This is a genomic window from Bacillota bacterium (assembly GCA_023511455.1).
Taxonomy (GTDB): domain Bacteria; phylum Armatimonadota; class HRBIN16; order HRBIN16; family HRBIN16; genus HRBIN16.
On record JAIMBJ010000025.1, the window covers coordinates 1 to 53,788 of the forward strand.

The 53,788-nt window shown below is 61.3% G+C and carries 48 protein-coding genes and 1 pseudogene; 22 read left to right on the plus strand and 27 right to left on the minus strand.

Translation table 11 applies throughout. The features are described 5' to 3' along the window. Window positions 1-566 (plus strand): hypothetical protein (locus K6U75_12455; protein ID MCL6475850.1); only part of this gene is annotated, 566 nt, incomplete at its 5' end. Between the two features lie 98 nt (window positions 567-664). Here K6U75_12455 and K6U75_12460 read toward each other — a convergent pair. Together K6U75_12460 and K6U75_12465 are read right to left on the minus strand one after the other, a co-directional pair. Continuing rightward, window positions 665-895, minus strand: a complete 231-nt coding sequence (locus K6U75_12460; protein MCL6475851.1) for a hypothetical protein — start codon at window positions 893-895, stop codon at window positions 665-667. Further along, the gene (locus K6U75_12465) at window positions 879-1,478 is read right to left on the minus strand and encodes a hypothetical protein (protein ID MCL6475852.1); all 600 of its coding nucleotides are present in this window, start codon (window positions 1,476-1,478) and stop codon (window positions 879-881) included. Before K6U75_12465 ends, K6U75_12460 begins: the two co-directional genes overlap by 17 nt. Window positions 1,479-1,938: 460 nt before the next feature. Here K6U75_12465 and K6U75_12470 point away from each other — a divergent pair, with 460 nt between their 5' ends. The 7 genes from K6U75_12470 to ispE all read left to right on the plus strand — a co-directional run bounded on the left by K6U75_12470 (window position 1,939) and on the right by ispE (window position 7,327). After that, window positions 1,939-2,658: a dihydrofolate reductase family protein gene (locus K6U75_12470; GenBank protein ID MCL6475853.1), complete on the plus strand. Its 720-nt coding sequence runs from the start codon at window positions 1,939-1,941 to the stop codon at window positions 2,656-2,658. Between the two features lie 6 nt (window positions 2,659-2,664). Continuing rightward, window positions 2,665-3,036 (plus strand): metallopeptidase family protein, encoded by a 372-nt coding sequence (locus K6U75_12475; GenBank protein ID MCL6475854.1) that lies wholly within the window; start codon window positions 2,665-2,667, stop codon window positions 3,034-3,036. A gap of 26 nt (window positions 3,037-3,062) precedes the next feature. After that, a complete protein-coding gene (locus tag K6U75_12480; protein ID MCL6475855.1) occupies window positions 3,063-3,905 on the plus strand; it encodes a M55 family metallopeptidase in 843 nt (280 codons plus the stop codon). Continuing rightward, on the plus strand, window positions 3,872-5,107 hold the full coding sequence (locus tag K6U75_12485) for a right-handed parallel beta-helix repeat-containing protein (GenBank protein ID MCL6475856.1): 1,236 nt from the start codon (window positions 3,872-3,874) through the stop codon (window positions 5,105-5,107). The genes K6U75_12480 and K6U75_12485 overlap by 34 nt, the downstream gene beginning before the upstream one ends. A 77-nt stretch (window positions 5,108-5,184) precedes the next feature. After that, window positions 5,185-6,048, plus strand: coding sequence for a hypothetical protein (locus K6U75_12490; protein MCL6475857.1), 864 nt, complete (start codon window positions 5,185-5,187; stop codon window positions 6,046-6,048). A 56-nt stretch (window positions 6,049-6,104) separates the two neighbouring features. After that, entirely contained in the window at window positions 6,105-6,467 is a 363-nt protein-coding gene (locus tag K6U75_12495; GenBank protein MCL6475858.1) for a DUF1634 domain-containing protein, read from the plus strand. Then, the gene (gene ispE / locus K6U75_12500; protein ID MCL6475859.1) at window positions 6,446-7,327 is read left to right on the plus strand and encodes a 4-(cytidine 5'-diphospho)-2-C-methyl-D-erythritol kinase; all 882 of its coding nucleotides are present in this window, start codon (window positions 6,446-6,448) and stop codon (window positions 7,325-7,327) included. The genes K6U75_12495 and ispE overlap by 22 nt, the downstream gene beginning before the upstream one ends. 49 nt (window positions 7,328-7,376) lie before the next feature. On the opposite strand, the gene K6U75_12505 is transcribed toward ispE, so the two are convergent. Continuing rightward, window positions 7,377-8,561 (minus strand): ParB/RepB/Spo0J family partition protein, encoded by a 1,185-nt coding sequence (locus K6U75_12505; protein MCL6475860.1) that lies wholly within the window; start codon window positions 8,559-8,561, stop codon window positions 7,377-7,379. A gap of 152 nt (window positions 8,562-8,713) precedes the next feature. Here K6U75_12505 and K6U75_12510 point away from each other — a divergent pair, with 152 nt between their 5' ends. The 3 genes from K6U75_12510 to K6U75_12520 are packed head-to-tail and all read left to right on the plus strand — an operon-like array spanning window position 8,714 to window position 9,534. Next, complete coding sequence (locus K6U75_12510; GenBank protein MCL6475861.1) at window positions 8,714-9,112, plus strand: hypothetical protein; 399 nt, start codon at window positions 8,714-8,716, stop codon at window positions 9,110-9,112. Window positions 9,113-9,124: 12 nt separating this feature from the next. Continuing rightward, window positions 9,125-9,340 carry a hypothetical protein gene (locus K6U75_12515; GenBank protein MCL6475862.1) on the plus strand — a complete coding sequence of 72 codons (216 nt, stop codon included), beginning with the start codon at window positions 9,125-9,127 and terminating at the stop codon, window positions 9,338-9,340. Beyond that, window positions 9,307-9,534 carry a hypothetical protein gene (locus tag K6U75_12520; protein ID MCL6475863.1) on the plus strand — a complete coding sequence of 76 codons (228 nt, stop codon included), beginning with the start codon at window positions 9,307-9,309 and terminating at the stop codon, window positions 9,532-9,534. Before K6U75_12515 ends, K6U75_12520 begins: the two co-directional genes overlap by 34 nt. Before the next feature lie 75 nt (window positions 9,535-9,609). Here the strand turns inward: K6U75_12520 and pyrF are convergent, their stop codons facing one another. From pyrF to K6U75_12535, 3 genes are read right to left on the minus strand one after another with little or no spacing between them, the layout of a single operon-like run. Further along, window positions 9,610-10,338 (minus strand): orotidine-5'-phosphate decarboxylase, encoded by a 729-nt coding sequence (gene pyrF, locus K6U75_12525; protein ID MCL6475864.1) that lies wholly within the window; start codon window positions 10,336-10,338, stop codon window positions 9,610-9,612. Further along, window positions 10,314-11,252, minus strand: coding sequence for a dihydroorotate dehydrogenase (locus K6U75_12530; protein ID MCL6475865.1), 939 nt, complete (start codon window positions 11,250-11,252; stop codon window positions 10,314-10,316). The genes pyrF and K6U75_12530 overlap by 25 nt, the downstream gene beginning before the upstream one ends. After that, window positions 11,249-12,064 (minus strand): dihydroorotate dehydrogenase electron transfer subunit, encoded by an 816-nt coding sequence (locus tag K6U75_12535; protein MCL6475866.1) that lies wholly within the window; start codon window positions 12,062-12,064, stop codon window positions 11,249-11,251. Before K6U75_12535 ends, K6U75_12530 begins: the two co-directional genes overlap by 4 nt. Before the next feature lie 165 nt (window positions 12,065-12,229). Between K6U75_12535 and K6U75_12540 the strand changes: the two genes are divergently transcribed. Genes K6U75_12540 through K6U75_12555 form a run of 4 tightly spaced genes read left to right on the plus strand, consistent with a single transcriptional unit; the run spans window position 12,230 to window position 15,755 of the window. Then, on the plus strand, window positions 12,230-13,357 hold the full coding sequence (locus K6U75_12540) for a hypothetical protein (GenBank protein ID MCL6475867.1): 1,128 nt from the start codon (window positions 12,230-12,232) through the stop codon (window positions 13,355-13,357). A 12-nt stretch (window positions 13,358-13,369) separates the two neighbouring features. Continuing rightward, a complete protein-coding gene (locus tag K6U75_12545) occupies window positions 13,370-14,236 on the plus strand; it encodes a copper transporter (GenBank protein MCL6475868.1) in 867 nt (288 codons plus the stop codon). Next, the gene (locus tag K6U75_12550; protein MCL6475869.1) at window positions 14,233-14,931 is read left to right on the plus strand and encodes a glycosyltransferase family 2 protein; all 699 of its coding nucleotides are present in this window, start codon (window positions 14,233-14,235) and stop codon (window positions 14,929-14,931) included. The genes K6U75_12545 and K6U75_12550 overlap by 4 nt, the downstream gene beginning before the upstream one ends. After that, a complete protein-coding gene (locus tag K6U75_12555) occupies window positions 14,916-15,755 on the plus strand; it encodes a hypothetical protein (GenBank protein MCL6475870.1) in 840 nt (279 codons plus the stop codon). The genes K6U75_12550 and K6U75_12555 overlap by 16 nt, the downstream gene beginning before the upstream one ends. Before the next feature lie 9 nt (window positions 15,756-15,764). Here the strand turns inward: K6U75_12555 and K6U75_12560 are convergent, their stop codons facing one another. The 5 genes from K6U75_12560 to K6U75_12580 all read right to left on the minus strand — a co-directional run bounded on the left by K6U75_12560 (window position 15,765) and on the right by K6U75_12580 (window position 23,082). Continuing rightward, window positions 15,765-16,661, minus strand: coding sequence for a C40 family peptidase (locus K6U75_12560; protein ID MCL6475871.1), 897 nt, complete (start codon window positions 16,659-16,661; stop codon window positions 15,765-15,767). A gap of 163 nt (window positions 16,662-16,824) precedes the next feature. After that, complete coding sequence (locus K6U75_12565) at window positions 16,825-18,399, minus strand: neutral/alkaline non-lysosomal ceramidase N-terminal domain-containing protein (GenBank protein MCL6475872.1); 1,575 nt, start codon at window positions 18,397-18,399, stop codon at window positions 16,825-16,827. A gap of 102 nt (window positions 18,400-18,501) precedes the next feature. Continuing rightward, on the minus strand, window positions 18,502-19,725 hold the full coding sequence (locus K6U75_12570) for a glycoside hydrolase family 55 protein (GenBank protein MCL6475873.1): 1,224 nt from the start codon (window positions 19,723-19,725) through the stop codon (window positions 18,502-18,504). 178 nt (window positions 19,726-19,903) lie between these two features. Beyond that, on the minus strand, window positions 19,904-20,773 hold the full coding sequence (locus tag K6U75_12575; GenBank protein MCL6475874.1) for a DUF1559 domain-containing protein: 870 nt from the start codon (window positions 20,771-20,773) through the stop codon (window positions 19,904-19,906). Between the two features lie 305 nt (window positions 20,774-21,078). Continuing rightward, window positions 21,079-23,082: a hypothetical protein gene (locus K6U75_12580; GenBank protein ID MCL6475875.1), complete on the minus strand. Its 2,004-nt coding sequence runs from the start codon at window positions 23,080-23,082 to the stop codon at window positions 21,079-21,081. A 125-nt stretch (window positions 23,083-23,207) separates the two neighbouring features. Between K6U75_12580 and priA the strand changes: the two genes are divergently transcribed. Further along, window positions 23,208-25,688 (plus strand): primosomal protein N', encoded by a 2,481-nt coding sequence (priA, locus tag K6U75_12585; protein ID MCL6475876.1) that lies wholly within the window; start codon window positions 23,208-23,210, stop codon window positions 25,686-25,688. Here the strand turns inward: priA and K6U75_12590 are convergent. The 5 genes from K6U75_12590 to K6U75_12610 form a co-directional block, all read right to left on the minus strand. After that, window positions 25,673-25,897 (minus strand): hypothetical protein, encoded by a 225-nt coding sequence (locus tag K6U75_12590; protein MCL6475877.1) that lies wholly within the window; start codon window positions 25,895-25,897, stop codon window positions 25,673-25,675. The genes priA and K6U75_12590 overlap by 16 nt on opposite strands. 101 nt (window positions 25,898-25,998) lie before the next feature. Continuing rightward, window positions 25,999-26,604, minus strand: coding sequence for a Uma2 family endonuclease (locus K6U75_12595; protein MCL6475878.1), 606 nt, complete (start codon window positions 26,602-26,604; stop codon window positions 25,999-26,001). A 282-nt stretch (window positions 26,605-26,886) separates the two neighbouring features. Continuing rightward, window positions 26,887-29,664, minus strand: a complete 2,778-nt coding sequence (locus K6U75_12600) for a hypothetical protein (GenBank protein MCL6475879.1) — start codon at window positions 29,662-29,664, stop codon at window positions 26,887-26,889. A gap of 8 nt (window positions 29,665-29,672) precedes the next feature. Next, complete coding sequence (locus K6U75_12605; protein ID MCL6475880.1) at window positions 29,673-31,586, minus strand: hypothetical protein; 1,914 nt, start codon at window positions 31,584-31,586, stop codon at window positions 29,673-29,675. Window positions 31,587-31,643: 57 nt separating this feature from the next. Then, window positions 31,644-32,510 (minus strand): nucleoside hydrolase, encoded by an 867-nt coding sequence (locus K6U75_12610; protein ID MCL6475881.1) that lies wholly within the window; start codon window positions 32,508-32,510, stop codon window positions 31,644-31,646. Between the two features lie 137 nt (window positions 32,511-32,647). Here K6U75_12610 and K6U75_12615 point away from each other — a divergent pair, with 137 nt between their 5' ends. Continuing rightward, window positions 32,648-35,110: an acetylxylan esterase gene (locus K6U75_12615; protein MCL6475882.1), complete on the plus strand. Its 2,463-nt coding sequence runs from the start codon at window positions 32,648-32,650 to the stop codon at window positions 35,108-35,110. Window positions 35,111-35,118: 8 nt separating this feature from the next. Here the strand turns inward: K6U75_12615 and K6U75_12620 are convergent, their stop codons facing one another. The 8 genes from K6U75_12620 to K6U75_12655 all read right to left on the minus strand — a co-directional run bounded on the left by K6U75_12620 (window position 35,119) and on the right by K6U75_12655 (window position 44,464). Beyond that, entirely contained in the window at window positions 35,119-36,366 is a 1,248-nt protein-coding gene (locus K6U75_12620; GenBank protein ID MCL6475883.1) for an AI-2E family transporter, read from the minus strand. Further along, a complete protein-coding gene (locus K6U75_12625; protein MCL6475884.1) occupies window positions 36,341-36,634 on the minus strand; it encodes a YtxH domain-containing protein in 294 nt (97 codons plus the stop codon). Before K6U75_12625 ends, K6U75_12620 begins: the two co-directional genes overlap by 26 nt. Beyond that, entirely contained in the window at window positions 36,612-37,244 is a 633-nt protein-coding gene (locus K6U75_12630; GenBank protein ID MCL6475885.1) for a DUF948 domain-containing protein, read from the minus strand. Before K6U75_12630 ends, K6U75_12625 begins: the two co-directional genes overlap by 23 nt. Continuing rightward, window positions 37,232-38,320, minus strand: a complete 1,089-nt coding sequence (gene mnmA / locus K6U75_12635; GenBank protein MCL6475886.1) for a tRNA 2-thiouridine(34) synthase MnmA — start codon at window positions 38,318-38,320, stop codon at window positions 37,232-37,234. Before mnmA ends, K6U75_12630 begins: the two co-directional genes overlap by 13 nt. A 60-nt stretch (window positions 38,321-38,380) precedes the next feature. Then, a complete protein-coding gene (locus tag K6U75_12640) occupies window positions 38,381-39,508 on the minus strand; it encodes a hypothetical protein (protein ID MCL6475887.1) in 1,128 nt (375 codons plus the stop codon). 22 nt (window positions 39,509-39,530) lie between these two features. Continuing rightward, complete coding sequence (locus K6U75_12645) at window positions 39,531-40,799, minus strand: Gfo/Idh/MocA family oxidoreductase (protein MCL6475888.1); 1,269 nt, start codon at window positions 40,797-40,799, stop codon at window positions 39,531-39,533. Between the two features lie 175 nt (window positions 40,800-40,974). Further along, complete coding sequence (locus K6U75_12650; GenBank protein MCL6475889.1) at window positions 40,975-42,246, minus strand: Gfo/Idh/MocA family oxidoreductase; 1,272 nt, start codon at window positions 42,244-42,246, stop codon at window positions 40,975-40,977. A gap of 16 nt (window positions 42,247-42,262) precedes the next feature. Next, window positions 42,263-44,464, minus strand: a complete 2,202-nt coding sequence (locus tag K6U75_12655) for a glycoside hydrolase family 9 protein (GenBank protein ID MCL6475890.1) — start codon at window positions 44,462-44,464, stop codon at window positions 42,263-42,265. A 117-nt stretch (window positions 44,465-44,581) separates the two neighbouring features. On the opposite strand from K6U75_12655, the gene K6U75_12660 reads away from it, so the two are divergent. From K6U75_12660 to K6U75_12680, 5 genes and pseudogenes are all read left to right on the plus strand, one after another. Continuing rightward, a complete protein-coding gene (locus K6U75_12660) occupies window positions 44,582-45,694 on the plus strand; it encodes a purple acid phosphatase (GenBank protein ID MCL6475891.1) in 1,113 nt (370 codons plus the stop codon). Window positions 45,695-45,711: 17 nt separating this feature from the next. Further along, on the plus strand, window positions 45,712-46,674 hold the full coding sequence (locus tag K6U75_12665; GenBank protein ID MCL6475892.1) for a hypothetical protein: 963 nt from the start codon (window positions 45,712-45,714) through the stop codon (window positions 46,672-46,674). Continuing rightward, window positions 46,675-48,201, plus strand: a complete 1,527-nt coding sequence (locus K6U75_12670; protein ID MCL6475893.1) for a CehA/McbA family metallohydrolase — start codon at window positions 46,675-46,677, stop codon at window positions 48,199-48,201. Window positions 48,202-48,253: 52 nt separating this feature from the next. Further along, entirely contained in the window at window positions 48,254-48,475 is a 222-nt protein-coding gene (locus K6U75_12675; protein ID MCL6475894.1) for a hypothetical protein, read from the plus strand. Beyond that, a pseudogene (locus K6U75_12680) lies at window positions 48,465-48,895 on the plus strand (putative toxin-antitoxin system toxin component, PIN family). The gene K6U75_12675 and the pseudogene K6U75_12680 overlap by 11 nt, the downstream one beginning before the upstream one ends. A 31-nt stretch (window positions 48,896-48,926) precedes the next feature. Here the strand turns inward: K6U75_12680 and K6U75_12685 are convergent. The 3 genes from K6U75_12685 to K6U75_12695 all read right to left on the minus strand — a co-directional run. Further along, the gene (locus K6U75_12685; GenBank protein MCL6475895.1) at window positions 48,927-50,090 is read right to left on the minus strand and encodes a Gfo/Idh/MocA family oxidoreductase; all 1,164 of its coding nucleotides are present in this window, start codon (window positions 50,088-50,090) and stop codon (window positions 48,927-48,929) included. 136 nt (window positions 50,091-50,226) lie between these two features. Next, entirely contained in the window at window positions 50,227-52,434 is a 2,208-nt protein-coding gene (locus K6U75_12690; GenBank protein ID MCL6475896.1) for a hypothetical protein, read from the minus strand. Window positions 52,435-52,458: 24 nt separating this feature from the next. Next, window positions 52,459-53,788, minus strand: a 1,330-nt coding sequence (locus K6U75_12695; protein MCL6475897.1) for a hypothetical protein, incomplete at its 5' end; no start/stop codon positions are given.

Below are 53,788 nucleotides of genomic sequence, written 5' to 3' on the forward strand. Positions count from 1 at the left end.
ACGACTATGTGTCCAATCAGGTGCTGGCGGGCATCGGTGGTGGAGGCAATCTGGGTGAGCCGCGTCTGGTGAACTTTGGCGACATCCCCGGCGAGCAGTACTTCTGGGTGCCCATGCTGTACAGCATCTCCGGACGGGTGGAACTGCGCGACTGGGACGCGCCCGTCATTGACATTCCCATCACTGTGGAGCTGCGTCAGGGCGGATATACGATTCGCAGCGAAGTCATCTACCTGGACCCGGACGGCAACTACACCATCCCCGATGTGGAAAACGGCACTTACGACCTCGCCTTCAAAGCCAGCCACTGGCTGCGGACGGTGGTGCGTGGAGTGGACGTGGTTGGTTCCGATGTGATGGGTGTTGACGTCTCGCTCACCAACGGCGATATTGACGGCGACAACGAAGTGACGCTGTTCGACTTCGGTGCACTGGTCGCGGCGTTCGGCAGTGTGCCGCGCGATAGCAACTGGAACCCCGATGCCGACCTGGACGGGGATGAGGAGGTGACGCTGTTCGACTTCGGGATACTGGTGCTCAACTTCGGCGCGATTGGCGATGAGTAGCCCGTATCCCCTTACCTCCTCTCCTGTCTCACGACAGGAGAGGAGGTAACGTTTCTCACTTCCACGTCCAGTATCTGGCTGTCATTCCCTGCGCTGCTTCAGCGTGATGACCGCATCTGCCAGTATGCCCATGCAGGGTCGACCTGCCCGGGCTCCAAAGGCAAGAGGTCCAGGGCTCTTGCAGGGTCCAGAGTGCGCAGTCCTCTGCCGATAACCTCCAGCGCACGCCTGTCGCCGATTTCCGCCAGAGCCTGATGTGCGCCCCACCATACCTCCGACTTCTTACACAGTTCCAGCAACGTGGGAACCGCCTCACGCGCTTTGAGCATGCCTAACACCGCGCACAGCCATATCTTTGCGGTAGGGTGTCTCCACGTTGACCTGGATCTCCGATAGCCGGTTCCACCGCGTCAGGCGCTGCTCCTGCCACGGGGTGAAATCGCCCCGTGCCCAACGGATCATCTCGGCGATGTATGCATCCCGCCCTTTCAGTCGCGCCTGTATCCGTTCAATGGTCACCCGAGCGGCAATGGAGTCCCACAGCGCATACAGGTCACCGTGTTGCAAACGGTGCTTCAGGAAACGCTGCAGCGCGGCGATGGATTCCTCCCCGCCGATATCTCCTAGACGCATCAACGCATACGCCCTGCGACTGGGCAAGTTGTCTTGACCCCTCTGCCCAATCCATTCCAAGTATTCCCCTCTTTCACACGCCTGCAGATACTGTTCCAGCACGTCTAACAGGGGTTGTGGCGAGCGCTGGGAAAGACGATACAGTTGCACCCAACTCTCGGGCGTGCTAAGTAGCACAATCGCAGGCATTCTCAGTTGTTGCTTGAGCGGCGGCAAGTCTGCACGGCAGGTAGCGGTGATGAGGCACACCGTTAGCCACAGAATCGCTTTCGTTTTCACGGTTTGACCTCCTGTTTAAAGTCATTTGCCCCGCGGGTAGAAGTAATCCAGCCATCCACCGCGAGACCAGTCTTTCTCGACGAGACCACCGTTATCGGCCATAACCAGTGAACCTAGGATTTGCCGCCTTATCAGTTACTTCGATGTCCGCGAAGTGTACGATGTATTGCCCTCCGACTTTCTCGTTCATACGCGGAATAACACTGCCCCAGTGATTAGGACGATCATCAAACCAGTTGGGCGGATTGGCATTCCGGTCCGGCCTGTTATCCTCTTCGACCAGTAGTCCCCAGGGGGTTCAGTAATCTATACATTCAACCACCAATTTCGAACACCCTCGCCGTTTTTCGGAAACAGCCGCCAACTTTTTCTGATCTCCTCTCGTTCCTTTGTTTCACGGAAGTGTTTGCCCCCTCGTCGGGTATACTCGATACAGACTCTGACGAAAGGAGATAGTCTCGTGCGCTGTCTGCTTGACCTCGCCGGTGAAACGCATACCGAAGAGACGCTGTATCAACAGTTACGCTTTCCCCCTGCCCCACCCGACCGTCCCTACGTGTTTCTGAATATGGTCAGCACTCTGGACGGTAAAATCACGCTGGGGGAGGTAGGAGATACCGCCGCCGGACTGGGCAGCCCGATGGATCAGGCACTTATGAAACGGCTTCAACGGAACGCACAGGCGGTGCTTATCGGAGCCAGCACGCTGCGAGCCGGACACGTTACTTACCCGGAGACCTTGTGGCGGGCCGTGGTCACTGCCAGCGGCAATGTGCCTACCGAGTCGCGCTTCTTTCGGGAAGCGCCAGGCAAAGCAGTGGTTTTCACGACCGAACAGGTGCCGGAGGTCAAACGCAAAGAGTGGCAGGAGTTTGCCCACGTGGTGGTTTGTGGCACGGACAAGGTGAACCTGATGCAGGCATTGTCTTTCCTGCGGCAGCAGCTGGGGATAGAGCGTCTGCTGTGCGAAGGAGGCGGCGCCCTCAACTACGAAATGTTCGTCGCGGGGCTGATAGACGAGTGGTTCCTGACCCTTGCGCCAAAGGTCAAGGGCGGGCGGCACATCCCCACATCCGTAGAGGGTGATGGACTGCCGCGGGAGCAGGTGGTACGAATGGAACTCGTTTCCGTTTATGAAAACGAGGGGGAGCTGTATCTCCGTTACCGGCGTGTGAGGTAAACGGCGATGTCTCCCGCAGAGTTTCGCCAGCTGGTGCAAGAGGCGATCGACTCCCTGCCCGAAGACATCCTGCGCCACCTGAGGAACGTGGAGGTGCTGGTGGAATGGACACCGCTTCCCGAACATCGGCGCACGGCGGGACTGCGGGCACGAGAAGACCTTTTCGGGCTGTATGAGGGGGTACCGCTGACCGAGCGCGGCGTCCTCTCCGGCGAACCCATCTTCCCCGACCGCATCACCATCTTCCAGCGACCCATTGAACGCCACTATCGCACGCCGGGGCGGATTCGCGATGCCATCCGGCGAACCCTGATTCACGAAATCGCGCATCACTTTGGCATCAGCGACGAACGCCTGCGCGAGCTGGACGCGTACTGAATCTCTCATCATGCGGAGGAAAAGCCATGATTATCTGGATTTGCACCGACATGGAAGGGCTGGCGGGCATCGACCGCTGGGAGCAGTGTTACCATCCCGACGACAACGCCCCGGAGTATCTCTACGGACGCAAGCAGCTCACCGAAGAGGTAAACGCCGCCGTCGCAGGCTGTTTTGACGCCGGAGCGACGGAGGTGCGCGTCATCGACGGGCACGGATGCAATCGCAACAGGGGGTTTCTGCAAGAGAAGCTCGACCCGCGCGTCAAGCAGGTGTGGTACAGCAGCTTCAACCCCCTGCGCATGGAGGGACTGGACGAGACCGTTCACGCGGTAGCGATGATCGGTCAACACGCGATGGCAGGCACCCTGAACGGCTTCATCGACCACACGCAGGTGCCTAAAGAGATTTGCCGTTACCGGATTAACGGCGAGGAGCACGGCGAGATGAGCCAGTTCGCGCTGTACGCGGGCGCATACGGGGTGCCGCTGGTGTATGTGTCGGGCGACGAGGCGTTGTGTGAGGAGGCGCGCCGACTGTTCCCGCACGTGCGCTGCACCCCCACCAAACGCGGCACCGGCTGGGCAACCTGCGAACTCTACCCTCCGGATGAAGTGCGCGCCCGCATCCGCCACGACATCGCCGAAGCCATCCAAAACGCCAACCGCGCCGACGCCTGGCGGGTAACGCCACCCATCGAAGTGTCGGTGGAATGGGCATACAGTGGACTGGCGGATGAACGCGCCCGTTTTGCCGGGGTGCAGCGTGTGGATGCCCGTACGGTGGCATGGAAAATCCACGACCCGCGCGACATCTACATGTTCCCCTGTGAAGCATGGCAACCCGGTATGGCATACCGACAGGGGTGAACACCATGCGGCTAACTGTTGCCCTGTCTTTCTGCCTTCTGCTGCCCTTGTTGTCGACCGCCCAGCCGGAGGTGGTGTGGGTAACCAATAGCGAACAGCTCCGGCAGGCGGTGCGCAACGCCCGACCCAGCACGACCATCCTGCTTGCGCCCGGAGAGTACCTAGGCGGGATTTACCTGGAGAACGTGCGTGGCGAACCGGGCAAACCCATCACCATCGCTGGGCAAGACGCGCAAAAACCGCCCGTCATTCGCGGCGGCGGTACAGGGTTACACATCAGCAGGGCGGCTTACCTGGAGCTGCGCGGACTGGTCATCACAGGGGCGCGGTATAACGGCTTGAACATCGACGACGGTGGACAGGTTGATTCCCCGACGCACCACATCGTGCTGAAAGATATCGCCGTGCGCGACATCGGCCCCCAAGGCAACTGCGATGGCATCAAACTTTCCGGAGTGACCGACTTTCGCGTGGAAGGCTGTACGGTGGAGCAATGGGGAGACGGCGGACAGGGTATCGATATGGTGGGCTGTCACCGCGGGGTCATCGAGCGATGTACCTTGCGCTTCACCGATGACAGAGGGTATGGGGTGCAAGCCAAAGGCGGCAGCAGCAACATCACGATACGGCGGTGCCGCTTCGAACACGCGGGCGCACGCGCCGTGCAGATTGGCGGTAGCACGGGGCTGCAGTTCTTCCGACCGCCGCTAAAGCCGGGTGGGGAACACGCGGAGGCGTGCAACATCACGGTCGAGGGCTGTCTCTTTATCGGTTCCACAGCGGCGGTGAGCTTTGTGGGCGTCGACGGCGCGACCGTGCGCTACAACACCATCTACCTTCCCAAACGCTGGGCGATTCGCATCCTGCAGGAGACGCGCGAGCCGGGTTTTGTGCCCTGCTGTCACGGACGCTTTACCGACAACCTTGTGGTCTTCCGTTCCGGCGAGTGGTTCGAGGGAGGGGTGAACATCGGTGCGGCAACCGCACCGCGCACCTTCACCTTTGCCCGCAACTGGTGGTATTGCGAGGATGCGCCGGAGCGAAGCAAACCGATGCTGCCGGTGTCTGAAAAAGAGGGAGTATACGGCGTAAACCCCCGCCTGCGCGCGCCACAAAACGGCGACCTGTCAGTGGATGAGGCTAGCCCGGCGCGTGGGGTGGGCGCGCACGCTTTGCCGTCGGAGAGCGAATCCACTCCCTGATAAGCTTTGCGTGTAGACGAAGTGGATAACTTGGCATAATTTATTGTAAACGGAGATAAGACAGGAGGTAAAGTGTCGTGACGCAACAGACCAGTTCCTTCGCACGCTGGCAAGCAGACGCCTTGTCTGCCGCCCGCATACAGCGCCTTCTGGACGAGCTGCGATACGCTATCCAGCATACCAACCGCGACACGATGACCCGATGGGCGCTGCAGAGCGTGAAAATCTTCGGAATGGCTGTAAAAAGGCGTGCGGTAAACGTATACACCTTTGCAAAGAGGATGATTACCGTACTGGCTCGCGAAGCAAAAGAGGGCTATGTAGCGGCTGGGCAGGGTCAACTCGCCGAGCACGCCCAGAAGAAGTTACAAGACCTCTCAGCGGCTTTAAAGCGCACGGGCGAAGGCGTCGCCCAGAACGTGCAGGCGATTGCCCAGCGCATCATGGCTAATCCCCGAGATGCGGCGCCGGAGTTGGCAGCAGCCGTATTGGGATTGCTTGCGGGGTCGGGCGGGTTCGACGCCAATGGCGGCATCCCCGATAAAGACATCGCCGTTGGCGGCATTGGAAGCCATCGCTCGGCGTTCACCCACTCTGTACTGACGGGAACAGTGCTGGAGACAGCGGTCTTCTCTCTTGCCCTGCTGGTCAATGCTGTTTACCAGAACTTGCCGGAAGAGCATGACCCCTTCTGGGACAGGATGGTGGCAGAGATGAACCGCATGTCGGTTGCTTTTGTAGCGGGCGCGTGTGCCGGGTTGGCGTATCACCTGCTGGCAGATGCTACCTGGCAGGCAGGAAAGCCCTATGCAGACCTGCCCTTCACGATGCCGATGGAAGGACATCAGGTGCTCATGGGAGGCAGTGCGCTCGCTGAAGCTCTGAGAGCGGGTGAATTCGCAAACCAGCAGGGCAGGAAATCGCTGTCCAGTCACTCATGACACCTTGCACGCGGGTAGTGCGTCCGGCGCGTTTTCGTGGTAAGATTAAAGATGTGATGAACAATGAACAAACGCACCACGATAACGAGAGGCTATACCATTTAATCTCCCTGCTGCTTCGTGCAGGTAACACGGTAAGCGTGCTGCTACTCACGGCAGGCATCGTGCTGATGCTCTGGTATAGAAGCCGTGCCGACTCTCACTCCCACTCCTTCATCACCGCGTGGCATCGCCTGCTGCGGGCAGAACCATCGGGCTTTCTGGAAGTGGGACTGCAGACAGTCATCCTGACGCCGATTGTCGCTTCCGCGTCGATATGCCTTTATGCCATCATCCGGAAACAACGCTTCCTGCTGATACCGTCACTGCTGGTGCTGGGGGGATTGGTGTTGAGCCTATGGATAGGTATCGCGTGGTAGCCCTGCCATCGTATGCGAAGGTGAACCTCACGCTGGACGTGCGGCAGCGATTGCCTGACGGCTATCACCTGATTCAGTCGGTGATGCAGCAGGTCAGTCTCGCCGACGAGGTGGTCGTGAAACTGAGCAACGAGGAAGGGATTCACATCGATTGTACGGACTCCGCGATTCCCTGCGACCAGACGAATCTGGCATGGCGCGCCGCCGAAAAGTTCTACGCCCGCCTGGGCGAAAACCCGCGTGTACACATCACCCTGCGCAAGGGTATACCCGTACAAGCAGGGCTGGGTGGAGGCAGCAGCAACGCGGCGACCACACTGCGCGCCCTGAACATTCTGCATGGACGCCCCCTCTCCATGAAAGACCTGCTATCAATAGCCATCTCTATCGGGTCGGATGTGCCGTTCTTTTTGATTGGGGGTACCGCGCTGGTGGAAGGGCTTGGCGATGCGGTCAGTCCCCTGCCCGTGCCTGCCAGCTATCCGCTGGTGATAGCGGCTCCGTTAACGGGTGTTTCTACCGCATGGGCATATCAGCGCATCGACGAAGAACGCGCTATGAACCAGGAAGAGGAACTGCCTGCACCGCGCACACCGGCAATGGTGAACGCCCTCCGTGCGGGGCTGAACTGGTTACCGCTACTGCACAACGACTTCGAAGCGGTTGTGCTTCCTGAACACCCCCAAATACAACGCGCCAAACTGCTCATGGTATCCTCCGGTGCGCAGGCTGCCCTGTTATGCGGAAGCGGATCGGGGGTCATGGGCGTGTATGCCGATGAAGCCACAGCGCATCGCGCGCTCACGCGCCTGCGACGGGCAGGATTTCGCGCGTGGAGATGTGACTTCTGCTGGCGGTAACAAAAAGTGGGGGTGCGCTGGGCAACGCACCCCCAGTGGGCGGGAGGGGTCAGGCTGCTTTGGGCTGGGGTTTGCGGGCTAAGACCTCGAACTTCGGCTTGTAATCGGGACACTTGTACGACTTGGAATACTCTTTCGGGTTCTCCGCCTCGCTGACGAAAATCTGCGCCCCTGTCACGCCGCACCGCTCGTAGGTGCGGTCGTAGTTGCCGCAGTCGTAGCAGCGGCGTAGCACCGTCCAGCATACGCTACACCGCAGGCTACCGATAAGCTCCACGCGCCCGCACAAGGGGCAGTGGATGTACACCTCGCGGAAGCCGTACTCCTTGTTTTGCAAAGCGGTGCGCACGCGCTGATTGAACTGCTCCAGCTCGTGCTGCAGCTCGCCGGTGGTCGCCAGCAGCTGGTTCATCTGCTGGGTGTTGATGAACTCAATCACGCGGTCATCCAGCAGGTCGGACACCGCGGAGCAGGCTTTCTGCAGGTTCTTCAGGTGCTGTTCGGCGGTCTGCGGTTTGTAAGGTCGCTGGCGTTCACGCCGCGCCCCCAAGTGCTTGAGCATCTCTTCGGTAACGTGCAGCGGGACGCGCAGGAACGCCTCTTTCTTGTTCGGGTATTCCAGAATGGCGTTGACAATCTTCTCCAGGTCGCCGATGGAGAGCTTTTCGTTGCGCACCTTCTCCACGAGGCGCAGCTGGGTACTGACCTCTTTGTTCAGCGGCAACAGGGCACGCGCGTGTCCCTCGGTGAACGTTCCGCCGCTGCCGTTCTGCGATGGCGGCTTCATCAGCTCCTGCTGAATGACCTGCGGCAGTTCCAGCAGCTCCAGATGGCGCTTGAGCGTGCTCTCGCTGACACCCAGCGTGCGTGCTACTTGCTCCCAACTCATCATGGTCAGTAGCCGCTGGATGGCCTGCGCCCGCTCGATGGGGTTCAAGTCTTCACGCTGAAAGTTCTCCAGCAGCGCATCGGCGGCGGCTTCCTCGTCAGTCAACTCACGGATGATAGCAGGTATTTCGGTAAGTCCAGCCATCTGCGCCGCCCGATACCGTCGCTCACCCATGACAATCTCGTAGCGTCCATCAGCAGCCGGGCGGACAACGATGGGTTCCAGTACCCCACGCTCCTTGATGGACTGCGCCAGCTCCTGCAGGCTCTCCTCATAAAAGGTCTGACGAGGCTGGTTTTTGCCAGCGATAATCTTTTCCAGCGGTATCATCTGCATGTCTGGCATCTCAGCGATTCCCTCCCTGTATCTCTTCACAGATTCCTTTCCACACACCCTGCTCTCGAAAACCCGTACCTTTGCGGTTTTCTGAAGGCAAACCCTCTGCTCTACTCTTTGCACAACCGATAATGGTATCAGAAAACGAAGGGGCGATAACGATGCCGCAAAGCACAGCTCTCGATACCCAGATTATCTGTGGGGTACCCGTGCTGCAGTGGCGCGGTGTGCTCGACGATGCCAGGTTAGGATGCTGCGAGCGTATCTTGCAGTCGCTAACGCACAGCGGATACCGTGAACTGGTTCTTGACCTGCGGCAGGCAAGTATCGGTGCCCCACGCGAACTGTGGAGGCTCTTACGTACGCTGGAGAAAATGCTTCCAGCCCACGCGCACGCGGAGGTGGTGTTGCCCGCGGGTAGTCCGCCGGTGCGTCAACCGAAACGGATACGGATAGCCCAATCGGTGGCACTGGCGCTGAGCCATATAACCCGCATTCCCGCAGCAAGTCTGCAGGCATCGCTCACCGTGCATGTGCGCTGGCAAGAAGATCAGGGATGAGGAGTGAAACGCATGGAGCAGAAGCAACCCACCGACCTGAAAGTGGTGCGAATCATCGACCCCTCGCTTTGCGTGGAGTGTCGTTTTGCATATATCGCTACTGTTGAGCTGATGGACGGCAGTCTCAAAGAGATGCTCTACTGCCGTCGCCTGGACTGCGATAACTGGGACTACGCCGAGTGGGATGAGGAGGAATGGAAAGCATTATGGGGGGAAGAGGCGGCATAGTTTCCTCAATCACCAATGAGCGACAACAGCGCCATTTGGTAGCCACCCTTACACTGTTCCGCGACCTGCAGCGCGAATCGGCGGAGCGGGCACTGTTCACGCTGGCGGCACTGGAGTTCTACGAAGAGAAGCTGCTGCGCACCTTGCGTCAGGGAAGCCCCAATACCCTGAAGGATGCTGTCGTGGGGTATTGACGGTCTCTCGAAGCACCCCCTCGTAGCCGCACGCTTCAGGGGGGTGTCTCCCCCGGCGCAGGCTAAAGCCTGCGGCTACAGATGTTGTGATGTAGTCTCAACCGCTTCTATCTCCCGCACCACCCGAAGTACTTTTCGCACAGGGTCGGCGTCTGCCGTCACCGAACGCCCGACGACCAGATAATCCGCCCCCGCCCGAACCGCCTGGGACGGCGTTGTGATGCGCCGCTGGTCGCCTGTACTGTCTCCACTCAATCGGATACCCGGGGTGACAATCAAAAACCCCTCTCCCAGCCGTTTGCGTAGCGCCCTTGCCTCCTGCGCCGACGCCACCACGCCGTCCATACCCGATTCCTTCGCCAGTGACGCCAGATGCACCACCTGATTGCCCGCTCCCCGGCGCGTGCCCACCTGCTCGCGCAACTCCTGCGAGGAGAGGCTGGTCAGCACGGTAACCGCAATCAGCAAGGGTGGTTCGGATGCGGAACGCGCTGCCTCCACTGCTGCCTCCATCATGGCACGCCCACCGGAGGCATGCACGTTCACCATCCAGACACCCATCCGCGCGATGGCGCGCACCGCTCGCGCCACCGTGTTGGGGATGTCATGCAGTTTGGCGTCATAAAACAGCCGGCCGGCACCTGCCTCATGCAAACGCCCAAAGATACCGAAGCCTGCGGCGTGCACCAGCTCCAGCCCCACCTTGAAGCCGCCCACATACGGCGACAGCAACTTTACCCACTGCACCGCCTGTTCGGCGTCGGAAGTGTCCAGCGCAATCAGAATTCGCTCTCGGGCTTGCATCGCTTCACCGTGCCCACGATGTCCTGAACGTCTCTCTCGCCCTGTTCGAGCAGGTAGCGCTCAATTCCCTCCACCACCTCGATACTGACGCGCGGGTTTACATAGTTCGCCGTACCTATGGCTATTGCCGACGCCCCCGCCAGCAGGAACTCCACCGCATCGGTCGCGTTCATAATACCGCCCATGCCGATAATGGGCACCTTCACCGTCTGGGCGACTCTCCAGACCATATACAGCGCGAGGGGCTTAATCGCCGGTCCGGACAGGCCGCCCGTGACGTTTGCCAGTTTGAACCGGCGCGTCTTGGCGTCGATGGCTGTGCCGACGAAGGTATTGACCAAACTCAGAATATCCGCGCCACCATCGACCGCTGCCCGCGCGGTGACCGTAATGTCGGTCACGTTCGGGGAGAGCTTCACCATCAACGGCAGGCGGGTGCGCCTTCGCACTCGCGAAACCACCTCCCGTGTGGCTTCCGGGTCCACCCCAAAATGGATGCCGCCCTTCTCCTGATTGGGACACGAGATGTTCATCTCCAGGGCGTGCACTCCATCTACCCCATCCAGCCGTTCTGCCAGCTGTTCGAACTCCTCGTAAGAATCGCCAGCGATGTTCACAATGACCGCGCACCGGTACCGGCGCAAGAAGGGCAGTTTCTCGCGGATGAACGCCTCCACCCCCACGTTCTGCAGTCCGATGGAGTTCAGGCACCCCGCCGCTGTCTCCACCATGCGGGGCATGGGGTTGCCCACACGCGGATGGAGAGTCGTTCCCTTGACCATAATGCCCCCCAGCCGGTTCAGGTCTACCAGGTCGGCATACTCACTGCCATAACCGAACGTTCCGGATGCCACCAGCACAGGGTTTTGCAGGCGCAACGGTCCCAGATTCACAGACAGGTTCACCCCACTCATTCCCACACCACCTCCGCCGCGTCGAAGACGGGGCCGTCCACACACGCCCGTTTATAGTCTGTGCCTTCGGCAGTGCGCACCTTCACAGCGCAACCCAGACACACACCCAGTCCGCATGGCATCATCGTCTCCACAGACACCTGGCAGGGCAACTGGTGCTTACGCGCGAACTTCGCCACCGCCTCTAACATGCCGGTCGGCCCACAGGTGTATATCTGGCAACGGTCATGCAGCAACTCGCTGCGACCGTACAGCGCTCGCAGCACGTCCGTTACTTTGCCTCGCTCCCCCAGACTGCCGTCTTCCGTGACCGTCCACAGCCGGACGCCCAGGTCTGCAAATTGCTCCTGACATACCAGCAGGTCGTGCCGACGTGCTCCGTTGACCACCACTATCCTGTCACGCGGCACGCCGTGTTGTATCATCTCCTCCGCCAGCAGGTACAGCGGTGGCGCACCCACTCCGCCCGCCACCAGCAGATGGGTCGTGTCCTCGGCAGGCTGCGCGACCGCAAAGCGATTGCCCAGAGGCCCTACCACGAAGACACTCTCGCCCGGCTTCTTGCTTGCCAGCAATCGGGTGAAGGTGCCTCGTACCAGATAGACCACCGAGAAATTGCCCTGCTCGGGGAACCTGCGGAACACGCTGAACGGTCGGCTGAGCAGCGGCTCGTAACCACATTGCACACGTATCTGCACGAACTGCCCGGGCTGCGCATACTGGGCAACCGTCGGGCAATGGATCTCCATTTCAAATTGACCGGTTGCCACCGGTCGGTTGGCAACCACTGCGCAATGCTCTGCACAACGCATGAAACACCTCGTTCGCCGTTTCCCTTTGCCGATTATTCAGTTTACCTCAAGGCGAATCCTGCCCGCGCCGCGAAGACAGGTAGCCATCTTGACTTTTTGCCGTTTTTCGGTTACTAATGTAGTGTGTCGCACACTACCTTCCACATACAACGCTCCACCCCAGATATTCAGGGTGTTGCCCGCTTTGACCGGCGAACGAAGCTTCTGGTACAGCGGCTGCACGCTGGTGACATCGCTATTATCGACCATCCAGACCTCGACGGCGTAGCGGCGGAGGCGTTGGCAGACCGACAGATAGCAGCGGTTGTCAACCTTTCCCCTTTCATCACAGGGCGATACCCCAACGCGGGGCCCAGCATCCTTCTCCGTGCGGGGATACCTTTGTATGAATGCCATGACAGCAATCTGGCGGATGCGGTGCAGGAAGGAGCGAAGGTTACCATTTCAGGGAACACCCTGTGCCTGAACCACCTGCCAGAGGCTTCCTTTCCGTTACAACGTCTGGATGAGGCGCGCGTCCAGCAGCTGCTGGAACTTGCCCAGCAACGGCTGAAGAGCGAGCTGCGCGCTTTTGCGCAGAACACGCTGGAATATCTGCAGGAAGAGAGCGACGCCCTGCTGGATGTGCTGGCAGTGCCGGAAATCAGTACGCCGATAGCCGGGCGACACGCGGTGGTGGTGGTGCGCGGAGAGCGGTTCAAACAGGACCTGATTGCCATTCGCAACTATCTGCGCGAGATGCGCCCCGTGCTCATCGCGGTAGACGGAGGAGCCGACGCGCTGCTGGAGATGGGCTTCCATCCCGATATCATCGTGGGCGACATGGATAGCGTCGGCGATAAAGCGCTGCGATGTGGTGCCGAACTGGTGGTGCATCAGTATACCAGCACAGAGCGTGTTTCGCCGGGCCTGGAACGCGTACAGCGGCTGGGATTGCCACACAAGGTCTGGCGCACTCCGGGCACCAGCGAAGATATCGCCATGCTGCTGGCTTACGAGAAGGGAGCGCAGCTGATTGTGGCGGTGGGCACGCACTTCAGCCTGCTGGAGTTTCTGGAGAAGGGGCGCAGAGGCATGTCCAGCACTTTCCTGACGCGCCTGCGCGTGGGCGATAAACTGGTGGACGCCAAAGGGGTGAGCCAGCTCTATCCCAAGCGGTTCGCCTGGCGCGAGTTCGGCTGGCTGTTTGTGGCAGCGCTGACGCCGGTGGTGGTGGCTTTCCTGCTGTCGCCGATAGGACGTGACCTCGTTCGTCTTTTAATGGTATGGCTGCGTTTGCGCTTGCACTTTTAGGGGGAGAACGGGATGTTTGCAGACCTGCGTTACCATCTGGTCAGCCTGGCAGCGGTGTTCCTCGCGCTGTCGGTTGGGATGCTCATCGGGGGGCTGTTTCTGAACACTGCACCCGCGGAGACACAACAGCGGTTGATTCGGCGCATTCAGGAAGACCTCGCCCGTATTTCTGCCGAAAGCGACCGCAACCGCCGCGATTTCGAGCGCATGGACCAGGCGATGAGAGAGTTAACGCCGCGTCTGGTCAAACAGCGATTGAAGGCGCGACGGATAGCGGTAGTGCAAACAGGCGATGACGACCGCGCACTGGCAGATACCCTGAAAGCATTGCGCGATGCGGGTGCGGAAATCGCTTCGGTAACGGTGGTCACCAATCGATGGCTGGAGCTGACGGATGAGGAAAAAGAGCGCATCATTCGCACCTTGCGCAGCCTGAAGCCCAATCTGCCCGGCGATTTCACCGCCATCGTCAAAGCGCTCGCGAACGGTGTGGCGCTTTTCGGTTACGACCAGACGGTGGAGATATTGCGTCGTGAAGGGCTGATACGCGCTTCGGGCGAATACACCCTGCCCTGCCGCTACGTGGTGATTGTCGGGGGGAGCTCTGTGCCGGACAGCGTCCGTGCGGCAGAGATAGACCGCCCCCTGATTCGCCAATGGCAGAACATAGGCATCGAGGTGGTGGCTACGGAAAGGCACGATTGCGTGTCTTCGCACGTGGCGGTATATCGGGAAACGGATATCGCCAGCGTGGACTGTATCGACATCGCGCTGGGACAGCTGGTGCTGCCTTTCCTGTTTGAGGCGCAGACAGAGGCGTACGGGGTCAAGGACAGTGCGGATAGGGTGCTTCCCCCCGCCCTCGTGGAGGGCAAATGAGGCGCGTCTTTGCCTTAGTGCCAGCGCATAACGAATCGCAAACGGTGGCAGAAACGGTGCGCGCGCTGCTAGCCCTGCCTGCGGAGGTGCTGGTGGTTGCCGACTGCTGCCGCGACGACACCGCCGAGCGCGCCCGAGAAGCCGGTGCGACGGTGCTGGTGCGGCAGGGGCGCGGAGATAAGTCGCGTGCGCTGGCGATGGGCTTCCGATGGATAAAGGCACAGGCACCCTCCGACGAGGACATTGTGCTGCTGATAGATGCCGACGTGGGTTCCACCGCCAGCGAAGCAGTGCATCTGCACGAAGCGATTGCCCATGACGTAGCGGATATGGCTATCGGGGTGTTGCCGCCTGCAGGAAGACACGGCGGTTTCGGGCTGGTGGCAGGGTTCGCGCGATGGGTGTTGCAACGCCGAACGGGCAGACGGTTCCGCACACCCCTGAGCGGTCAGCGAGCCATTCGGTGGAAACTGCTGCGGCAGCTGGATGCGCTGGCACAGGGCTTTGGGGTAGAGGTGGGTTTGACCATCGACCTAACGCATCTGGGCGCGCGCGTACAGGAGGTCGATGTGCGCATGAGGCATCGTTACACGGGCAGAAGCTGGCGGGGGTTCCTGCACAGGGCGAGACAGGGCTGGCATGTTTTGCTTGCCAGCATAGGATTGAGGCGGGTGCAGTTATGGACGCAAGACTGATCGCCATTATCCTCTTTGTGGGGGCGCCTTTCGTGGTGCTGCTGGGTGGTATTGCCGTTTTCCCCAAACTCTGCCGCCGCTGGAACTGGCTGAAGGCAAACTATCGCGGCGAGGTCGTGCCCTGCAGCTACGGGGTCATCTGGTGGGCGTTCTGCAGTGTGCTTTACGCGGAGCTGGCGTGGACAGCGGATTCCGAAACACGCGCGCTGTCGGTAGCGTTTCTGCTGGCGGCGTTTGGCTTCGGGTTGCTGGGACTGATAGACGACCTGTGGGGTGGCACAGAGTTCAGGGGCTTGCGGGGGCATCTGCGCGCCCTGCGGCAGGGCAAGGTCACAACAGGTCTGCTGAAAGCGGCGGGTGGTCTTGCTCTCGCGATGGCAATCGCCTCCCTGTTGCAGACAGGCTGGGCAGTGTTGCCGGCAGGACTGCTGATTGCGCTGATGGCAAACGCAATGAATCTGCTGGACATGCGCCCGGGCAGGGCGGTTTCCGTGTTTCTGGTGCTTTCGGTTGCCGCGGTGGTTTACCTGTTACGCAGCGAGCAGGCATTGACGGCGGCGTTGCTGGGCTTCTTGATGGCGGCTGCGCTTTTGCTGCGCCGACGTGACGCCGCTGGCGAGGCGATGATGGGCGACGTCGGCTCCAACCTGCTGGGCGGGGTGCTGGGCGTCTCGCTGGTGGCGGGTCTGCCGCTGTGGACAGAGGCGACCGTCTTGCTCCTGCTGGCGGCGCTGCATGTTGCCGCGGAACGTGTCTCTCTCAGCCAGTGGATCGAAAACACCCCTTGGGCACACCAGATAGACCGCTGGATGGGGGTTCGATAGGTCTGTCCGCTATTGGTCAAGCACCCTGCGTATCCCCCACAGGATGGATTTGTAGAAGGGGTCATCGATGCGGGTGATGTGGACGCCAACGCCACCCGATGAGTGGATGAAATGCTCCGCGTCGATAACCATCCCCACATGCGTCACGGTACGCTGGTGGGGGTCGCTGCCCCCCGCGAAGAAGATGAGGTCGCCTGGCTGCGTTTCCGAAATGTCCACTGCCGTCGTTCGGGCGAAATCCGCCTGAAGGTCGGCATCTCGCGGTAGCACCAGTCCACACATGCGATACACCAGCTGCACGAAGCCCGAGCAGTCCAGTCCAAAGGGTGAACTGCCGCCCCACAGGTAGGGAACACCCAGCAACCGTCTGGCAGTGTATACCAGAGCGTTTTGCCAGCCCATGCGCGGCACACGGTAAGGCTCCACATTTTTGCCCTGCAGGATAACCGTCCCTTCCACACGCAGCGAGCCCGCGCGGCTTATTGCAACCCATTGCGGGGTCACGTCCTGCGCCGCCATCCAGCCCGTTCGCCCATCCGGCAGAACGACCCGAAGCCAGTCCTCATACCACTCGTTTCCTTCCAGCCATGCTCCCATCGGAGCAATCGTTAAATGGGGGGCATTGTAGTCGGGTTTCTCGCGCACGAACGCCCAGAGCGCGTTGACCCGATAAACCTGTCCGGGTGCCGGGTACTCCTCGCTGTCATCCAACAGGCATATCTGCTTCGCCCGTACCCATCCCGTATATCCATCGTCCGTCTGCACGTTCACCCAGTTTTGCCCGGAATCGGGAGGGCTCAGCAGCAAAAGGGTGTGTCCCAGCAGCATCTGGGAGACCTGCTCGCTGTCGCCGTCCGGCTGGGCGTGCATTTTGACCACATTATGGATGGCTACTGCGCGGGGCAATTTCGTCCTCCAATGGCTCAAAATACCGTATTTTTCACAGCTATCAGGCGTGTTCGAATGTCCTAAGATAAAAGTGGCTACGCGCCACGCAGCCGATGCGGTGGGCAGGAGGGCGGAAGAGCCGGTGGAGAACGTCGGGCGCCGCCGTCCTGCCCTTTTTTGCTTAGAACGAGAAGAAGTCGCCGAGACGCTGGGCAAGGAACAGGTCTCCATCCACCACTACCTGTCCGCTCATGTATGCCTGTTCCGGACCCATCCTGCCCTCTACCAGCGCGAGGAACGTCTGCGCGTTGGTGGTAATGGTCACGTCTGCCTGCGCACCGGATGCTCCGCGGCGGACGTTACACTTGTTGTTGGCAATCTCGATCTCCCACACGCCACCGCCTTCTCCGGTAATCGTGATGCGGTACAGCACCTTAGCACCGTATGCCCGTTCGGGGCGGAAGCGTGATGGCAGATTGTCAAAGAAAGCGGCTACCGGCGATTTCGCTGCTTCCGCTACCGCAGGAGGCGACTGCTTTGCCATCGCGATGAGCGCGTCCGCAACCAGCCGCCCCGCTTTCTCGCCAACGCTCATGCTGGTTTCGTAGCGATACAGCGACAGCCCGTAATCCGCCTCAGAGAGGATGTACCCCAGCTCGTCGTTTGCCAGACCGATGACCAGCTTCGGGTTCCCCTTCATGTGTCGCTTTATCTGGAAGCCGATGTTCGGCAGCGCCTCGCCGGGCAGAGTAACCATCTCCACCGGACCCAGCGTCACATGCATCACTTCGGTAACGACCTCATCGGTTTGCAGGACGGGTTCGGGGAACAGTCCGGCTCTCGCTGCTTGCTTGAACTGCTCATTCTCGACAGGAATGGTGATTTCAGCGCGTCGTATGGACAGGGATGCCTCCTTCAGCTCGGTAGCATTCTTCAGTGCGTTCAGAGCTGCCTGTCCCAGCGCGTTACCCACGCGCTCACACTCCCTCCAGTCGTTGCCGGGCGAGTCGACAGTGACCATGCCGCCCAGTGCACCGTTCAGGAACAGGGCGATGCCGCCCTCCGCGCCCTCGATGGTCTGGCGCATATAGTGCACGATGTCGGAGGTGAGCGAGCGAATGTTCATCAGCTCGGGGTGCACCGCGTAGTTCACGATGGTGGCAATGGTCTTGTTATCGCTGGCGTTTCGCAGTTGCAACACCGCAATGGAGGTATCCAGTATCTCCGCCACGCGTACATTGCGGGAAACGCCCGTCACGCCCTCCCCACTGGCAACACGCAGTACTGCCGGTTGCAGATTCTTTGCTGCCTCTTCAATCGCGTCTGCCACTTTCTGCTTCATCTGGGCGTACCACTCTTTATCCACACCCGACACGCCCTGCTCTGGCTGTCCCCACAGACCGATGCTGTCCGGACCGCTATGCGTATGGGTCGCCGCGATGATGATGTGGGAGGCCGGTACAGAGGCGACTTTGCTGCGTATCTCCTGCACTGCGGGGTACAGCAGTCCAATCAGGTCGCAGGAGACGATAGCCATCTTCACCTCGCCCGCCTGAATCACCACCGCAGTGGCATACACGTCATCGTGTATCTCTTCCGCACGGCGGTTGGCGCTGTAGCCAGCCAGATATGGTAGTTTCTCCGGGGTTATCTTCACACGAGCTGCGCCTGCCTGAAGGCTCTGTGACCATGATGCAGTCAGGGGCAACAAGACAAACAGCATGGCAATCGAGAACACTGGCATCAAACGGAACATGGGTGTTTACTCCTCCCCTCCCTCATGAAGATACTTGCCGGTAACCTGTTCTACGGCAACGGCAGGATTCCTTGCGAAAGCTTCGCCGTTGGGAAGAACACGCTACCGCGTTGCAGCGCCGACATTGCCGCTGATTTGCACCGCTCCGGCAGAACGGTTCGTGATGCGCACCTCACCCGTGACCACGTTGTCCGTGATAACGGCGCGACGCACTCCTTCCCCGATATCCACCTGCGGGCGGTCGTCGCGGAACTCACAACCCCGCACCAGCACCGTGCCGCCGCGTGCCTGAATGGCTGCGCGTCCCTCCTTGTCCTTGTCCCACTGCATGAATGTGCAGTCGGAGAAGCCAACCGTGCCACTGCCCTCAATCACCGCAATCTGTTTGTTGGGTCCCCAGTAGGCGCAGTTGACGAAGCGCACCGTGCCCGAATGGGTGGGGGCGACGCGCACCATGGTGGGGTCGCTGCCGCGAAACGAGACGAACTCGCCGTTGGTAATCAGCACCCCCATTGGCGCGGTCTGCTCCACCAGCACCGCTACCAGACAGTCGTCCGCGCCGATGCCCAGGAAATTGCCGTTGCACACCCCTGCTTTCGTCTGGGTGAATCGGTAGCCCACCTTGTAGCCGTAGCAGAAGGTGTTCAAAACGTACTGCCAGTCGCTGCGTCCGAAGATGAACGCCTCGCCGTTTTGCATCTGCCACTCGAACAGTTTGGGCTTCATGCTGAACCAGGGGTTAAAGTGCACGTTCTCGATGCGTCCGATGTCGTATATCTGGTCCACCAGCACCCCCCGCCTCAGGGGTTGACCATGCACGTTGCGTATCAGATGGCGCTCGTTCTGGGTGGCGTCGATGCCGTTATAGGGGTTGAGCATCTCCACATCCAGCACAGCAGGATTCTTGCCGCGCATGGCGATTGCCCACGGGTAGGGAGTGGGCACGTCGTCGGTCTTCTGTTCGGGATAGTACAGCACCACGCCCTTCAGGGTACTGTTGGTGTTCAGGGTGATGAAGGCAGCACCTTCCTCACTGCCCGCGCCCCCGGTGATGAGAAAGGTCGTACCGTCATCGGTGGGTTTGGGCAACCCTGCGTCGCGGATGCCGTTATGTGCGGGTACCGACTCCCACACGCCTTTCAGGGTGACGCCATTGGGCACCACGAGGTGCCCTTTGAACAGGTAATTTCCCCTTGGGGCGTACACCACGCCGCCGCCCGCCTTGCCCGCCTCGTCCAGTGCGCGCTGAAAGGCAGCGGTATCATCGGTTTTGCCGTCGCCTTTCGCACCGAAATCGCGCACATTGTACACATCACGCTCTGCCATCGCAGCTATACCTCCTGTGAACAAGATGACGGACATCACTAACAGAAACCATCGCATGACTGGAATACCTCCGTATTCGTTTCTCTGGCGGCGAGATTCGGCAGAGAGCGGGAAGCGTCCTTGCGGGATAAAAACGTCGCGCAGGAGCCATTCCTGCGCGACGCTAATGGTTTACGCTTTATTGACAGGTTTGTCCCTGCGGATAGGTATAGATGCCCATGCGCTCGTACTCGCAGATGAGCTGTGCCTGCGACTTGCGTGTGCCGTCGGGGTTGGTCAGGGCGGGGTCGCGGTAATACTTCGCATGCCCGTCGGCGAAAATCCAGTTGCGCCCACCCATGTGGCGCTGTCCCTTAGGCCATCGGCGGTTTGGCGCGCCGTTGTCGTAGCCCGGTGCGATGTACCAGCCCGCAAAGGCGTTGCCGTTGGGCTCGATGCGGCTGCCGACGTCGGTTACATAGAATGTCTGGGCTGGGAACTGGATGGACGCCATCGGCAACATCTTGCGGCAGTCATACTGATCCCAGCTAATGTAGTAGCCTCCGGCGAGCAGGTAGTTTCCTGCGTACGACAGGGGAAGCACGTCTCGCATCCCGTTGACCACATTGCGGATACCGGGGTACGCGCCGGGAACGCCCGCGGCTAACAGCTGCAACTCGTAGCAAGTGGAGCCGAATTTGCTGAAACCGCCACGGTCCGGGTCGCTGGGACATACGAGAATCTGATAGTTCTTCTTGTAGGGGATAATCGCCAGCGGGAAGGCAAACACGCCGCTCCAGTAGGGGTCTGAGCCATCCGTGACCACACGACAGCCCTCCGACTGAGGCGCGCTACATGGACCTACCCATCCCGTCTCCGGAAGTATCTCATCGTAGTCCTGCGCGTACATCATCGAAGCCAGACCAATCTGCTTGGTGTTGGACAGGCAGCTGGTCTTGCGTGCCTGCTCACGTGCCTGCGCGAATACCGGGAACAGGATGGCTGCCAGTATCGCGATAATCGCTATCACCACGAGCAGTTCAATCAGGGTAAAAGCCTTTCTGGACATTGCCCGATACCTCCTCTTGACGTAGATTTGCCAATAAATCTTAGCACCGGTAACGAGGAGAGTCAACTGGTTCCGAGGTGCATCGGTGTTAAAAGGCGTTTAAGGTTCGATGTGTACTGCGACGTGGTCGGATGAAAACTCTGGGAGGAGACTGCTCTTGCTGCGATTGTGACAGCACCTGTCAGTGATGCCGCGCACCTGCGAAGCACCTCAAGTCGTTTCACTGAGAGAGCCAGCAAAGGGTCTCCGCCTCCTCGCTGCGGTCAGAAGGGTAGTGGGGTTACAGAATGACCGTTCCCGCCAGACTAAAACTTCACTCCCAGCTTCAACCGCGCCTCGTACTCGGTCTGGCTCGGCTGGAAGATGCGGTCGCGCTGGTAGGTGGTCAGTGAGCCTTCCAGACTGACGTTGAACACATCGCTCAGCGCATAGCGGTAACCGAGTCGATAGGTGTGCGCCGCCAGCTCGCTGGTGGTCTGTTGCCGGCTCAGCTGGTAGCCCGTCAAGATCTCCATCAGCGGCGAGAAGCGGTAGATGATCGCCACATCCGCCAGCGTCATGTTTGTGCTGTTGAGCAGGTCACGGCGCACACCCAGGCTTCCCCGCAGGGTGAGTGCGTTCATCTGCGCCTGCAGCTTCACGTCTGCTTGCTCCTGCTGTTTGATGTTGCCCTTGTTGTCCTCCGGGTTGCGCGTGTAGCTGCCCGTGACGCTGAGCGACTGCGACGGCTGTACACTCAGCGCAAGCCCCCACGTCTCCGGCGGCACCGTGCCCTCCTGCAAGCGCAGCCGATGGGTGGCTTCCAGACGCCACGTGCGGTTGGGAGCAATCTGCGCCCGCAGGGTGCGTACATAGTCCTCCCGCTCACCAGCATAGCGACCCTGCACCCCGGTCTCCAGCCGAATACCCTGCCATGGCTGCAACGCCAGTAATACGTCCCGCTTCAGCGATGCCCGCTCGCCTGTGGTTTCCAGCGATGCCCCGGTCTCCAGCTGCAGGGTTGGGCGAGGAGTGCTGACCACACGCACACTGGTAGCCGTAGCGCGGTCGCCCAGCTCTCCCTGTCGCTGCATGTAGCTGCCCAGCAGCCGATAGGTGGAAGACGGCTTCGCTTCCAACCCGAGGCTCAGTTCCGTCTGCTGCTTCTCACCGATTTCGTCGTAGCGGATGCCCGTGCGCACCTGCACACCCTGTGCAGGAGAGGTGGTAACTCCCAGCGCGGCGGCCGAGCGTTCCGTGGCGCCCTGCATGCCTGTCAGCTTCTGTTGCTCCAGCAACGCCTGCGCCTGCGTATTTGGAGTAAGGTTCACCTGCGCCGTCAGGCGGTCGGTGGTGACTTCCGAACGCCCCTGCAGCAGGCTTTGCTGTTCCTGTGTGTGCCGCTCGATGCCCGCCGCCAGCGCGCCCCGATGCATACTCACCGATGCGGAGGTGGTGGTCACGGTCGCGAGGGGGTTCTCCTGATTCAGGTAGGAGACCACGGCGCGGATGCCCTCCGCAGGGTTATAGGCGAGGGTAGCGGACGTGCCCGCCGCCTTCGCGCCACCCAGTTCGCTCTGCTGGTAACCCAGCGACAGGTTCAGCCGCTGGCTCAGCATCATCTTCAGCGCGGTGCTGAACGCATCGGTATCGGGCTTTACTTTCCACGCCTGCGCGCCGGCGAACTCGCGCCCGGTACGCAGGTAGCTCAGCGTCCATTCGGCGAGGTCGCTCTTAGCAGTTGCCTGCAGGCGCAGTCCGCTTTTGTCATCGATTCGCCCTCGCGCGTTGGGGTCGGTCATGAAGGTCGCGCTAATCTGGGTGCTTCCCGCAGGCAACAGTTCGCCTGTCAGACCCAGCAGGGTGGTCTCTTTGCCGGGCTTATCCAGCGAGGCGGAGTAGGCACCGGTCAGGGCGAGTTTGCCCCGCGCGGCGTTCAGCAGCTCCATGTCCAGCGGCAGTTGCAGCGTCCGCGGATTGCGCTGAGCGGTCTTCGCGTCCACCTCATAGGTTACCTGTGCCATGCTCCCGTTGCGCAGCGGTTGCGTGAAGGTCAGTGTGCCCGCCGCGTAATCGATGGTGTATTCCTCTCCGCGTGTGAGCGTGCGCCCATCCACCACCACGCGCTCGCTTCGGTTCAGCACTCCTTTCCACGAGAGCAGATAGGGACCGCGCGTGTTGCGACCGATGAACACGTCGGTGTAGCGGAGGTACGCCGAATCCCCACCGGACAGCGCCGCAGGCACGTTCGCCGGTTGCTGCGCCGCCGTCGGTAATAGCCACGCCATGCACAAGATACCAGTTGTGAGCAGAGCCAACAGGGCGCGCATTGCTATTCCCCTCCCACCTGTATTATAGACGCTTTTTGCACGAAATGCATTACAGTCTTTTCATCCCCTTTGCGTAGACAGCAAATAGGGATACAATATCCCTCGGGGTATTGCGGATGGAGAGCGTGAGCCGTTTGCAACAACCGGTCGTGGACGTGGTGGTGGACCTGCCTGCGGCGCTACAGGAGGTGTTTACCTATGTGCTGCCGCGCGCGCTGGAGCCGAAGGTGCAGGTGGGTAGCTGCGTGCTGGTGCCGTTCAGCGGGCAGGAGGTGCTGGGCTACGTGGCGCGCCGCTACCTGATGGACCCTCGCGAGGCGGGAAAGCTCAAGCAGGTTATCGACGTGGTGGAAGGCAGCCTGCCTCTGGATGAGAACCGCCTCGCGCTGGCGGAGTGGCTGGCACAGGAATACCGTTGCGGGCTGGCGGCGGCAGTGCGCCTGCTTGCGCCCACCGAGATGGTGGCGAAGGTGCAGCGCGTGCTCTGCCTCACGCCGCAGGTGCAGCAGCAGGAGCTGTGGGAACTCTCCCCAAACGCCCCAGAACGTCGCCTGCTGGAGCTGCTGCAGTCGGCAGGAGGTCAATTACCGGAAGCGACGGCGAAAGCGCAGCTGGGCGCGACGTTATTCAACACCGCCATCTACCGGCTCAAGCGGCGTGGGCTGGTGGAGCAGAAGAACGTGCTGGCGGCGGCAACCGCCAGAGCGCGTGTGCTGAGACATGTTCGCCTGAACATCCCACCCGAGCAGGCAGAGAATCTGGCGGAGGCGTGCGCCTCGCGCGCTCCGGCGCAGGCGGCTTTGTTGCGTGCGCTGGCTGTGGCGCAGGAGGAGATGCTGCCGATGGCGGAGCTGCTGCGGCAGGTGGGGGTCTCCGCCAGCGCACTGAAGAGCCTGCAGATGCGGGGGGTGGTGGATTTCGCCGATGTGCCCGTTTACCGCTCACCGTTTGGCAAGATAAGCCCGTCGGGCACAGATGCACCTCTACAGGTCACTCCCGACCAGGAGCGATGCCTGTCCGCCATCGGGCAGGCGATCGAGTCGGGCGAGCATCGCAGTTTCCTGCTGTTCGGCGTGACGGGCAGTGGTAAGACGGAGGTCTATCTTCGGGCGGTATCTCAGGCGTTATCGCGGGGGCGCAGCGCGCTGATTCTGGTGCCCGAAATCGCGCTGGCGGCGCAGGTGGTGGAGGCGGTGAAGGCGCGATTCGGCAATCTGGTGGCGGTGCTGCACAGCGCGCTATCGGCAGGGGAGCGATTTGACGAGTGGCGCAGGGCACGCGAGCAGCGGGCGCGAGTGGTCGTGGGGGCGCGGTCGGCGGTGTTTGCCCCCCTGGAGAATCTGGGGTTGATTGTGATAGACGAAGAGCACGAGGGGGCGTACAAACAGCAGGAGCACGTGCCGCGCTACCATGCCCGCACGGTGGCTCTGGAGCGGGCACGTCGTGAGCGTGCGGTGCTGCTGATGGGCAGTGCCACGCCGTCGGTGGAGATGTTCTATGAGGCACAGCAAGGGATACACACACTCCTGCACCTGCCTACGCGCGTGGAAGGGCGTCCCCTGCCAGCGGTGCACGTGGTGGACATGCGCGATTCCCCGAGGGCGCGAGGAGGCGTCTTCAGCCAGCAGATGGCGCAGGCGATTGCCGAACGCCTGCGGCGGGGCGAGCAGGTCATTCTGTTCCTGAACCGTCGGGCGTACGCCTCGTTTGTGATGTGCCGAAAATGCGGCTACGTGGTGAAGTGCCATCGTTGCGAGGTATCCTTATCCTATCACAAGGTAGACCATTCCCTGCGCTGCCACCACTGCGACTACCGACGAAGCGTGCCTGAGAAGTGTCCTTCGTGTGGCGCGGTGCAGATTTACCCCTTCGGGCTGGGCACGCAGAGGGTGGAGGAGGAGGTACAGCAGCTTTTCCCTGAGGCGCGCCTGCTGCGCATGGACCGCGATACCACCACCCGAAAGGGCGCGCACCACGTGTTGCTGGCGCGCTTTCGCGCACACGAAGCGGACGTGCTCATCGGCACGCAGATGGTGGCGAAGGGACTGGACTTTCCAGATGTGACGTTGGTGGGCGTGGTGAGTGCGGATACCGCGTTGCATATCCCCGACTTCCGCGCCGGCGAAAGGGCTTTCCAGCTGCTCACGCAGGTGGCTGGCAGAGCGGGCAGGGCACACCAGCCGGGTGAGGTTGTCGTGCAAACCTTCAACCCTGAACACGAGGCAGTACAGACCGCAGCTACTCACGACTACCTGCAGTTTTATGAACGTGAAATCGCGCACCGCGAGGAGCTGCGCTACCCACCTTTCTCGCGGCTGGCGAATATACTCGCCACCCATCCCGAAGAGGCGAAAGCGGAGGAGATGAGCCGCAGGGCAGCGGACAGGATCCGCGACGTGATACAGTCGGAGCATATCGAAGCGGAGGTTTTGGGGCCGGTACAGGCTCCTATAGCCCGTTTACGCGGCTTGTGGCGGTGGCACTGCCTGGTCAAGTGCTATCAACCAAAAGCGTTGCCCGATTTGCTGCACTGTGCGCTGGGCGGGATGTCGTATCCGCAGGGGGGTGCATTGCAGGTGGATATCGATCCTTACAGCGTATTATGAATCACCGAATCTGATGGATTGCCATTGGCAAGGCAGAAGTTGAGGAACGGCTCCACCTCGCGAGCCAGATCTGGGTCTACATGAACCAGTTGACGCCATATCTGGCGGTTGCGACGCGAAATGTGTTCCAGCTGGTCGGCGGGCACTTCTACCACTACCAGCTGCCAGCTTCGTGGGAACAATAGAGGTGTCCACTTCCGGCTTGCCATCCTGCGCACTCCATCCCTGGTATTGCGTTACACTCTATATTCTGGCAAGACGGCAAGAGATAAACACGGCAATTGTACGGGGAATGGCTAGAGAAGAAACCTTAGCGAATCAGTTCCCCCACCTTCACACTGGCATCTGGGGCGAACAGCGGAGAGATGCTCTCTTCCCGATGATAGATTCGCAGACTCCGATAGAGCGCGTTAAACGGCGTCTCGGGTGCAGGCGAGGTGGGTTCGCAGTAGACCTCCAGCCGACGCTCTACGAGGTTCACCACCCAGTATTCGGGGATGCCCGCGCTGGCATACAGGCTCGCCTTCACCGTGCGGTCATACTCCAGCGAGGTGTCCGCCACTTCTATCACCAGCAGGGCGGTGCTGGGATGCGCCTGACGGTAGTCTTCGGGACTGCCGGGCACTACCGCCACGTCCGGAACGGGCTCGTGGTCGCCGATAGCGAGGGGATTTTGAATGCGGACATAGTACGGCTTGCCCGATAGCAACAGCACCAGATGCCCCGCAATGCGGTCGGTGCTGATACTGTGTTCCGGTCCTGTTGGAGCCATGCGCACAATCTCCCCGTCGATGAGTTCCACGCGGTCATCGCCGAAGAACCCCTGCTGCACGAGCCAGTGATACTCTTGCAGCGTGAACCTGCGCCGGGCAGGCGCAGTTTGCTTGGTCGGCTTCACCGTTGCTGCCTGCGACATCCTCCATCACCCGCCTCATTATACCAGTTACCCCGAAAGCAGGCAATCCGTGCTGCGCTTCAGACCTCGCCCGACCAGCACCCGCCGCCGTCCGCGCTTTGCTCATCACGCGCAGGAGACGCTGGCAAAGAGTAGCAGTTCACCACGAGGTTCGCCCTAGACGCTCAGATGAAACCTCATCCGGAGATCGGCGTGCATCGCCAAGGGCGAGGACAGAGTGCCCCTTCCCGCCTTCAATTATACAAGGGCGAGGCTCCCGCCGAGCCTTCTGCCTCTGAAAGGCTAACCCCTCGTCAGGGTCCACCAGGCTCCTCCCCGACGGCTACCCAGACGCGCCTCGATCACAAACAGAAGACCATCCGTGAGAGCCATATATTTCGCCTCCATCGGGTTGTACACGCGAGGCACGTCGCTTTCTTTCAGCACGAGGGAGTACCGGCCATCTGCCTGGGGTTCCATCGTGCGCCAGCGGAAGGTATCGGGAACCAGCCGCACCCGCACCTGCGCTCTCGCGGCAGGCTTCCCATCTGGCTGCCAGACCGTCGCCTCTATCCGCCACTCGCTGCCCGCTCGGGTCACCGCAGGACGTATCGCCAGGCTTTCGGTGACTTGCCTCGACAGGGCAAAGGCTTTGGCAAAGCGCTGCGCCCCGCAGTGCGAGTGTGCGGCAGCAAGCCATGCCTCGAAGGCGGCTGTGTCCACGCCGAGCCTGCGCCAGTGTCTGATAGTGTTCTCTGCGTTAAGGATTTGCGCCTCGCACACTGCGCGGGACGCCTCCCGCTCCAGCACCAGCAGGCGCGTGCCGAAAGGCTGCAGCGACACCCGAACCGGCAGCTTGCGGCTGAGCACCTGCCCGCTGATGGCATCGCGCACCGTGTAGCCCGGTTCATTCCCCTGCAGCAACTGTGAGTCGAGCGACACCTGCACCTCACGCGCAAAGTTGGTCCGATGGAGCAACACCACCACCAGATTCGTGCCGTCGGCGAGAGGCAAACACTCCACGCCTTTTGCCCAGCCTGCATCATCGGGGTTGGTTACCTGTACTGGGCGCAATAGCGCCATCTGCTCCAGCTGCCGTTCTATCTGTTCCACGGGCAAAGGACGCACCTTCACAGACCAGGTGGCAGCCCCGCGGTCGGTGGAGGTCTGGTGGCTAACGGTTACCGGCTCGCCCGGCGCGTCATCGGACAGGCGGATGATATTGCCTGGCAACAGTGCGAGGTCGTTACCGTGCTCGTCCTTTTCCGCCAGTGCGCCTACCGCAACCACCTTTCCCCCCGCCCGCAAATACTCGCCCAGCGCGCGGTGAGCCTGCGCTGAGAGCACAGGGTTATCCACGCTGAGCAAAACGGGCACCGCCCGCGCAAGGTCGGCGTCACACTGTGCATCATGCACAAACAGCGTATGCCATCCCCGCGAGCAGGCAACGTTATAGAGCAGAGTCCACCGGTGTTGCCACCACCGCCGCCATGTCGCGTCCGAGATAAAAATGCCCACCTGCGGTTGCAGGCGGGCACACCCTTCCAGCCACAGCGCAGCCGCCCGCAGTTCCCCAAACAGGCGTTTACACGCCGCTTCCGCGGGAGTGCCGCTGATGCCCCACTCTCCGTCCGGCAGGGAGCCTCTCCACTGCACCAGCCCGATATGCCACACGCCCATTCCCAGCGCTTCATACACCGCCCGTCGTGCGGATGCGGGAGAAAAGCTCCTGCCGCCGCCCTGTGCTCTGCTGTCCAGCTGCTTGTTCGCCAGACGCGGCGCCACCACCATCACCCCGAACGACGTTTGCATATCCAGCGTCAGGCGGTGAAGTCGTTCCGCGTCGTCGTCTATGGAGATGGGACCTGCCTCAAAGCCATCCGCCGCACCCGCCAGGTCGGTAAGGGGATAGCCCATCTTCACGCGGAAATCCAGCGCGAATGGGTTGCCGTGCGTGGGGATGAAAACGGGGCGGGTTGCGTCCAACTGGCGCAGGTGTGCGGTGTAAAGGGCGAATCGTTCGGTCATCACCGCTTCGCGGAACCGCCGCCACTGCGCAACGTCTCCGTTTTCCGGTAAACCGTGTTGCCGGCACCAGGCGCGGTAATGCGCCAGAGACTCGGGGCGAAAATCCCCTTCCGGCAACCCGAAGTAATCCGGGTAGCCCTGTTCACCGCCAATCACCCAGTAGCGCACCCGCTTTTGCTGGCGCAACAGGGGCACGGTTTCGCGCATCTGGCGCAGGGTGGCGTCGGTCAGCACCGGGTCATCGAAGGCAATCCATGGGTTCTCACCCGCGCGGATGATATTGCCGTCGCGGTCGCGCATGGCGGCTTGCGGATGCATCTGCCAGAACCAGTCGGGATACACCACAAAGAAGGCGTTATTGTGTTCGCCGATGCCAGCTCCAGCATCGACGCGCAGGTTTGCCAGCGTTGCAAAAGTGGACGTTCCCAGCGGCACAGGTGTGTCATGACGCGACGCGCGAGTAAAGAACCGCACTTTCCCACCGGCGTCCCGGCACTCGCCGATGATGCCCCATCCGCGCAGGGTCAGGTCACCCATGCGTACCAGAGTATCCTCCTGCACCGCCTGTCCCAGCCACACGTGGGCGTGAGACTTGCGCACCCCGATGCGCACCCGGTACCTCCCTGCGGGCAGTGGCTTTGCCGGTTGTAGCACCAGGTGTGGCTGGCGGCGTGGCTCTGTGTGCGCCCGCGCGAGTGGCGTCGCGGAAGCCTTCGCCACAAACAGCTCCCCCACCGCCTCGGCGTGTGAGTTGGAGGTGGTTACCAGCAGGTTGACCTGTGTCAGACCCGCTGGTGCGTCAAACTCCAGCACCATGCTGCGGCGGGTAGATACCTGCACCGGCGCGGGCAAAGGGCGTACGCCGTATCGAGCGCGTTCCTCTTTCAGGAGGTGCAGCGGCAAATGGAGTGAGGTGGCATTCGCTCCCGTGCGGTGTACCGCCCCGCGCAAATCTTCCGAACCTGTCCAGTGCCAGAAGCCGTACATTTCCGCCGGCTGTCGCTGCCAGTGCCAGAAAGCGGGATGAAGCAGGCGGGGCAGAAGGTCCGACATGTCTCACCTCACACTGGAAACGGTTTGTAAAGGGGGATATGGAAGAACCAGCTGGCAAACGCCAGCACGCCACACACCGCGTAGTCGCCCACAATCAGCCCGATGAAGAAAGGCACCGCCTTTTCGTACAGGCGCAATCCGCCAGCCCTCAACACCCCTGCTTTCACCGCACCAGCAATCACGATGGGCACCCACATCCACTCCAACGCGCCGCTTTGCGCCATCACGAACCCGCCCGGATGCAGGGGAAACCACAGGAACTGATGCCGTGCCGCCTGTAGCAACAGCACGAACACCGCCCCCCATCCCGCCGCCAGTAGCTGCGCAGTGTCGGGCTGAGGTGCAAGACCGTTCAGCTGGGAACGCAGGGTATCGAACGCCAGCCTGCCCTGATAGGTGCGCCACTGGTCGGTGACGGCGGATGCTGCGCCGTAGCGGTAATACACATCCAGCGCAATCCACAGGCTGGCAAAGATGCTCAGCAGGGAAGCAATGCCCAGCGGCACCAGAAAAGGCTTGCGGGGAATGCGTACCGTGTCCGCGAGCACCAGCATTTCGGAGTAGGTCGGCAGGGCGTGCGCCCGGAAGTCGCCAAACGAGAACCAGCGCAGGTATGCCAGCCCCACTCCCTCTGGAACCGGCATGGGCGAGCGCACCAGCGCGCGCGTCCACCACGCCACGTCGTTGCCGGGGTTCCAGATGGGTCCCAGTGCCGCCCTCAGCCAGCCGATGCTCACCATGCACAGAAAAAAGACCACAAACAGCGTCACCGCCGTCGCCGGACGCAGACCCAGCGCGATGCCAAAGGCGATTAACACCGCCAGCGAGGCTGCGAAAGCCACCCACCACAGCCTTTCTATCGGGTGGCGCAGAGATTCGACCACCCTCTCCCGTGCAGACCACGCCACCACCAGTGCGAGCGCCACAATGGCTCCCTGCGCCTGCTCCCCCGAATAGGGAAATCCGGAGCCTCCACCACCCGCCTGATTCAGCCCCCACATCCCTGCCATCAGGTTCTCCCCCTTCGACAACGCAAAAAAGAAGGCGCAGGAGAAGAGGATATTCGTGGGAACCAGTGCGAACAGCCCGATGACGCTCGGGTAAAAGGTCAGGTAGAGCGTGCCTATCCCGTTCCAGGGCGGGGGCAGTCGGCTGCCGATTTCGGTAGGCAACACGCGCAGTTCGGGCACCGATGGAACCATATAGTGTAAGGCGTTCAGCCCCTGAATCCCCACCGCCAGCGCGATGCCCACCCAGAGCATCGGTTTGCGGGCAGACCTCTCCTGGGTAAGCACCAGCGGCAGCTGCAGCATCGGGAAGGTGAGGCGTTCACGCCTCGCCCAGTGCAGGCTGAATACCGCTGCCAGACAGAACTGCGCTACCAGCAACACCGCGACGAAACCCGCCCACACCAGCACTGGCACCAGCCACGCCTTCCACACCTGCGGTAGATAGAGACTGGATTGCCCCACAAAGAACCCCTTCACCACCTCTGGCGAGCGCGGCGCGACCCACGCGGGGATATGCGCCCAGAACTCCTCCCATCGGTTGCCTGCGTTGGCAAACCAGAACGGCGCAGCCAGCGTGGTGACGAGAAACTGCACCATGCCCATCGTCGAGATGCCAACGGTGGCAGTCACCACCGCGTACATCCACAACACCTCGCGCCTGCCCAGCAGGGGAAACAGACGACGCACCAGCAACAGCCCAAGCAACACCACAACGGCAGCAACAGGCAGGGAGCTCGAGGCTAAATCCGCCGAGCGATACAGGATTTCGCTGCGGAAGACCCAGACGCACACCAAAGGCGCGAGCAGGATACCGCCTGCCGCGGCGAGCAGAGCGGACCGGGGAAGCTTTGCTCGCTTGCCCGTCGTCATGGTGCCTTGATGAGTGGCGGGTGCCTCTGCGGTATTTAACATCGGTTTGCCCTCTGCCGCGGGAACAGGCGGTCAGGCTCGCACCGGCGCCAACGCGCCTTACCCCCGCAACAACGCCATCAGGTCGCTCCAGAGCGCGTCGGCACGCACCGCCTTAATCCATCGGACGGTATCTCCGCCGACAGGGAACTCCAAATCCAGATTGTCCAGCAGACGGGGGCGGGGCAGAAGCTCCACTTCGGTCAAACCCAGCAGGTGCGCGGTGACCGTCTCATCCCAGATGGGCCAGGCGTCCTCCCTGCCCGTCGTCTGGCGGCACAGGTCGGGATGCTCGGCGAACCACCACTCCAGCAATCCCACCAGATAGTCTGCCGCCGCGCTGATTCCACCAAACCGCTCCTTCGCCTGTTCGCGCGAAAGAGTGAGACAGCGGATACACATCTCCGCACAGCCAATCGTGAGCGGCACGGAGGTTTCCAGAATCACCTGCCATGCTTTGGGGTCGTTCTGCACGTTGAACTCGCGCCCGCCGTTCGGCACGCTGTGAAACGCCATCGACACCATCCGCACCCGCTGCGCCAGCGAAGGGTCCAACAGCAGAGCCGAGGCAGCATCGGTCGCCGCGCCGATGGTTAGTAGCGTCAGCGGTTTCTCTGGCGAGTAATGTCGCGCCGTTTCCAGAATGAATTCGATCCCCTCGTTCTGCTGCGGCTTGCCCACGCTCTCCAGTGGTGTGCTGGAGCCGGGCACCACAGGCGGTTTTTCCTGTATCGGCAGGTGGTGCAGCACCTCCTGCGCTATCTCGGCGGAGCGTTGCGCCGTCAGATAAGGGGTATGCGTGGTGACAATGCCCAGCAGATTCACGCGCGGGCTTAAGGCCAGATGGGCAATCGCCCACTGGTCGTCGACCTCTGCCCCCACATCGGTGGAGAGCAGGGTATCGATGGCTTTATCCTTTGTTGTCACTGCGGTCTTTCACGCCTCCATCTTCGCAATGGGTCATCTCTGGCAAGCATATTCGGCAACCACTGCTTGCCTGCCTGCACTGTGGCGCAGGAGCCTGCGGTTCAGCCAAGAAATAGATGCACGAACGGAGGTGTTGGATGGTAAGGCGTCTGCGTTTTTCCGCACGCACGCCAGCCGAAGCGCGGCAGTGGCAGGCGCAGTGCCGCCAGAAGCTGATGGAACTCATGATGGGAGGGACACCGCCACCGCGCGTGCCGCTGCAGCCGCAGGTGCTTCGGCGCATCGAGGTGTCAGCAGGGGGATACATGCTGGAGGAAATCACCCTGCAAACCCTGCCGGACCGGCGCGTACACGCATGGATGGCGACTCCATGGAAGGTTCGGGGCAAAGTGCCTGCGGTGCTGGCGCTGCACGGGCACGGCGGCAGCGGCGAGCAAGTGGTTAAAGGCGAGGGGCTGTACTGGTACGGACGCACGCTGGCGGAGTTGGGCTATGTAGTCATCGCGCCCGACATCGGCTCGCACGACCTGCAACACGCCAGCTGGTCGCTGATGGGTGAGCGCGTGTGGGATAGCCTGCGCTGTATCGACTATCTGGTGAGCAGACCGGAGGTGGACGCCAGACGCATCGGCGTGGTGGGGCTGTCGCTGGGCGGAGAGACCACCATGTACGTCGCCGCGCTGGACGAGCGGGTGCGCCTCGCCTGCAGCAGCGGCTGGCTGACCACCGTGGAGAACATGAAGAACGGGCACTGTCCCTGCTGGAACTTTGCGGGGCTGGAGGAGCATTTCGACTTTGCCGACATCTTCGCCTGCGTTGCGCCGCGCGTGCTGCTGTGCGAGCTGGGAGAGAAAGAGCGCGCGCCAGGAGGCTTTCCCGTCGAGATTGCCCGACAGCCGGTGGAGGAGATACGGCAGGCGTATCGCGTCTTTCGGGCGGAGCAGAACTTTCACTTCGACACGCACCCGGGCGGACACGTGTTCGTGGGCAGCCGCTGGTGGGCGATGCTGCCGCAGGTGCTGGGCACAGTCGCCCCATGGCGCACGCAACGGGAGCCGGTGCAGGAGGCACTGCGTCGGGGAGAGATTGCCCGACGTGCCTTTTGCCGCGCGCTGGGCGTGCTGGATGGCTGGTGGGCAATCCGCGATAAGGAGACCCACCTTCTGCCCCGCCGCACCGACCAGCGCGTGTGGGCGCCCAACGACAACGCCGCCGACCTGATGCCCTTCCTGTATCTCACCGCCCACTTCATCGCCCTCGAGCGACTCGGCGACCTGAAACGCACCTTCGACAGCGAACGCAAACTCACCAACCGCGTGGGAGCGCTGCCCGACTGGTACGACCTCGAGAAAAAGGCGTTCGTGTATCCCGACGTGGACATCCGACGCCTGATTTTCGGCGCGGCGGAATACTGTAAGGACGGTTTACTGCCGATGACGGAGGTGATGGGCAGAGGCTGGTGGACGGAGCGCATGACCGAGCTGATAGATGCCATCTTCGAACACGCCCCCGTCCGTTCCGATTTCGGCAACCTGCCTGCCGATGACACCGAAGTGAACGGCGAACTGCTGCAGGTGCTCAGCCGTCTCTACGCGATGACGCAAGAGGAACGCTACCTGCGCTGGGCGGAGCGCATCGGCGACGCCTACTGTCTGGAGATGATCCCGCGCAACGGCGGACTACCCGCCCACCGGTGGGACTTCTCCCGCCACCAGCCCATCAGCGACGTGCTGAGCCTGAACGACCATGGTAACGAGATTATCGGCGGTGTGGCGGAGCTTTACGTAATGATGCAGCAGGCGAGCCCGCCGAAGGCGCGCCGCTATGAACGTGCCCTGCGCCAGATGTTCACCCGCTTGCTGGAGAAAGCGCGCAACACCGACGGCTTGTGGTATGCTCTGCTCACCGCCTCTACCGCCGAGGTACGCACCCGCGCAGTACCCGATACCTGGGGCTACGCGCTGAGCGGCGTATACACTTTCGGCATGGCGACAGGGGACGAAGGGTTTATCCACGCAGCGCGGCGCGCCCTGCAGAACATCCACCAGCCGCAGTATCTGCTATGGGAAGGCGCGGACTCCTTCGCCGACTCCATCGAGGGCGCGCTGTTGCTGCTGAACCGCCTGCCCGTGGAAGGCGGCTTTCGCTGGCTGGAGGCGGTGCTTCCCCATTTTCTCAGCAGGCAACGGGAGGACGGCATCGTAGAGGGCTGGTATGGCGACGGCAACACCGCCCGCACCGCGCTGATGGTCGCGCTCTACCACACCCAGGGCATCGTGCCGCGCCCCTGGCGAACCGATTTGTGCGTGGGAGCCATCCACCATGGGGGTGGTCTGACCGTTGCGCTATCTGCCAATGCCGATTGGCAGGGCGTGCTACGGTTCGACCTGCCCCGCCACCGCGAATACCTGAAACTACCGATAAACTATCCCCGCCTGAACGAGTTCCCCGAGTGGTTTACCGTTAAAACGGGACGGAACTACCGGGTGAGAGTGGGGCGGGAGGAGCGGCACGCACGCGGCGCAGAGTTGCAGCACGGACTGCCTGTCGTGGTGCGCCGGCAACAGACACTCGTGGTGAGAGTGCAGGATAGTCGTTGAGAAGAGTCTTAGGAAACCGAAGGCGGTTCCTCCGCCACTGCTTTCCCCCCGTGGTTGGGACGCAGGGAAGGGAACAGCGCCAGGATGACAATCCACAGGCTTGCCGCTACGGGCATCGCCAGCAACATCCCCCAGATTCCGAACAGCTTCGCCCCCACAATCAGTGCGAAGATGCTGGCGATGGGGTGCAACCCCACCGAACCGCCCACGATTCGCGGCACCAGCAGCTGGTCAAACAGCGTATTGACCACCATCGCCGTGCCCACCACCAGCAGGGTGTACTTCCACGAATGCGCCGACACCGCGAACAGCCACAGCACCTGCCCCTCCCCTCCGAAAAAGGCAACCAGTCCGGAGGTGAGCGCGATGGACAACGCGCCGATGTAGGGCACCAGATACAGCAGACCAGCCAGTGTGCCCAGCACGATGCTGTAGCGCAGTCCCAGCAGGGTGAAGAGAACTGCCATCGTGATGCCGTAGAGGATGGCGACGGTAGTCAGCCCTTTCAGGTAGCCTGTCCACACCACGCCCAGTGCGCGCAGCAGCGATTGCACGGAGGCGCGTGAACCCTCGGGGATCATGTCCAGCACGCGCTGGCAGATGCGCGGCAGATCCACCATCGCAAAGAACGCAATGATAGGAATAAGCACCAGCCACAGCAGTTTGCCCAGCAACGAGGTGACGTAGTTCAGCAGGTTGCTCATCCACGCTGTTACCTGCGCGTTAATCTGCTCCGAGTAGCGGTCTATCAGCTGCTGGGGGTCTTCGGGCAGGTTCATGCGCTGAAGGGTGGCATGATGCCGTTTGAGAAACGGCTGCAGTTCCTCCTGAAACCAGTCGTTGGCGCCGCGAATATATCCCGGCAGGTCCTTAATGAGTCCCTGCAATTGCGTGACAATCAGGGGAACCACATACAGCAGCAACGCTACAATCAGCAAAATGAAAGCGATGAATACCAGCACGGTGGACATCCGGCGGGAATAGCCCCGACGCTCGAGCGCACGCAGCTGACCATCTAGCAGACCTGCTATCGCGAACGCGATGACGAACGGTACAAGCACATCCCGCACGTAGTAGAGTGCCGCTACGATCAGCAGCAGCATGCCCCCTCCCACCCATGGGCGGATACGTGCGGGCAACAGCGAAGGGAGGTCTGCCTGTGCCTCACCGAACAGAGCTGTAACATCGCCCGCCCGATTCACGGGCGGGCGACGGGTTTGTGCGGGTTCACTATGCTTGCGCTTGCTCCGGGGCATGCTCTCCTGCCTCAACGGCTTGCTCCCCGCCAGCAGTCTTCTGGCGTATCGTGGACGCTACCGTCTCCAGAGCGGGCTTGATGCGTTGAGAGAGCTCGGACACGCTCTCCTTCAGCTTCTCGATGGATTTCGCAAGCTCCTCACGGGTCTCCTGTCCCGACTTGGGTGCCAGCAACAAAGCCACCACTGCACCCACAATCGCGCCAATGCCAATCCCAGCCAGCACGCTCAACAACACGGTGCGCTCACCTTCCGAGTTGTTCGCCATCGTTCTCTCCTCCTCTCTCTTGTTCAGATTGTGCCCCAGCAGGGGGCTCTTCCGTGTTTTTTGACCCATCCGGCGACGGTGGAGTTTCGGTGGGTTGTTCGCCCTTCAGCACCGCGAAACCCTTCCGCAACGCCTCCATCCATACACCCGGACGGGACAGGGGCGAAGCAGCTACCGATTTCACCGCCTTCGCCACCTTCTGCGGACGTGTGACCGCGTCCACCACAGACAGAACGCGCTCGATGCGCTCGATCTTCGCGACGAGACTCTGCGCCACTTTCAGCAGGTGCCTTATGGTCACCAGCGCGTCGCGGGCGGAAGGGATGACCTCATCGTTCAGCGTGGCGCCTGCCTCTTTCATCGCAGGCATCAATGCAGCGCGCGTTTCGTTCAGGATGGTATCTGTCGATTCCAGAACACGATTCAGCCGGTTGATGGCAGGAGGCAGTTCCTGAAGCGCGGGCAACGCCTGACCACGAAGCTCCACGATAGTACGTTCTGCTTCGGTGACCGTGCGACGCAGGCGAATCACCACAGGTATCAGCAACGCCAGCACCACAATCGCCAATATAATCAGGACCACAACGCCAAGCTGAATCAACCCTTCCATTCTTCCTGCTCCAATCGCTTCGAAATCGTACCGCCACCAACCACTATCTCGCCGCGGTAAAACACCGCCGCCTGCCCCGGCGTAATCGCCCGCTGCGGCGACTCAAACTCCACCTCCACGCACGTTGCCGTGTCCGTCGGGAAGATGGTTGCAGGCGCCTCAGGCATATTGTAACGTATCCTTGCCTGTACTGCAAGTGGCTTCGTTAACCTGTCAACCGCAATCCAGTTGACATCTTCCACCAGAAACCGGCGGCAGTAGAGATACCGCTCGGGACCAACGAGCACCACGTTGTTCTGGGCGTCGATATCCACCACATACAGCGGTTCCTGATGCCCCGAGAGCCCCAGACCGCGCCGTTGCCCGATGGTGAAAAAGGCGATGCCCGGATGCCTGCCCAGCAGGTTGCCGTACACGTCGCGTATCTCGCCCGGACGCATCGACTCGGGGACACGTCTCTGCAGAAAAGCGCGATACCCTCCCGCCTCGGCGACGAAGCAAATCTCCTGGCTGTCCGGCTTGTCGGCAACGGGCAACCCCAGCTCACGAGCCAGCGCGCGCGTCTGCGTCTTGCTGGGCAACTCCCCCAGTGGGAACAGCGTGCGCGCCAGCTGCGCCTGCGTCATCGGAAACAACACGTAGGACTGGTCTTTCTCGTGGTTGACCGCCTTCAGCAACAACCACCGTCCGCTCTTTTCGTCGTACTGGATCCGAGCGTAGTGCCCGGTGGCGATGTACTGTGCGCCCAGCTCGTCCGCTTTCTCCAGAAAGGCGTCGAACTTCACAAAGCGGTTGCACTGCACGCAGGGGTTGGGCGTGCGCCCGCGCTGATACTCCGCGATGAAGTCGGCAATCACTGTTTGCGCGAACTGCTGGCGGAAATTCAGCACATAGTGGGGAATACCCAGTATCTTCGCCACGCGGCGCGCATCCACCACCGCACCCAGCGAACAGCAACCGCTGTGGCGTGGGTCGGTCTGGCTCTCCTGCCAGATTTGCAGGGTAATGCCCACGACCTCATAGCCCTGCTTTGCCAGCAGCGCTGCTGCCACCGAACTGTCTACGCCGCCACTCATCGCCACGGCGACCAGAGGCTTGTTTGCCATCTGCTTTCCCTCCGTGTGCATTATACCTGCTCAGGGGGAAAGCAGTCGCATCATCAACACTTCGCTAGCCAGCTGCACGTTGGCGTTGCCTTCCACTGCGCGGCGCATGTCCAGGATGGTTTCCAGTGTTCGCATCAACCGCTGTACACCCATTGCGGTGGCGGCGCGCCGCAATCGCGGTTCATCCCCCTGATAAACAACGCCGCTGGTCTCTCCCCCGCACGCCATCCACAGCGCATCGCGGAACCACGCGCACAGCGCATCCATCGCTAGCAGCAGCGCGCCGCGAGAGGGGGCTTTGGTTTTGCTGGAGGGTTCGGCGTCGCCGCCATCTTTCTCATGGAGAGAGATATCGATGCTGGCGAGTGCGCGTAACCGTTCCGCAAGCACCAGTGCCGGGGCTGTGCCGTGCGGTTCCGTTGCCACCGCATACGCCAGGTCTGCCAAAGAGTCCCACAGCTTCATCGCCTGCGGTTGTGTGGCGAACGACCAGGCTCTGCCGGGGCACCCCTGCGACAACAGCGCGCCCCGCTGAGCCAGCGACGGCTCCACCCCGTGCTGGGTGATGAGCCAATCAGCGATCACAGATGTCTGCACAGGATAAAGCGGCACCCACTGGCAGCGGGAGCGGATGGTCTCAATCACATCCTCTGGCATCGGCGCGAGCAGCAGAAACACGGCGTATGGCGGTGGTTCCTCGATGGTCTTCAGCAGGCTGTTCGCAGCGGCTTCAGTGAGCGTTTCGGCGCGTGTGAAGATATACACTATCCGCCTGCCAAATTGCGGAGCAAAGTTGATCGTGCGCCCGATAACCCCCACCTGATGCGCTTTTGCCTCGCGCGGCACGCTGTGCCCATCCCAGAGCTGCCAGATAAGCGTCTGCTCGGAGTAAGGGGCTATGGTATGGATTTCGGGGTGCGACCCGCGCATCAGACGACGGCAGCTCTCACACTCTCCGCAGGCTTCTCCCTCCAGCGAGGGGTAAAGACAGGCAAGCGCGGCGGCAAAGGCATGGGCGACCGTATGTTTGCCCACCCCTGCCGCCCCAGTCAACAGGTAGGCGTGCGCCACCTCTCCAGAGGCAATCGTCCGGCGCAGCAGGCGCAACGCCATCTCATGCCCCACCACCTGCGAAAAGAATATCGGTAATGCCGCCATGCTGTTGTAAAGACTCTCCGCGTTAAATCAGCGGCGTCTTGCCCGGCATTGCTACCTCATCCACCGGCATATCGCCGAACTGGGTCAGGTTCTTAACCAGGTTCAGTTTGGACTCCTTCAGCGCGAAGTGCCACGTCACCTCCTGTCCGGTGTATGCCGCCATCCGTCCCATAATGGCGGTCAGCGTGCTCAGCGCGACCTGCTCACCCTCGTTCAGCGGCTTGCCTTCGCGGATGCTGTTGATGAGGTCGGTATGCTCCTGCACGTAGGGGTTATTGCCGCCCTCGTTGCGCCACTGAACCTTGCCGCGAATCCAGCCAGCAGGGTCGGACACGCCCTCCGTGCCGATGACGTATTCACCCACGCGGTTAGCACAGCCGTCAATCTGCCGGCACATGCTCAGCACGCGCACACCTCCCGGATACTCATACTCGATGGCGAAGTGGTCGTAGATGTGACCGTATGCCGGGTCAGTGCGCACCTGCCGCCCGCCCATGCCAATGCACTTCACGGGATAGGCTTGCAGTACCCAGTTGATGACGTCCAGGTTGTGGATGTGCTGTTCCACAATGTGGTCGCCGGACAGCCAGGTGAAGTACAGCCAGTTGCGAATTTGCCACTCGATATCGCTCATGCCCGGCTGCCTGTCCCACTTCCACAAACCGCCCTGGTTCCAGTAGCACTGCGCCGCCACGATTTTGCCAATCGCTCCGTCATGGATGCGCTTGATGGTCTCAATGTAGCCTTTCTGGTGCCTGCGCTGCGTACCAGCCACCACGCCCAGCCCCTTTTGCTTTGCCAGATTGGCGGCTTCCAGCACCATACGCACCCCAGTGGGGCAGACGGCGACGGGCTTCTCCATAAACACGTGCTTGCCCGCCTCCACCGCCGCTTTGAAATGAATGGGGCGAAAGCCCGGCGGCTCTGCCAGTATGACCATATCCACGCCGCTGTGGATGACTTTCAGGTAGTTGTCGAAGCCCCAGAAGACGCGCTCACGGGTGACCTTAAAGCGGTCGCCAAGGTTCTGCAGGCTATTGAACGCGCCTTCCGCACGGTCCTGGAACAGGTCGCCCAGTGCCCAGATTTCCACGTTGGGCGCGGCGTTGACGGCATCACGGGCAGCTCCGGTGCCGCGCCCACCACATCCGATGACGCCGACCCGGATGCGGTCACTACCCTGCGCCCAGGCGTAGTTCCAGCCCAGCACACCCGACGCCAGCGCTACCGTGCCAGCGCCCAGCGAGGTTTTCAGGAAGTCCCTGCGGGTGACGTTTCTGCGTTTCATCATCATCGCCTCCTTAAGGATTAAATCTGTTCGAACGCTTTGTCTGTGCAAGGCAACGAGATGCTTCGCTATTGCTCAGCATGACAGCGACATGTCATTCTGAGCAACGCGAAGAATCTCCATACCCATTCGCCAGCGCACAGGGTGGCGCAACCGGGCCCAACTGGTCAAAGCCTCCTCACACCAGCGGCGTCTTGCCCGGCATTGCCACCTCATCTACCGGCATCTCACCGAAAGCGGTCACGTTGCGCACCAGGTTCAGCTTCGACTCTTTCAGTGCAAACTCCCACGTGACCTCCTGACCGGTGTATGCCGCCATGCGTCCCATGATGGCGGTCAGTGTGCTTTCAGCGACCTGCACACCTTCGTTAATCGGCTTGCCCGCGCGCACGCTGGCTATCAGGTCGGCGTGTTCCTGCACATAGGGGTTAGCCCGCCCCTCCCAGCGCCAGTTCTCCTTGCCGCGCACCCAGAAGGTGTCGAACCCCTCCAGTTTCGCCTGCCCTTCGGTGCCGATGACCTGATTGGTCACCCGGTTCAGGCAACCGTCCATTTGTCGGCACATGGCGGTGACCCGTGCGCCGTTGGGATACACGTACTCGATGGCGAAGTGGTCATAGATGTGACCGTATGCCGGGTCGGTGCGCACCTGCCGCCCGCCCATGCCGATACACCGCTCCGGCGGCGAGCCCATCACCCAGTTCATGACGTCGATGTTATGCACGAACTGTTCCACGATGTGGTCGCCGGACAGCCAGGTGAAGTACAGCCAGTTGCGGATTTGCCACTCGATATCGCTCATGCCGGGCTGGCGGTCCCACTTCCACAGCCCGCCGGTCAGGTAGTAGGCATACGCCGCCACCACCTTGCCGATGGAACCACCGTGGATGCGTTGGATGGTCTCGATGTATCCCGGATGGTGGCGGTACTGCGTACCGGCGACCACCCCCAGCTTCTTCTGTTCCGCCTGTTTCGCTGCCGCGATGATCATCCGCACGCCTTCGGGGCAAACGGCGACGGGTTTCTCCATAAACACATGCTTGCCTGCTTCCACCGCTGCCTGAAAGTGGATCGGGCGAAAACCGGGCGGGGTGGCGAGCAGCACGTAGTCCACGCCGCTGTCTATCACGCGCTTGTAGGCATCAAAGCCCACAAAGCACCTGCTGTCGGTCACCTTCATTTTATTGCCCAGGTTCGCCAGCGACCGGCGGCAATTGTCCAGCCTGTCCTGGAATAGGTCACCCAGCGCCCAGATTTCCACGCCCTCGGCAGCACTGGCGGCGTCACGCGCGGCGCCCGTACCGCGTCCGCCGCAGCCGATAAGGCCCACCCGAATACGGTCGCTACCCTGTGCCCAGGCGTAGTTCCAGCCCAGTGCGCTGGCAGTGATGACAGTAGCCCCTGCGCTCTTCAGGAACTGTCGTCGTGAGAGATGGCGATTATGCTGCATGGTAACACCTCCTGTATCAGCGATGTATCGCCGAGAAGTAGCCCGCCAGAAAGACCAGTGGGGCATTGTAGTAAATAGCAGGCTCCGTTAGAGTCCAGTTGTTCGGGTCTGGACGGAAATGCTTCGATGGATAGGCGGAGATTCCGCGCGACTCCCACTGGTTGACCCCTCCGGGCACGACGCCGGGTGGAGTGGGCAGTCTTGCCGCAGCCGAGCGTCCATAAATGGTGTGGTAAATCGTCGTGACGCGCGAACCGTACCCTGTCACCATGCTGGTGGCTACTGCGTTTCTGCCCAGCAAGTAGTGCAAAGCGTCCTCCGCCAACCGGACATACTCCTCCTTCGGGACGAACCGATTCGCCAGCAGGGTGTAGTAGCCCATCTTGGCGATAATCTGGTTGGAGCTCCAGCAGTAATGGTCAGAGTTCCAAAGCGGCACGGAATGGGCATCCGTTCGCCACGCTTGCACGGCGCGGTCTGCCAGCTCCAGCCAGTAGGCACGTGCTTTCTGGCGCAGTCCGCCACCTTCTCGCTGTGAAAGCGCCAGCACGCCTACCGAGCAGTCATACACCGCCCACATCAGCGTGTCCGCGACTGCCATCTGTCGCCGTTCACGCAGTAATTCGTCCAGCGCGCGCTCCGCGGCCTTTCGGTACTCCTCCTCACCGGTGGTATCCCACAACGGTGCCGCGGCTGTCAGCAGATGTTCAGGCTTCGCCCCATCGGCGAAAAGACGCCTCCACGCCAGTCTTGCCGCCTCCAGATAACGCTGCGCCTTCGCACGCAGGGCGGGTATGGTGGCAAAGGTGCGCGCCGCGCGAGCCCATACGGCAGCGCATACCGCCGTTGCCTCCTGCGTGGGGGGGAGCAGGCGGCGTTCCTCCTGCAGCCACTCGGTGGTCTGCCGTCGGGGTGCTGCGCTCTCGTGCAGACGGTCATACACCGCCCCTGCCTGCGCGCCCTCGCGAATCTGCATCTTCAGTAGCCAGTCGAGCTCCCATGCCGCTTCGTCCAGAATATCTGGAATGCCGTTACCCGATTCGGGAATGTTCAGCTGCCCATCGGTAAACGCTTCCGGCTTCAGGTCGTACAGGTCGAGCATGAAGAACAGTGCATGGCGCACCCACGGAGGATATTTGTTGCAGTCGCCCGCGTCATGCCAGCCGCCAGTGACATCGCGCGGGTCCTTGCCCTCGCGCGTTACCGCCTGCTTGTCTCCGAGGTGACAGAGTGGACGGGCATAGTCACCCGCATATTGTTTCGTGAGCTCGATGTTGCAGCGTTGCAGGTAATAGAAACGCACCGCGTCCACGAAGAGCCTGTCGTAGATGCCCTCACGGATTTCAAAAGCTGGCGAAGGTTCCATGCCCTCCGCCTCGATGCGGTACTTGCCCGGCTGCCTGAGCGCGCTGAAATCCGCCTCGTAAACTGTATCGCCCGACACCGGGTCGTTCTCCTTAACCAGGCGCGCTGCGCCCTCGTAGACTACCTTGCCCGAATCCGCTTCCACCACACGAAACCGTTTCACTGGCGCACTGATTTTGGCAATCTTTACCATGCGCGGCAGGTAGCCCAGTTGATTCACCTTGATGGGCGGATGTTGCCGTTCGGGCGACGTGGTGACGAAGCGAATCTGCCGAAGATAGAAGGTCATCGGGCGCGCCTCACCTTCGTTGAGCACGACCACCTTGATGCAGTCGTCCAGTTCCACCCCTGAAGAATCACGAACAAGGTCGGCGATGGGAATACGCACCTTTTGCCAGTTGGTAGATACCCGGACATAGCGAGAGATAGGCACGACCGCGTTGACATCGGTGTCTGGTCCCGCGCTATCCCGGTCCGAGTCGGCAAAACCGATGCGAAACGCCTCACCGCCAGCCTCGCCCTTTACTTCGAACTCCATCACACCGTCCGGCAGGTAGTCGTCCAGATACCAGCGCACCCAGCCTCGTCGCGCCAGACCGATGCCCCAGTTGCCCCCTGTACCGGCAACCCGCACCTGAATAGCAGGCTGTCCGTCCACCTGCACCACCGGTACCTGTCCGTTCACGTTCGCAACGACACATCCCCCGTTCGCAAACTGGTACCCGTCCGAATAGGCAGGCGGGGAAAGCGTGTCCACAATGGCAGTAACACGCTGAGGTGCCCTGATAGACTCGGATTGCGCACACCCTGCCACCACAACAATCCACACCATCAACGCAAGAATCCACCGCATCTTTCCGTGCCTCCGGTTTATTCTTCGCCAGAGGAAGCCGTTTTCCTGCGCCCCAAACTGTCTAAAGGAGAGGCAGTCAGAGCCGTCGAATGAAAAGATAAGGGGGTGAAACTACCGATGCAATCACCGGTCTGGCAGCTACGGTTGTCCTGGAGCGATGACCCAAAAACCACCATGAGTATCACCTGGCAGAGCCGGGAGCCGCTATCGCAGCCAACGGTGCATTACGGCGAGGGCGGTGCGTTGTCGCAAACCGCTGCGGCGCGACGGATTCGCTACGCACAGGAAACGGGTCCGCTCTATCAGGTTACCCTGTGCAACCTGAATCCGGGTGCTACTTACTCCTACCGTGTGGGCGACGCTGGCAAGGGATGGAGCGAGGCACACACCTTCCGAACCGCTCCGGCAGCGCCCCCTGCCCGCTTCGTGTTCACCGCTTTTGCCGACCACGGCGTGACTCCCGCTGCGAAGCAGAACGTGCGTCGCGTGCTGGCAGGAGAAAAGCCGGCTTTTCACCTCATCATGGGCGACCTCTCCTACGCCAACGGCAACCAGCCCATCTGGGACGACTGGTTCGAACTGCTGGAACCGCTGGCATCACAAGTGCCTGTGATGGTATGTCCCGGCAACCACGAAGACGAGCGTGACATCCGCTTTGCGACCTATCTGGCTCGGTTTGCTCTGCCCGAGAAGGAGCTGTACTACCGCTTCGACTACGGCAACACCCGCTTCATCCTGTTCAACTCGCAGGACTTCCGTGATGCGGAGCAGCTGCGCTGGTTCGAAAGGGAACTCCGTGAAGCCCGACGCGACTCCACAGTGCGCTGGGTTATCGTGGCGATGCATCACCCGCTGTATAGCTCCACCGTCAGGCGCCTGAACGACACCGCGCGCATCGCGGTACTGCAACCGCTGTTCGACAAATACCGCCCAGATTTGGTGCTGCTTGGACATCACCACAATTACGAGCGCACCTACCCTCTGCTGGGCGGCAAGCCTGTGGTGCGCCATCCGAACCGCTACCGGCGAGGGCAGGGCGTCATCTACGTCACCAGCGGGGGCGGCGGCAAGTCGCTGTACGATCTGACCCCCGAACAACCAGCCTTCACTGCCAAACGCGAGAAATGCTACCAGTACCTGCGCATCACTGTTTCCGACAAATCACTGCGGGTAGAATGCCATCGTACGGAGGATAACAGTCTTCTGGAACGGTTCGAAATCGTGCGCTAAAGGAGGGTGCTGGCACAATGTCCGACTACATTCCTGTGGACCTGACGGCGCAGGCGAACGTGGGCGTTGCGTTCTACGAGAGTATGCCTGCGCCTTTGCTGGGCGAGCAGACCTTTCACGGTCTCCCGTTTCGCATCGGGAGCTCCCCCGAGAGGTGCTTTCTCGGCTTCGGCACGCCGGAGCTGCGGAGTGCGCGTTCTATACCCATCGGCAACACGGCGCGTCATGTGATTTTCGCGCACGTCCTGCTGGAATCGCGTCTCTTCGAGGGGGAACCCGTCGGGCGAGTGATTGCCCACTACGTGTTTTGCTATGAGGACGGTGAAGAGGTGCGCGTGCCCATTCGCGAGCGGTTCGAAATCGCCAGCGCACCAGCGCCCTGGGGGACACAGCCTTTCCTCGCGTATCCTGACATGAAAGATAGTCTGATGCCACGTGCGGAGGGACGTTGGGACAGTATGGGATTGCGACAGACGGAAGCGCTGGCGGGACATCCGCACAGCTATTACCTGTGGGCGTGGCAGAACCCCCATCCCGAAAAGCCCATTCAGGCGATACGCATCGAGCCGGGCGACCGCAAGTTTCTCATCGCTGCCATCACGTTGGGACAGGTTGAGGAGTATCCGTTTGTGCGCACAGGGCGAGTACCGGTCAAGATTACTCTGCGCCGTGAGGAAGACGCGCGACAACCTTTCGCGCTGCAGGTGGACGTGGACCGGGGCGTGGCGACCTATGTGTACGCTCTGCCACAGGCACCCCCTGAAGAGTTCCTCCGCGCGCCGCTCAAAGGCTGGGGCGAGGAGCAAAACACAACCAACAGCCCGGCATACGTGGAAATCGCCGCCATCCCCTCGGCGACGGTGACGGTGAAAAACGGTGAAGAGCCTCTGGGCAGCGCAAATTGGGGCGAACTGCAACGGACGGGGCGCGCAGAGACACCGCGCGTGCAGCTGGAGGTGGTGGACAGGGGCAAGAACTAGGTGCACGTGACGGTGGTGGACGATGCAACAGGCAAGCCCGTGCCCTGCCGGGTGCACTTCCGCTCGCCGGAAGGTATCCCTTATCAACCACACGGGCACCATGACCATGTGAACTCCAATCTGAACACCTGGCATGTGGACGTGGGCGGCGACCTGCGCTTGGGGCAGATTACCTACGCCTACATCGACGGAACCTGTCAGGGCTGGCTGCCGCGTGGGGAGGTGCTGGTAGACATCGCACGGGGCTATGAGTACGAGCCACTGCGTAGCCGCGTGTACATCGCTCCGGGTCAACGGGAGCTGACACTGCGCCTCAAACGATGGACGGATATGAACGCGCGGCGATGGTTCAGCGGCGACTCGCATGTGCATTTTCTGGGCACACAGGGGGCGCATCTCGAAGCGCAGGGCGAGGACCTGAACGTGGTGAACCTGTTGCAGTCGCAGTGGGGACATCTCTTCACCAACACAGAGGATTTCATCGGCGAGCCGACGGTGAGCAACAGGGGGCGCACCATCGTCTATTGCTCGCAGGAGAACCGTCAGCACGTGCTGGGGCACCTTATCCTGTGGGGGCTGAAGCGAGCGGTAATGCCCTGGTGTACTGCTGGACCCGACGAAGCGGAGCTGGGAGGCACACTGGAAGAGACGCTGGCGCACTGGGCAGACCGCTGTCATGAGCAGGGAGGCACGGTCATCATTCCCCACTTCCCGTTTCCTAACGGCGAACCGGCGGTGTTAATCGCCACCGGCAGAGCGGATGCACTGGAGATGATCGGTTTCGATAACTTCCAGCACCGTGAGTATTACCGTTACCTGAACTGCGGCTATCGCCTGCCCCTGGTGGGTGGGACCGACAAGATGAGCAGCGAGGTGGCGGTAGGGCAGTACCGCACCTACGCTTACATCCCGCCCGAGGAGGAGTTCACCTACGAGAACTGGTGCAAAGCGGTGCGTGCGGGCAGGACGTTCCTCAGCGGTGGCGCGCTCATCCATTTTAGCGTGGAAGATGCGCAAATCGGCGACACACTAAGGCTGCCATCGGGCGGCGGCATGGTGGAGGTAGAAGCCGTTGCCGAGTCCATCTTCCCCATCCACACGCTGCAGATTGTACAGCAGGGGCAGGTAGTGGCATCCGTGGACGAGCCGAAAGGAGCCAATCGCCTGCAACTGAAGACCAGACTGCGTGTGACGGGTAACACCTGGATGGCAGCACGCTGTGCCGGACCCAACTACACCGCGGTGCCCCACTTTGATGTCTGGCGCAGGGGCGTGTTCGCACACACATCCCCCATTTACATCGCCTGTGGCGACCGCTGGAGTCTCTTTGACCGCGGGACGGCGCAATACATGCTCACGCTGATAGAAGGCGGTCTCGCCTACATCCGCGAGAAGGCGGCACACCATCCATCGCATCACGTGACACACCACCATGGGGAAGACGACCATTTCGCCTATCTGGAACGCCCCTTCCGCGAGGCGATAGAAGCCATCCACCGACGGATGCATGAGGAGTTCAGAAGTTAAAGAGTGGTGGAGCGAGCGGTGACTGTGGTATCATGGTCAAGGGGGATGCATGATGAGCACTATCAATATCCCTGTGGATGCAAACACGGCGAAGCTTTATGCAGAGGCTTCTGAAGACATGCAGGCAAAGCTGCAGTTCCTTCTCAGCCTCTGGTTACGAGAGTATCTCTTTTCAACTCGCTCGCTCCCAGAAATCATGGACGAGATCGGTCGAAAAGCAGAGCAACGTGGCTTGACGCCAGAGATTCTGGAGTCCCTACTGAATGCAGAGTGACCTGCGTTTTGTCTTCGACACCAATGTTTTGGTGAGCGCGCTTTTGCTCAGACGTTCGGTAGCTCGCCAGTCTCTCGACAAAGCGCTGCAATATGGAAAACTGCTGGTCTCGCGGGATACTGTGGAGGAGTTAAATTCTGTCTTGGGCGAAAGGGCTTCGAGATTTACGTCACCGAAGAAGAGCGCATGGAGTTCGTCAGCGCGTTTGTTCGGCACGGAGAGTGGGTTGAAATAGCAGAAAGGTTAGATGTATGCCGTGATCCAAAAGACAACATGTTTCTGGAATTGGCTGTGAGCGGCAACGCTTTTTGCATCGTCACTGGCGATGACGACCTGCTAGCTTTGCGTTCTTTTCGCGGTGTAAAGATTATGACGCCAAGGCAATTTGTCGAACACCCACTAACTGGCACGGGCAATTAGCCCTTGCCCGTGCCAATGAGACCTACCACGCTTAAAGCCCCAACGCCTCGTCCAAATCGCGCTGATAGTTGGCAATGGCTCCGGCTTCCACGTCCGCCACCGCAACCGTGCTTCCGTTCAGCCAGCTGGACTCGTACAGCGCCATGCAGATGGCTTCGTCCTTGTAGCCTTCTACGCCGTCGATCTCCACCTGCATCTTGCCCTGCACCGCCTGAATGAACTCCCACAGCTCGGTGGCGATGGTGTCGGTAACGCCTTTGGGGAACATCTGCTCCCAGCCGTCTTCACCGATGGCTTTGCGGAAGCGAGCCACCATCTCCTGCAGGGTTTCCTCCCGTCCGGAGCGCGTTTTTAGCCCGCTGCCGAAGTCGATGGAGCCATGCTCACCGTATAGTATGCGCTGGCTGAAGCCCTTGCCCGGCGCGGCGGAGACCGACGTCCACTGCCCCATCGCGCCGTTCTCGAAGGTGAGCGTTGCCATCACGGTGTCTTCCACGTCCACCGGAATGGGGTCTTCCAGCGTTTCGGGCTTGCCGTAGCGATAGGGATGGAAGGCGTGTGTACGCGCCGCGACGGTATCCACCTCGCCCACATGGTAGCGGAACAGGTCGGCGAAATGCACCCCGCCGTCCAGTACCCATCCGCCACCCGCCTCGAAGCGGTGCTCCCGCCATGTCCAGTACCACAACCGTTCGCCCACATCCAGCCAGAAGACCATGCGTATCTCGCCAATGTCGCCCTGCCGCACTGCCCAGTGGATGGCGCGATGTTCCGGCGCGCGCCGGTAGTTCTCCGCCACCTGAAAGACCGTGCCTGCCTTCTCGGCTGCTGCCAGCATCTGTCGCCCGGCTTTCAGGGTCAATGCCAGCGGCTTTTCTATGGTCACATGCTTGCCCGCCTCAAAGCACGGGATCGCCAGGGTGTGATGGTTGCGGTGCACGGAGCAGATGTCCACCGCCTGCAGGCTCTTCTCGGTCTGCAGCATCTCCTCCAGCTGCTGATATGGCGTGGGACGCTTGCCCTGAAACTCTGCCACCTGGTCCGCCATCTTCTCGGCGCGGGCGCGGTCGATATCCACTGTTGCAATGACCTCGAAATCACGGATACCCGCCTCCCAGAGCTTTCGCAGCCCCTCGCGGTGCGCACCCGCGATACCGCCACAACCGACAATCGCCAGTGTTACCTTCTCTGCCATGTTCTTCCCCTCCATGTCAAAGTCGACGTCGACGCAATTCGGCAGGGTGGACATGGGTTTCCTGCCGATGTGCGCCTGACTGCCCGCACCATCTGGAGGGCGATGTTCCCGCCGAGCCGCTGCACAACCTCCGCCGTTACCGCTCCAGCCGCGGCGGGACAATCACCGGCAGGCGCACGGGTAGCCGTTCCAGATCGGCGGGAGCCACCCGCCAGTCGCGCACGGCGGAGGTATTCAAACGGAAGGTGATGCTCTTGCCGCCCTTCACCCATGCGTTCACCGGCTGGTCCAGCACCTTACCGCTGCGCAAACTGTCAACGCGCGAGAAGGCGTACACTTCGATATGCGCCAGACGCCAGTCGGCGGCAATCGCCGCGCCAAGTGCATCCAGAAAACCGCGACGGGGCACCTCCGTTTTCGTGCTGGTCTCTCCGGCGAATTTATTCAGCAGGTTGTCGCGGTCGGATGCGCTTTCGTCGTCGCTCTCCCAAAGCGAGAGCGCAAGGCTCAGCATACCCGAACCCTTCGGGATGCGCACCGTCTGGAACACATGTCCGATGTTGCGCGTCTCCTTGTCGTCCACATCGTTGTAAGGTCCGGCACGGTGCTTCTGCACCTCGCCGGGCAGGGGTACCAGCAGCGCGAGCACAAAGGGTTCATCCGAGTTGCTGCCCCGGTCCCACTCGCTTTCGGCGTTACAGTACAGCCGGTCGAGGCTGACACGATACTCCGCCCACTCTCCGCGCGCGTCGCTCCCTTCGCGCACTTTACGGATGGTGCCGTATACGGTGTACTTGCCCTCGCCGCCGCCGTTCAGGTAGATGGAGAACTCCGTGCCGTTCGCACCGACCCGTGCAAGCTCCTCTGCCGTCCATACCTTTTTGTTGCTCGCCACGTGGTCGGCGTTACCGCCGATGAGGCTCAGCAGGAAGGTGCGCGCATTGGAAATCACCCACTCGATGCCATCGACAAACGCCCTGCCCAGCGCACGAGCCACCTCTTCGGCATCGGCGGCGTCGTTGCGCAACGTGATGCTGTCGGGGAGGATGCCAAACGGTCCCACCACATACACCATATCATCGCCCGCTTCGAAGTCGTTCACAGCGAGTACGGGATTGGCTCGCGGCATGTAGTCCAGCAGGAACCGTTGCCCTCGAGCCTCCAGCAGGATGTCGGCATCGGTGCCGGAACCCGTCTGTGAAGCGGTCTTCAGGCGCAGGCGCAGGAAGAACTGGTTATCTCCAGCAGGGCGCACGGCGGGTGTGGGATACATCCCCGCGCTCAGGAACGTGTAGGGAAGCCTGTGGTAATGCTCATACTGTTTGGTGCGTTCCGATTCGGCGAAGCCGGTGGTCTTCACCCGCTGCCAGAACTCCCCTGCTCCCAGCGCGTTCATCTTCTCTTCCAGAATGGTGAGCCACTGCACCGAGGTGCGCTCCGCCAGCGCCAGCGCGATTTCGAACAGCTGTTCGCCCGTGACGTCGGTAACCCCACGAACCTGTACGGCGATGTTTGCCACCCAGCGGTTGTCCAGCGCGATGCCCGGTGGGGAGAGATAGACGAAATTATCGGGTACACGCACCCCAAGCACCTGTGGCTGCACCGCTTTGCCGTCCTTTACGTTTTTCCACTGCTCACACAGTCCGCTATTACTCAGTGGCGAGAACGGCGAACACACCAGCGGCATGATGTCTGCCACTCCCGACATCTTCAACAGCGTCGCTGCGGGTTCGATCTTGCCGTGCGGTTTGATACCCAGCTGGAGCGGCTTCTCGTATGCGCCGGTCCAGAGGCTCATCCGTTTGCGCTCTTCGGGCGGTACCTCAAACCAGGTACGGTTGCGCCGGTTGGGGTCATCCACCCAGTTGGAGTGCGCGTAGAAGTCCTGAATGGCGTGTAGTGAAACCCCCAGAATGTTTTGCGCGGCGGAGACATCGTCTTGCTCCTTTGCCCACAGCAAGCCGAGCAACGTGCCTGCCAGAATACGCCGCCAGTTTGCCTCCACCTGCGCGGTGGAGAACAGGTCATCGAAGTGGAGCTTCGCCAGCTCATCATAGGTGGCCAGCGACACCTTGAGGCGGCTCAGTCCACCGTCAGCCCACCAGAGCGGGTTGTAGGCGTAAGAGTCGATGTAGTCGGCGTGCCATTTCAGGGAACCGATGGCGGCTTCGGAGAAACCGCAGGCACTCGCCGCTCTCTCGGTCAGCAGCTGATGGTACCAGGGGTTGCCGCGCAAAATGTCTTCGCCCGAAAATGCGCTGGCACGCGGCAAGATGACTGTTGAGGTGAGAAGCATTGCCGTCAACAGCCCCAGCCGAAATCTTCTCGCGAACAGGTTCCTCATCATTGCTCCTCCTTACAAGGGTTGTCAGTCTGTCTCGTTCAGGAAACCGAAGTATCGCCCCCGCCAGTACGCCTCCAGATAGTCCGCGCTGCCCACCTCGCGCTGCGTGTTCTCCTCGAAGATGAGCACCAGATTCGCGCTTTGCCAGCGAGATCTGCCCGGCTCCAGAACGTACAGTCCGGCTGGGGAGGAACAGAAGACCCTCTTGCTGCCATAAGGCACGAACACCGCATACACCAGCGGAATGTCCAGCCCTTCGTGAGCCATCTGCCAGCGTTTTGACGAAGGCTCCAGCCGCATGACTCCTTTGTCGGTATGCGCCCAAAGCACCCCATCATGTGTGTTATCCACCGCCAGCGAGCGCAGGGTTGCTGGTACAATGTCGCGCATCAGCCCCTGCGGTCCCTCCTCGCGCATCCGCCGATAAAGGGTCTGCGCTTCGTGCGAATGCGTGCGCCCGGCGTCGTCGCTCTGGCACAGCACGCTACCCTGGAACACGCCGTAGTTGACGCGGAAGGCGGCATACACCCATCCGCTGCGTTTCGCATCCGCTACCAGTAACGGCAAAGGTGGGGCGTTGTCCTCCAGCCCGACGGTTGCACCCTTCTGCCAGGATTTGTCTGGCGGCTGTTTGCTCCATAACACCCCATCCAGCAGAGCGTAGACTCGCACTGGCTCGCTTTCGGAGACGGCAAACAGCCGCTGTCGAGCAGGTGGTACATCCTCCGTCAGGCACTCCCAGCGGTGTCCCGTCCACTCCTCGCCATCGTCCCGGCTGCGATAGACCCCCTGCTCTGCCACGGCATAAAGCACGTTTGGGTTCCTGTGAGAGAGAAACACCTGCCGGATGGTGCCTGCAGTGGCGGGGAGGGGTAGTTTCGCCCATGTCTGCCCCCCATTCAACGTCTGGTAAAGTGCGCTACCGGCGGCGGCGTAGAGATGCCCTACCCGTTTGCCCGCCGCAATCAGGTGCGCCTTTTCGGGAGGAAGGGTGGGGAGCTTGCGCCAGGTCTTCCCTGCATCGCGCGTGCGGTAGATGATACCGTTCTCTTCCAGCGCAAACCACACGTTTTCGTCCTCCGGCGCGACCGCCACGCTCAGCAGCGGTCGGCTCAGCCAGCCGTCCAGCGCGTACGGGTCACCTTTCCACTGGAACTCATTGTCGCGGGGTGATTCGTGCAGAGGCAATGGCTCCACCGCTCTGCCGTCCTCGATGGTGATGTCGGTGCGCAGGCTGTTCATGCGAGGGCGGAAAACCTTATCCACCGGGTAGTGTTGTAGTGTCCACCGTGCGCCCTGCAGTGCCTCCTCTTTACCGGGTGTATCGGGGAAGAGCGCAAAATGGATGTAGGTG

What these genes read in the sequence shown, in the direction of transcription:
- K6U75_12460 (MCL6475851.1), bottom strand. Translation starts at nt 895, where the DNA reads ATGCTCAAAGCGCGTGAGGCGGTTCCCACGTTGCTGGAACTGTGTAAG.
- K6U75_12475 (MCL6475854.1), top strand. Translation starts at nt 2,665, where the DNA reads ATGTCTCCCGCAGAGTTTCGCCAGCTGGTGCAAGAGGCGATCGACTCC.
- K6U75_12480 (MCL6475855.1), top strand. Translation starts at nt 3,063, where the DNA reads ATGATTATCTGGATTTGCACCGACATGGAAGGGCTGGCGGGCATCGAC.
- K6U75_12485 (MCL6475856.1), top strand. Translation starts at nt 3,872, where the DNA reads ATGGCAACCCGGTATGGCATACCGACAGGGGTGAACACCATGCGGCTA.
- K6U75_12495 (MCL6475858.1), top strand. Translation starts at nt 6,105, where the DNA reads ATGAACAATGAACAAACGCACCACGATAACGAGAGGCTATACCATTTA.
- ispE (MCL6475859.1), top strand. Translation starts at nt 6,446, where the DNA reads ATGGATAGGTATCGCGTGGTAGCCCTGCCATCGTATGCGAAGGTGAAC.
- K6U75_12505 (MCL6475860.1), bottom strand. Translation starts at nt 8,561, where the DNA reads ATGCCAGACATGCAGATGATACCGCTGGAAAAGATTATCGCTGGCAAA.
- K6U75_12510 (MCL6475861.1), top strand. Translation starts at nt 8,714, where the DNA reads ATGCCGCAAAGCACAGCTCTCGATACCCAGATTATCTGTGGGGTACCC.
- K6U75_12515 (MCL6475862.1), top strand. Translation starts at nt 9,125, where the DNA reads ATGGAGCAGAAGCAACCCACCGACCTGAAAGTGGTGCGAATCATCGAC.
- K6U75_12520 (MCL6475863.1), top strand. Translation starts at nt 9,307, where the DNA reads ATGGAAAGCATTATGGGGGGAAGAGGCGGCATAGTTTCCTCAATCACC.
- pyrF (MCL6475864.1), bottom strand. Translation starts at nt 10,338, where the DNA reads ATGCAAGCCCGAGAGCGAATTCTGATTGCGCTGGACACTTCCGACGCC.
- K6U75_12530 (MCL6475865.1), bottom strand. Translation starts at nt 11,252, where the DNA reads ATGAGTGGGGTGAACCTGTCTGTGAATCTGGGACCGTTGCGCCTGCAA.
- K6U75_12535 (MCL6475866.1), bottom strand. Translation starts at nt 12,064, where the DNA reads ATGCGTTGTGCAGAGCATTGCGCAGTGGTTGCCAACCGACCGGTGGCA.
- K6U75_12545 (MCL6475868.1), top strand. Translation starts at nt 13,370, where the DNA reads ATGTTTGCAGACCTGCGTTACCATCTGGTCAGCCTGGCAGCGGTGTTC.
- K6U75_12550 (MCL6475869.1), top strand. Translation starts at nt 14,233, where the DNA reads ATGAGGCGCGTCTTTGCCTTAGTGCCAGCGCATAACGAATCGCAAACG.
- K6U75_12555 (MCL6475870.1), top strand. Translation starts at nt 14,916, where the DNA reads ATGGACGCAAGACTGATCGCCATTATCCTCTTTGTGGGGGCGCCTTTC.
- K6U75_12565 (MCL6475872.1), bottom strand. Translation starts at nt 18,399, where the DNA reads ATGTTCCGTTTGATGCCAGTGTTCTCGATTGCCATGCTGTTTGTCTTG.
- K6U75_12570 (MCL6475873.1), bottom strand. Translation starts at nt 19,725, where the DNA reads ATGGCAGAGCGTGATGTGTACAATGTGCGCGATTTCGGTGCGAAAGGC.
- K6U75_12575 (MCL6475874.1), bottom strand. Translation starts at nt 20,773, where the DNA reads ATGTCCAGAAAGGCTTTTACCCTGATTGAACTGCTCGTGGTGATAGCG.
- K6U75_12580 (MCL6475875.1), bottom strand. Translation starts at nt 23,082, where the DNA reads ATGCGCGCCCTGTTGGCTCTGCTCACAACTGGTATCTTGTGCATGGCG.
- K6U75_12590 (MCL6475877.1), bottom strand. Translation starts at nt 25,897, where the DNA reads ATGGCAAGCCGGAAGTGGACACCTCTATTGTTCCCACGAAGCTGGCAG.
- K6U75_12595 (MCL6475878.1), bottom strand. Translation starts at nt 26,604, where the DNA reads ATGTCGCAGGCAGCAACGGTGAAGCCGACCAAGCAAACTGCGCCTGCC.
- K6U75_12600 (MCL6475879.1), bottom strand. Translation starts at nt 29,664, where the DNA reads ATGTCGGACCTTCTGCCCCGCCTGCTTCATCCCGCTTTCTGGCACTGG.
- K6U75_12605 (MCL6475880.1), bottom strand. Translation starts at nt 31,586, where the DNA reads ATGTTAAATACCGCAGAGGCACCCGCCACTCATCAAGGCACCATGACG.
- K6U75_12615 (MCL6475882.1), top strand. Translation starts at nt 32,648, where the DNA reads ATGGTAAGGCGTCTGCGTTTTTCCGCACGCACGCCAGCCGAAGCGCGG.
- K6U75_12620 (MCL6475883.1), bottom strand. Translation starts at nt 36,366, where the DNA reads ATGCCCCGGAGCAAGCGCAAGCATAGTGAACCCGCACAAACCCGTCGC.
- K6U75_12625 (MCL6475884.1), bottom strand. Translation starts at nt 36,634, where the DNA reads ATGGCGAACAACTCGGAAGGTGAGCGCACCGTGTTGTTGAGCGTGCTG.
- K6U75_12630 (MCL6475885.1), bottom strand. Translation starts at nt 37,244, where the DNA reads ATGGAAGGGTTGATTCAGCTTGGCGTTGTGGTCCTGATTATATTGGCG.
- mnmA (MCL6475886.1), bottom strand. Translation starts at nt 38,320, where the DNA reads ATGAGTGGCGGCGTAGACAGTTCGGTGGCAGCAGCGCTGCTGGCAAAG.
- K6U75_12640 (MCL6475887.1), bottom strand. Translation starts at nt 39,508, where the DNA reads ATGGCGGCATTACCGATATTCTTTTCGCAGGTGGTGGGGCATGAGATG.
- K6U75_12645 (MCL6475888.1), bottom strand. Translation starts at nt 40,799, where the DNA reads ATGATGAAACGCAGAAACGTCACCCGCAGGGACTTCCTGAAAACCTCG.
- K6U75_12650 (MCL6475889.1), bottom strand. Translation starts at nt 42,246, where the DNA reads ATGCAGCATAATCGCCATCTCTCACGACGACAGTTCCTGAAGAGCGCA.
- K6U75_12655 (MCL6475890.1), bottom strand. Translation starts at nt 44,464, where the DNA reads ATGCGGTGGATTCTTGCGTTGATGGTGTGGATTGTTGTGGTGGCAGGG.
- K6U75_12660 (MCL6475891.1), top strand. Translation starts at nt 44,582, where the DNA reads ATGCAATCACCGGTCTGGCAGCTACGGTTGTCCTGGAGCGATGACCCA.
- K6U75_12665 (MCL6475892.1), top strand. Translation starts at nt 45,712, where the DNA reads ATGTCCGACTACATTCCTGTGGACCTGACGGCGCAGGCGAACGTGGGC.
- K6U75_12675 (MCL6475894.1), top strand. Translation starts at nt 48,254, where the DNA reads ATGAGCACTATCAATATCCCTGTGGATGCAAACACGGCGAAGCTTTAT.
- K6U75_12685 (MCL6475895.1), bottom strand. Translation starts at nt 50,090, where the DNA reads ATGGCAGAGAAGGTAACACTGGCGATTGTCGGTTGTGGCGGTATCGCG.
- K6U75_12690 (MCL6475896.1), bottom strand. Translation starts at nt 52,434, where the DNA reads ATGAGGAACCTGTTCGCGAGAAGATTTCGGCTGGGGCTGTTGACGGCA.